The following is a 57,671-nucleotide window of genomic DNA, read 5'->3' as shown; positions in this document are numbered from 1 at the left end:
GGGCCCACATGGAACGGGGCCTCGAGCAGCGCGTCCGCGCGCTCGGCCTCTTCCTCGACGACGTCTACGGGGACCAGCGCATCCTCAAGGAGGAGCGCGTCCCCCGCGACCTCGTGCTCGGCTCCGGGCAGTACCTGAAGCAGGTCCACGGCCTTCGGCCCCCGGGCGGCGTGCGCATCCACATCGCGGGCGTCGACATCATCCGTGATCCGGCCGGGACCTTCCGGGTCCTCGAGGACAACCTCCGCACGCCGTCCGGCGTCTCCTATGTCCTGGAGAACCGGCTCATCAGCAAGCGTGTCCTGCCGCACCTGCTCGACAAAGCGCGCGTGCAGCGGGTCGACCATTACCCGGCCCGGCTCGCCGAGACGCTGCGCTCGGTGTCGCCCGCGAGCCCGAGCGGCACGAGCGCCGTCGTGCTCACGCCGGGGCCCTACAACTCGGCCTATTTCGAGCACAGCTTCCTCGCGCGCACGATGGGGCTCGAGCTCGTGCAGGCCCCCGACCTGTTCGTCGATCAGGACCAGGTCTTCGTCCGCACCACGCGCGGCCCCCGCCGGGTCCACGTCATCTACCGCCGCATCGACGAGGCGTTCCTCGACCCAGAGGCCTTTCGCCCCGACAGCCTGCTCGGCGTTCGCGGCCTGATGCGCGCCTACGCCGCCGGCAACGTCGCGCTCGCGAACGCGCCCGGCAACGGCGTGGCCGACGACAAGGCCGTGTACCCCTTCGTGCCGGAGATGATCCGCTATTACCTCGGCGAGGAGCCGGTCCTCGAGCAGGTCCCCACCTACCTCTGCATGCGCGACGACGACCGCCGTTATGTGCTCGACCACCTCGACCAGCTGGTCGTCAAGGCGGTCGACGAGGCCGGCGGCTACGGCATGCTGATGGGGCCGCAGTCGACCGCCGCGCAGCGGGACGAGTTCCGGGCGCGCATCCAGGCGACGCCGCGCCGCTACATCGCCCAGCACCGGATCGAGCTCTCGACGAGCCCCACCTGGGACCCGACCGCCAAGACCGCGGTCCCAAGGAGGCTCGACCTGCGCCCCTACGTGCTGACGGGCCGCGACGGCTCGTGGGTGCTGCCCGGCGGGCTCACGCGCGTCGCGCTGGTGGCCGGCTCCTACGTCGTCAACTCGAGCCAGGGCGGGGGCTCGAAGGACACCTGGGTCCTGAAGGGCCCAGGGGAGAACGCGCAGCGCACCCCCTCGGTCGGCGCTCCCGGCGCGGGCCCCGCTGCCGTGAACAACGACCCTCCCGGCGCGGCGCCGGGCTCTGACCCCCCGGAGGCCCCGTGATCTCCCGCGTCGCCGATCACTGCTTCTGGTTCGGCCGCTACCTCGAGCGGACCGAGAACATGGCCCGCATCCTCGCCGTCACGCAGAACCTCGCGCTCGACGCCGAGATCCCGACGCAGCAGTGCTGGCTGCCGGTCATCATCGTGGCCGGGCAGAAGGCGCACTTCGGGGCCGAGCACGGCGAGGAGGCCGCGGCCGACGGCGAGCTCGTGCAACGCTACATGAGCTTCGACGAGGACAACCCGACGAGCCTCCGCAGCTCGATCTCGGCCGCGCGCTGGAACGCGCGGTCGATCCGGGAGGTCGTCAGCCTCGAGGTGTGGGAGACCGTCAACGAGCTCCACCTCTGGGTGAACAGCGAGGAGGCGCGGGAGGAGTTCAGGTCGAGCCGCTACGCCTTCTACCGGCGCGTACGCCAGCTCACACAGCTTTGCCTCGGGCTCACGCAGAGCACGATGCTCAACGACACGCCGCTCGATTTCATCTGGCTCGGCGTGCTGCTCGAGCGCGTCGGGCAGACCGCGCGCACGCTCGACGTGCATCACCACGCCCTGACCAACCTGCCGCCGCCGCCGCCGTCCGAGATGAGCGCCCAGGCGCAGGGCGCGCTGCGCAGGCAGCACCGGGTCGTGGAGACGGCGCTCTGGCTCTCGCTCCTCCGCGCCTGCTCGGGGTTCGAGCCGTTCATGAAGCTCAACCAGGGTCAGGTGAGCGAGCAGGCTGTCGCCCAGTTCCTCCTGTACGAGCCGCGCTTCCCGCGCTCGATCCGGCACTGCGTCCACGCGGCGTTCGCGCGCCTCTGCGAGATCCGGCCGCCGGACAGCGTGGCGCTCCCCGGCGGCGAGAGCCTCGAGCGGCTCCAGCTCCTGCACCAGTGGGTGGCCGACAGGGCCACCGAGGCGTTCGACCCGATGGCGGTCCACGCGGCGCTCACCCATGTGGTCGACGAAACGGCGATGATCTGCGACGGTATCGGTCGCGAGCTGCTCGGTTACGGGCCGCCCGACAGCAACCCCACGGTCACGAGCCAGTAGCCGCAACAGTCGCCGACGCACCCATGCCGAATCTCCTCGCGATGTCGTTCGAGGGCGAGCTCGCCCCATGCTTCGATCTCACCTGCCTGCGCCCCGGGCGCAAACTGCCTGACGGCTGGGGCATCGGTTACTACCCCGGCGGGGAGCCGAGCGCCTCGGTGCTCAAGGAGCCGGCGCCGCCGCAGGGGAGCATCCGCAGCGAGCTCGTGAAGGCGTGGGAGCACCTCGAGTCGTCGCTGCTCGTGCTGCACATCCGCACGGCGACGTGGGGCAGCGTCAACGACGCCAACACGCAGCCGTTCAGCCGGAGCTGGGGCGGGCGTGACTGGCTGTTCGCGCACAGCGGCAGCCTTGTCGACCGGATCGAGGTCGATCCGAAGTCGCTCTTCCAGCCGGTCGGCTCGACGGACACGGAGCTCATCCTGTGCGAGCTCATGCGCTGGATGGCGTCCGAGGGCCTCCGGAGCATCGGCGACGTCGATCCGGCGGTGCTGCGCGACTGGTTCGACGAGATGAACGAGCACGGCCCCCTGACGTCGGTCCTGGCCGACGGCCGCGATCTGGTGGTCTACGCCGATCGCGATCGCGAGGGGGACGCCTTCCTGTGGGAGGTGCTGCCGCCGTACGAGCGCCTCGCGTTCGGGGACGACGATCTGGAGGTCGACCTGACGCGCCGGGGGGTCAAGAGCCGCAAGGGCGTCATCGTCTCGTCGGAGGAGCTCAAGGTCCACGCGGGCGGGCGGGCGGCGGCCTGGAAGCGCGTGCCCCCGGGGCACCTCGTGGTGCTGCGGCAGGGGGCGCTCCGGGCCACGGCGTCGCCGCGCACCGACCGGCGCAAGCCGTCGTCGTCCACGCCGCCGCTCTCGTCGCGCCCGGTCCGGCGGCCCGTGCACGCGGCGATCCGCCGCTTCCAGGTGGTGCACCGCACGTCGTACCACTATGCGACCGCGGTGGAGCGCAGCACGCACCTCCTGCGGCTGACGCCGGCGCACGACCGGATGCAAACCGTGCTGCACAACGAGATCGACGTGTCGGTCGAGGGCCAGCATCGCGAGTACGACGACGTCTTCGGCAACCGCGCGCGGCGGGTGCTGCTCGACACGCCGTTCAACGATCTCGTCATCGAGTCGAGGTCGCGGGTGGAGCTGCTCGACACCGATCCGCTGAGCTTCCGCCCGCTGCGCGCCCGGTCGACGATCCCGCTCGTGTGGATGCCGTGGCAGCGCCAGATCCTGCAGCCGTTCCTCCTGCCGCCGGAGCTGCCCGAGAGCGAGCTCGCGGAGCTCAGCGAGTACGCGATGACCTTCGTCGAGCGGAACGGCTACGATCTGCTCGACACGCTGCTCGACCTGAACGCGTCGATCTTCGAGGAGTACGAGTACAAGCAGGGGTCGACGAACCTGTTCACGACGGCGTTCGACGTGTACGCGAACCGCCGCGGCGTGTGCCAGGACTTCACGAACCTGTTCATCTGCCTGACGCGGCTGCTCGGCGTGCCGTCGCGCTACGTGTGCGGGTACATCTACACGGGGCCGAAGCACGAGAACCAGCGGCAGAGCGAGGCGTCGCACGCCTGGGTCCAGGTGTACCTGCCGGAGATCGGGTGGAAGGGCTTCGACCCGACGAACGGGATCCTGACGCAGACCGATCACATCCGCGTCGCGGTCGGCCGCAACTACGTGGACGCGACGCCGACCTCGGGCACGATCTACGTGGGCGGAGGGGCGGAGCGCCTCGCGGTCGACGTGCGGGTCGAGCCGATCGACTGAGAGGTCGACCGGCTCAGCGCCGCGGTGCGCTCGATGGAGAGAGAGAGGCGGCTCAGGGCCGCGTGGCGATCCAGTAGAGGAGCGCGGTCCGGCTGAGGCCGTCGTCGAGCGTGGTGAGCGCCTGCGCGTCCTCCCAGGCCGCCTCCTTGTCGACGGTCGCGTGCGCCGCGATCAGGAACGCTTTCCAGGGGTCCTCCGCGGCTGCCGTGGTCTCCGAAATCGTGGGCCACGCGTCCTGGATCCAGTCCTTGGAGATGAGCGACTCCGAGATCGGCGTGATCGGGAGCAGCTGGATCCCATAGACGTACTCGGGGTTGGCGCCGAACCACGTCCCGAAGTCGGCCTTCGTGGACCAGAGCACGCCGACAGCGCCGTTGTTCTTGAACGGCTCGGGGTAAACCGTGCTGTCCGCGGTCACCTGCCAGTACGTCTGCGCCGAGGCCGTCTCCAGGGCGAGGAGCACCCGACCGAGGTTCTCCACGTCCTTGTTCTCGAGCGCCTCGCCGAGCAGCTGCATGCTGTACCAGGCGTTGACGGCCTCGGAGGTCGACTCCTGGTTGCGGCCGTCCGCGAACGGGAACAGCCCTGACGCCCACGAGTGGCCCCTGAACCAATCCATGTTGCGGAACGGCGTGAAGAACTTGTCCTTGGCGCTCGGGTTCGCGATGTCCCGGACGAGCCAGAGCGCCTTGTCCCCGTACTCCTCGCGCCACGCCTCATCGCTCTTCGCGAGCACGGCCGCCGCGTAGAGGAAGTAGCCGTAGTGGAAGTGGTGATCGTTGTAATACCCCTGGCCGAAGTCGGCGGCCTGGTCCGTCAGGCCATTGGTCGTCACGAGGCCGCCCCAGGTCGTGTCGTAGACGAGGGGGTTGGCGTTCTGGCCGTTGAGCCACGGGTTGAGGCGCGACTTGAGCCGCGCCCTGAGCTCCTCTGCGAGATCCGCCTTGCCGACCACCTCGGCGATCTGCGCGAGGCGCGCGAGCTTCGCGAGCTGCTTGCCGCCGAAATAGGGGTCTGTCCCGGCGACCGCATCGTCGGGCGTGAAGCCCTTGTCCTCCTCGAGGGCCGTGACGACGGCATCGCCCCACTCGTCCGAGACGCGGCGCGGCGCGTCCCAGCCGATCGTGCTGAGCGGGTACTTGAGCTCCCAGCTCGCGCCGGACATACCCTTCATCTGGCCGATCACGGTCGGGTACGAGACGTCCGCCGGCTTGAACATGTTGAGGTGATCCAGATGGTGCGGCAGCGCCATGGTCAGGAGATCGCCCTCCCCCTCGGTCTTCCAGACGAAGCGCACCGTGGCCTCGTCCTCGGTGACCGAGGCCTCGATGTCGCCGCCGACCGGGATGACAGCGGCGTGGTCGTCGAGCTCGGCCGCGGCGTTCGGCCCGGGGACGAGCGCGAGGCGGAGCGAGCCCTCGTACGGCTCGTCCGCCGTCATGGAGAGGGCGTCCCACTCGAGGCTGATCTCGGGGAATGCATAGAGCACCCACGTCTGGCCGTTGTTGAGCGAGATCTCGAATCGGTCGCCCGTGACCGTGGTGGGGCTCGTCGATTCGCCGTTCACCTCGGTGATCGCCACGCCGTCGCCGGCGCGGACGGAGGGGGCGAGCCCGTCGTAGGTGGCCGTCACGTACGGCATCCCGTACACGATGGGCGCCGTCATCGTGCCGCCCGGCGCCGCCCACTCCACGGTGACCGAGAGGAGATCGGTCGACTTGACGGTGTGGCCGGAGAAGGCCTGGCGCGCGCTGAGCGCGAGCTGCGTCAAGTCCGCCGAGGTGACGGCCTTGCTGTCCACCACGACGGCGGGCCGGGAGATCGACAGCGCCTGTCGGACCGCCTTGAGGTCGTACGGCGCGGCGTTGATCCGCTGATCGCCATCACCGAGAGCGAAGTTCATCCAGGTGGCGTTCGTGGGGAGCGGGGCCTTGAGATCGGCCAGCACGGCGCCCGGCGCGAGCGGGTGCTCCGCCTCCGTGAACTCCGGAGCGACGTCCGACAGCGGCTTGCTGCGGTCGAGATCCCACGTCTCGGGCGGCACGCCGCCGGTGCCGCCGGTGCCGCCGCTGCCCCCTCCCCCGCTGCCTCCGCCTCCGTCCCCCTCGGTCACCTTGGGCGGCGGCTCGTCGTCGCCGCACGCGGCGATCGCGGAGAGGCAGCTCAGCAAAGCAAAAGTCCGTAGCATCGGATGCTTCAACATCATAATCCAGCTCCCTCGCTCCCTCGCTCCAGCGCTCATCGCTCCACCTGACACGAAGCGGATCGAGAGATGAGCCCTGGTATCGTGGTAGTTTCATCGATTTGCAAGCAACGGCACAGATTCTTTCATGAAGCGCGGGGCCCGTCCAGCTTGGCGAGCGCGCCGTCCACGCGCCCGAGGCCCTCGCGATGCCATCCATCAGGTGATCGACAGCCCGCACGCCGCGAGTCGGCTATGTCGTTGTCCGACGGTTCATGCGGTCCCTTATCGAGTCTTCGCAGGCGTCTTGGCCGCGCCCTTCGCAGGCGCTTTGGCCGCGCTCTTCGCAGGCGCCTTGGCCGCGCTCTTCGCAGGCGCCTTGGCCGCGCCCTTCGCAGGCGCCTTGGCCGCGCTCTTCGCGGTCGCCCCTGCCAAAGGCGCGGGCGGCGCCTCGCCTCTGCCGCCTCCGCGCACGAGCGCGAGCACCTCGTCCGCGTGTCCGTCGACCTTCACGCCGCTGAAGGCGTGCTTCACCGCGCGGTCGGGGCCGATGATGAAGGTGCTCCGGATCGTGCCCATCACCTTCTTGCCGTACATCGACTTCTCGCCGTAGACGCCGTAGGCGTTGTGCGCGGCGAGATCCGGATCGCTGAGGAGCGTCACCCCGAGATCGTATTTGTCCCTGAACTTCCGGTGGCGTTCGACGGAGTCGCGGGAGACGCCGAGCACGACGGCGCCGGCCTCGGCGAAGGCGCGCAGGGCCGCGGAGAAGGCCTGGGCCTCCCGCGTGCAGCCGGGGGTGTCGTCCTTTGGATAGAAGTAGAGGACGACCGTCTTGCCCGGGAAATCCGTGAGGCCCACCGTCTTACCGCTGTCGCTTTCGAGAGAGAAATCGGGGGCACGATCGCCTGCATTCACCATCGCTCGTTCGCTCCTTGTCCGCCCGGGCGCAGGGAGGACAGCCCCCCTTCCCCATCGGCGCGCACGGTAACACGCGACGTCCCCGGCGTACCACATAGCGCCCGCCGGCCCACGCCAGCGTCGCCGCGCGCCGCGCCGAGGCGACGAGTCGGCGGGGCCTCGGCCCGGAGGGCGCTCAGGGCCAGCCTGGATCCGGCTCGGGCGGAGCTTGGATTCCGTCCGAGAGCGTCCGCACGACGACTGCGCTCTACTCCCGGTTTCCCGCGCCCGCGCGCGGCCGCAGCGTCCGTCCCGCGAGGCGCGGCGCGCGGCGGCTGGGTGGCGACACACGATCTCGAAGCGAATCGCGAGGAGCCGGGTCGCGAGGAGCCGGGTCGCGAAGAGCCGGGTCGCGAAGAGCCCGGCCGGCGGCGCGAGGCAGGGGGCGATCGATGTGAACCCGCGAACCGAACGAACCGAACGAACCGCGCAGGCAACCGTGCACGCCGCCGCGCAGGCAGCGGGGCGCCCGGGGCCGGCTTGCCCCCCCGGGGCAACCGAGGTACCCAAGGCCTATTCGCAAGGCGCATGGACGGCGTCATCGAATAACATGGCATCAGCGCTGCTGGAGGAGATCATGACCCTGCCCGTCCCCGTGTACATCGTCGCAGCGGCCCGGACGCCGATCGGCGCGTTCCAGGGCGCACTGTCGCCCTTGCCCGCCCCCCGCCTGGGCGAGGTCGCCATCCGGGCGGCGCTCGAGCGGGCAAAGCTGTCTCCGGAGGCCGTCGAGGAGGTGTTCCTCGGCAATGTCCTGTCCGCGGGTATCGGGCAGGCTCCGGCCCGGCAGGCCGCCATCTTCGCCGGCATCCCGAGCAAGGTCCCGGCCACCACCGTGAGCAAGGTCTGCGGATCGGGCCTCCAGGCCGTCATCTTCGGCGCGAAGACGGTGGCGCTCGGCGACGCGGACGTCGTCGTCGCCGGCGGCATGGAGTCGATGTCGAACGTGCCCTACTACCTCCCGCAGGCGCGCTCCGGCTACCGCATGGGCGACGGCAAGATCGTGGACGGCATGATCCACGATGGCCTGTGGGACCCGTACGGCAACTTCCACATGGGCACCGCGGGCGACGCGTGCGCCAGGGAGCACGGCTTCTCGCGGGAGGCGCAGGACGAGTACGCGAAGGAGAGCTTCCGCCGCGCGGTCGCGGCCCAGCGCGAGGGGCTCTTCGCCGCGGAGATCGCGCCCGTCTCCGTCCCGCAGAAGAAGGGCGACGCGGTGGTCGTGAAGGAGGACGAGGGCCCGCCCGCGGGCAAGCCCGAGAAGTTCGCGTCGCTGAAGCCCGCGTTCCAGAAGGACGGGACGATCACCGCGGCCAACGCGTCGTCGATCAACGACGGCGCGAGCGCGCTCGTCCTGGCGAGCGAGCGCGCCGTCAAGGAGCACAAGCTCACGCCGCTCGCGCGGATCGTCGGCTATGGCGGCGCCGCGCAGGCGCCCGAGTGGTTCACGACGGCGCCGGCCGCGGCCATCGCGAACACCACGAAGAAGCTCGGCATCCCGACGGACCAGATCGACCTCTTCGAGGTGAACGAGGCGTTCGCGGTGGTGGCGCTCGCGGTGAACAAGCTCTCCGGGCTCGACGCCCAGAAGGTCAACGTCCGCGGCGGCGCGGTCGCGCTCGGCCACCCGATCGGCGCGAGCGGGGCGCGCATCCTGACGACGCTGCTCTTCGCGATGAAGGACCGGAACGCGAAGCGCGGCCTGGCCACGCTCTGCATCGGCGGCGGCGAGGCGCTCGCGGTCGTCGTGGAGCGGTGATCCGCCCGCAGCCCGTCGGGCCCGGCGTGCGCGGCGTGGAGGCCTTCCCCGCGCGCACGCCGACCCTGCCGCCCGCGACCCACACGAACAGCTACGCGCTCGGCGGCGGCGAGGTGCTGCTCGTCGAGCCGGCCACGCCGTACGAGGACGAGCGCCGCGAGTGGCTCGCGTGGGCGCGCGGCTTCGCGTCCCAGGGGCGCTCGATCGCGGCGATCGCGGTGACCCACCACCACGCCGACCACGTCGGGGGCGCGCGCTTCTTCGCGGCCGAGCTGGGCCTGCCGGTCTGGGGGCACGCCGAGGCGGCCCCGCGCCTCCCGGGCGTCCCGCTCGCGCGCCACCTCGCGGACGGGGAGGTGGTGCGGCTCGGCGGGCCGGAGCCGATGGCGCTGCGGGTGCTCCACACGCCGGGGCACGCGCCCGACCACCTCTGCTTCCTCGACGAGGCGCAGGGCGCCCTGGTCTGCGGCGACATGGTGGCCGGCGAGGGGACCATCCTGATCGATCCCCGGGAGGGCGACATGACGGAGTACCTCGCGCAGCTCGAGCGGCTCGCGGGGCTCGGGGCGCGGGTCGTGCTGCCGGCGCACGGCGGGCCGATCGACGCGCCGGAGGCGCTGTTCCGGCGCTACATCGCGCACCGGCTGGGGAGGGAGCGGCTGGTGCTGGCGGCGCTCGAGGCGGCCAGCGCGGCCGGCGCGGGCGGCACGTCGATCGAGGCGCTCTTGCCGGTCGCCTATGCCGACACGGCGCCGCTCGTCTGGCCGCTCGCGCGGCTGAGCCTCGAGGCTCACCTGATCAAGCTGGAGCGCGAGGGGCGGGCGGTGCGCCGCGAGGACCGCTGGCGGCGCGCGGCGGGAAAGGACGCCTGACCGTACGGTCGGGCGGAGCGGTATCACTTCCAGCAGCGAGCGCCTCGAGCGCCGCGTCTCCCCTCAGGACGCACGCGGCAGCTCGACCCGGAACACCGAGCCAGCGCCCAGCTCGCTCTCGACGAGGAGGCGGCCGCCGTGCGCCTCGACGATGCGCTTCGCCACGGCGAGCCCGAGGCCCGTCCCAGGGATCGCGCCCGCCGACGCCTTGAGGCGCCGGAACGGCTCGAAGAGGTGCGCCAGATCCGCCGCATCGATCCCGACCCCGCGATCGCGAACCGCGATCTCCGCGCGGCCCGCGCCGCCGTGGACCGTCACGTCGACCTGGCCTCCGGCGGGAGAGTACTTGAGCGCGTTCGACAGGAGGTTGTTGAGCACCTGCAGGACCCGCGTCGCATCGCAGCGGACGAGCACCGGCGCTTCGGGGAGCGAGAGCTCGATCGGATGCTCCGGCGAGACCGGGCGGTAGAGCTCGACCGCCTCCTGCACGAGCTCGCGCAGATCGCGGTCCTCGACCCGGAGCTCGAGCTTGCACGCCTCGATCTGTGACGCGTCGAGGAGGTCCCCGACCATGCGCTCGAGGCGATCGACCTGCCGTCCGACGAGCGCCATGGTCCGCTGCACGCGCGGCTCCGACGGCGGGCCTCCGTCGTTGAGGAAGCCGACCGACAGCCGGAGCGCCGAGAGCGGGTTCCTGAGGTCGTGCGCCACGCCGCCGAGGAACGCGAACTGCGCCTCGCGCTGGCGCTCCAGCGACTCCGCCGTGCTGTTGAAGGCCCGCGCAATGTCCCCGAGCTCGCGCGGCCCGACGAGCGGCGCGCGCGCGGCGCGGTCCCCCGCGCCGTAGCGGCCGATCGCCTCCTGGATCGCGACGATGGGGCCGTAGACGAGCCGCCGCGCGCTGATGAGGACCAAGGACGCGCCGGCCATGAAGAAGATGACGGCCGCGACGCCGGCGGCGGTCGCGCGCCCGCCCAGACGCTCGATGAGCGCCTTGGACGCACGGGCCTGATGGAGGTTGATCTCGACAAGGCGGTCGAGGGCCTTGAACGCCTCGTCGAAGGCGAGCGAATCGATGGCCGGCGCCCGCGCGTCCGACGAGGGGGGTGGGCCGCCGGCATCGGCGGCTCGACGCCCGACGAGGTATTCATCGACGCGCTGCTCCGCGTCGATGAGCACGTCGCTCTCTTCCTGGCTGCTCACGTAATGGTGAGCCTCCGCAAGGCCCTTCCTTAGCTCGCTCTCCCACTCGTGGAAGGTGGAGCTCGGCCCACCGCTGGCGGCCCCGGCGTCGCGGTTGATCTGATGTGCATCGAGGAGGAGGTCGATCTGCAGGCTGTGCACCAGGCGGACGCTCTCGATCGCGTCACCGAGGATCCCGGTGGCCTGCTGCATGGTCGTCGCGGCGACCATGAGCGCGGCGGCCACGGCGATCGCCGCGCCCGTGAGGAGAAATGTCGCGATCCCGAGGAGCGTGCTCAGGCTTACCTGCCCTGAGGAGCCGAGCTCTGACGGGCGCCGCGCCGCTGCTGATTCCATGGTCTCGATTGGTCCGATTTTGCGCCCGAGGCAACTCGGACGCACCGTCGCCCCCGAGCGGCGGCCCTCCGCGCTCGCCTACGCGCGCGGCGCGTCTCCGCCGAGGCGAGCGACGCCCGAGTAGAAGACCGCGAGGCTCGACCCGAGCTGCGGCCAGGCGCTCGGGATCTGGACCCAGCGGTCGGCCTGGGACGACAAGGTGCGGGTCGCCACCTCCTCACAACGCCGGCAGGCCGCTTCTCCGAGGTTTTCGAGAGCCGTGAACCCGGATCGCACCCGTTCGAAGGGCATGGCCCCAACCCGGGCCCAGCCGCCGGACCTCGGGCCCGGGGAGCTCGCGACGGTTCATACGCCGCCTCGGGCGGCCGTCGTCGCCTCGCTCGCAGGCACTCTGAGCCGAGCCGTCGCCCTCGGGGATGTGGAGGCAGCCCGGGTCGTCCATGCGGCGATCGGCCAGCAGCTCGGGCCGCCGCCTGCTGATAGCTGCCGAGGACCGAACCGAGCAGCACGCGACGGCCGGAGCCTCCCCTCGCCTTTTCCATAGAAATTGATCAGCACGATAGGGACCGCCGTCCGTCGCGACGCGGGGTCCGGTCAGGTCACCGCATCAGTACACCTCGTGCTCGGCAGCGACGGGCGCGACAGCATCGAGGCGTCTCGCCAGCTCGCGCAGGTGGGGGGTGGGCACCTGTGGGAACCAGTGATGCTCTCGATGATAGAACATGCTGTACGCGAGCACTGGCTTCCATCTCCCGCGCTGCGTGCGCGCGACGTGCCCGGCGCCGTCGCAGCCGCGATGCACGGTCCATACCGCGAAGAAGCCGGTCGCGCACTCGCCGGCCAGCATCGCCATGACGTGAACCCGCAGGACCCAGGGCCCGAACGCCGCGGAGGCCAGCAGGGCGGCGATCAGGAGGATCTCCGCCGCGATCCACCATCGCTGCCGGCGGCGCGCGAGCATGGCGCCACGCACGTGGAGGGTCAGGATGAACATCGGCCCGGAGACGAGCGCTCGCCACCACGAGAGGCGAGCCGGCCGCGCTTCGACATCGGTCTCGTCGAGGCAAGCCCGGTGATGCTGCCAGTGGGTCGCCTGGATCGCGTGCATGCTGGCCGCCATCAGGACGCTCAGCACGAGGAGCACCGTGTCCTGGGCCCAGCGCGGCAGGCCCAGGCTGTAGTGCTGCGCGCCATGGACGACCCGCAGCCCCGTGAGAAAGAAGAAGAACCAGCAGACACCGGCGGCGATGAACCATCCCGCACGACAAGCGACGAGCGAGCCAATCAGCCAGGGCAGCGGCAGGAGGAGCTCGCTCGCGATCTGGCGCGGCGTGAGATGACAGAGGTCGCGCCACGCGACGGAGCGCACGACGCCTTGTGCCTGTGCAGCGGGTATCCCCATAGATCCACCTCAGGGCCCCTCTCGGAGCCAGCAAGCAAGCGTGTCGACGACCGAGCGTCTGCAGCACGTCAGGCGTCGTGCCCTCCACGGGAACGCCCGACTCCGATGTCACGAGGCTCCTCGCCATCGTGATGTCCCGCCGCCGGCGCCGGACGAGGGGGGGCAGCCGCCCACCGAGCGACCGTCTTCACTCTTTCTCTGTTTCTCTGTACCGAGTAGCAACACCGGTGCCTCTCCCGGAGACCGGGTATCCAGGCGCGAGCCCTGGGCTTCAGCCCTGCCAGCGTCCAGCCGGTGGGCGGTCGCTGTCCACGCCTTGGACACGGCGATCCAGGGTGGTCCTCTCGCGTGGAGGGATCTCGTGCACGAGGTGGTGCTGGCAGCGGCGCGCCTCGGCGGGCGACGGCGCTCGCGGAACTGGTGGCCGCGCAGGTGCCGCTGGCGGAGCAGGCAGCGCTGGCTGGCCTCGGCGGCCTTGGAGGCGCGGAGAGACAGGGGGATGAAGCTGTGTACTAGCCGGTGGGAGGCGTCCCGGCGAGCGGCGCGCGCTCAGGCGCTGCGCCGGCCGCGGACGCGCCCGGTCGCTGTCGGGGCGCGAGAACAGCCCGATATCGAGTCCGAGGCCGACGGAGACGGCGCCTCCGCGGGCTGGGCTCAGCCGAGCTCGACGTGCCAGGCCCCGTTCCCCTCGTGCGCTTCTCACTCGACCATGCCGACCACGCGATGTCTCGACTGCCGACGCACCTGGAGCCCGGATCGCGCCGGAGTACTGCGATCGTCATCCATCGACTATTGACACTGGCTGCCTATCCGGCGCGCATCGTTACGCACAACCCGCTGCCGCGCGGGTGGATTCCGAAGATAGAGAATAATAAAGCAAAGGGTTACTTGTACCCTGACGACGATCAGCCCCCCATGAGGAGTCAGATGGTCCCGCTGTGCTTCCGGATCTACTATGGCTTCCTCACGCGCGAGGGCATGCAAGCCGACGAGGCCGGAACTCTCGAATGGTCGGACGTCGACCTTGACCGGGGAGCCGTTGTTCTCGATGAGAACAAGACCGATGACCCCCGCGCCTGGGCACTATCGCCTGATGGGGTGCAGGCGCTTCGTGCTTATCGCGAGCTCTGGCCGGACAATCGGCGTGTCTTCGTCGGGCCCAAGGGGGACCCCTTGCCGGGTTGTCACGGGGCGGAACGCTTCAGAGATCACCTCCAACGCGCGGGAGTCAATCGACCCGAGCTGTTCGAGACCAAGGCCAACCCGCGTCCGCTCGAGCAGACACCGGCTCGGCGAGCGCCGAAGCTTCCGCCTCCGGCGCGCCGCCCGGTCAGACGGCGCCCCCGGGCGACGTCCCCGCCCCCGCCGCGGCGGACGCTGGCGCCTGCACAGGCGGTTCGTTGGGCCCGCGTTGGGCCACGCCGGAAGACGACTCGGCCAAGCGTCAGTCGGAACCAATTGGAATAATAGACATTTCTGCCGCTGACGCCTCGGCACCTGAGAGACCCTCGCGGAACGAATTTGCGGTGGCGAACCGTCGCGTTCCGTCACTTTCGTCGAGATTTCGGGGGAGCGTGACGACGGATCGCAGCCCCTCGGAAGGCGCAGGCCCAACGTGGGCCCAGCCGGTGAGCCTGGGACGTGTTGAGCTCGCGCCGGCCGACCCGTCGCCTCGATCTGCGCTGGTTGACTCGCTCGCCCGCACGCTGAGCCGCGCTGTCGCGCTCGATGATATAGAGGCCGCCCGGGTGGTTCACGAGGCGATCGGTCGGCTGCTCGGGCTGTCGGCGGCACCGAAGGGGCGAGCAAGGCCGCGCCGACAGTAGCAGGCTGCATAGACGAGGCACCGAGCTAGGACAGACGCGGAGAGCCGCTGAGGCCGAGCCACGTCGGCACGGTCCGCTTCGTCCTGGCTCTGCCGGGGCCTGGGCCGACCCCTGGCAGCCCAACGGGCCGACGACGCGCCGCGCTCGGTCAACGACCTCGCGAGGTCCGAGAAGCCCTGCGACGCGGCGAAGGCCACCCCCAACATCACCGCCGCGGAGAGGCATAACGTGCTCTTGATGGGTACGATGGGCTCCGGTCGAGCCGGAGGGCCCAGGCCCATGCGGTTGTGCCTACCTCAGAAGCTCCCGCCGCTCAGCGCGCCCGCCTTCAAGCTTCGTCCGCCTTCCGCATTGCAGCCCGCACCGCTGCCGCCGCCTTCTTGTCTTTCACGATCCTCTCCAGCCACACCCGCCGGATCCGCATCATCGACTCATCCGGCAGGCCCAGCTCGGCCAGTGCCGCCTGGCCCTGCCCCTGCTCGGCCGAGATCACAAGCTGTGCGTACTCGCCCGCTGTGATCGGCCCGCGCTCCTTCTCGAGTGCCGCCACGTAGGCCGCGTCGTACGCTGACAGGAGCTTCTTCTTCCGGCGCGCGATCTCGTCCTGGATCTCGTCAAGCCACTGTTCGTGCAGCGACTGCCAATTCTTCGGCGTGAGCTTCTCCGCTTTGAGGATGGTGTCGCAGTCCGCCGGCCGCTGCGCGAGCTTGGCCGCAATGACTGCGCAACGCTCGATGGGGTAGGCCGCGAGAGGCGGTACGGGCTCCTCCGGCGCGGGGAGCGGACCAGGCTTTTTCGCCTGGGTGTCAGGCTCGGGCGCCTCCTCTGCCGAGGGCTCCATCGCCCCCATGTCTGGCCTCGCCAGTGGGCCGAGCATGGCAGGAGGGGCGGGCTCCTTTGCCGTCAGGGGCGGAGACCTCGCATCGCGCTCAGGCGCAGGCGGCGCGTGCAGCGCAGGCGACAGCGCTGGAGGGATCGCGACAAGCGGCGGACGCAGCACCTTGTCAGGAGCCTCTGCTGGCTCCGCCCCTCGCGGCGAAGACTCTGCTTGGTGACGTAGCGCAGGCTCAGCTCGCTCGCCCTGCACGAATGGCAACGCGGGCTTCGCGGCGACCAGTGAAGCCGCGCTGGTGGCAGTGGGCGCATCGGCGGGCGGCTGCGCCGCGGCTGCCGGAGTGGGTACCGCGGCTGCTCGTGGCGCGGCCTGAACGAACGCAGCGGCCGCGGCCTCGAGGTGCTGTGCCCGACTCGACGGGGGTACCGCGGCCGCCGGCGGCGCGGACTGCACGAAGGGGGGGACTGCGAGGCGCTGCGCCGGGCTCGACGGGGGAGCAGGTTGGCCCGCGGGCACTGTGGCGAACGGTAGGGCCAGCCGGGAGACGGCGAGATCCTGATTCACGTCCAACGGCAGGGTGCAGACCTCAGGGTCATCCTCGTTGTGCACGGCGCTATCGCCATCGTGCGCCTGGTCGTAGGGCGCTTGGAGCCCGATCTCGCTCATCGCGGCGCCGGCCCGGCCGCTCGCGAGCCCCACTCCAGAACTGCTGGCCACGCCCTCGCTGTCGTTACTTACGAGGGTCTGATAAGGCCCCTCCAGCGCGACCAGGATCTGCCCGGCCTCTTGCGGCTCTCGGAGCGGGACCTGGCCGCGCCAGGTCACCGTGCAGATGCAGCGGTCGGTGTTGATCCAGAGCAGATCGGGCCACATGGCGACGCCCTGCGAGGGCTCGCCGGGGCGGTCGACGTAGGCGCGGGGGTGGAGCCCCGGGAGGCTCGTGACGAGGTGCGGGTGCTCGGGGTGGAGATGCTCGAGGATGAGCCGCTCGTCATTGCGGAGCGCGGTGGTCTGCTGGTCGACCGGCGCGGCGTTGAAGTAGCTGACGTCGAGGTCCGGGGGCAGGGGCTGACGGTGCCAGTCGTTGCCGGGGAACGTGGCCGCGTAGCGCCCCAGCTTCTGCCGGCGGGTGGGCCATCCGGAGGCAACGGGTCCAAATCCCACGGGCTCGATGACGTCGTCCGGCCCGATGACGACAGCGCCTGGACGCTGGAGGTTGGGGAGGTTGCGTCGCCCGTGGATGTCGCGAGCATGGGGGGGCATGCCGACGGGGTTGGAGGTGCCGGGACCGCCGCCCGCGTACTCCCAGAGCAGCGGCATCCTGGTGAAGCGCGAGCTCTGATCGAGGACGCCGTGCTGCGTGAAGCTGCGAGCTCCGTAGACCTCGATGGCCTTGTCGATGTCATTCACGATCACGCGGGCAGTGAGGGATCGGACTGCCGTGCCGTTGGGCGAGAAGGCGTGGCCAACGAGGACGACGTCCGCCCGGGCGCGGTGGGGGACGAAGTCGGAGGCCGCATAGAGACTCCAGCACGCGTCGTCGCGCCAGTGGCGGTCGGATAGGTGGAGCGGCTCCTGCTCGGCCGCGAGGGCACACACACCGGGGTACAGCTTGAACGTGCTTTTACAGACGAACGTCTGCATCCAGGCGCCTGGATGGGGTTGCCACACGACCAGGCCAACGGGGAGCTGCGAAAGGGAGACGACCTTCACTCCGCCGGCGATACTGCAACCATCAACACGAGGCGTCAATGTGTGGGCGTTCGACCGTCTGAACGGCCGCACTGGCAGAGCCCTGAGCGTACAATGCGCGCGGGCCCCTCTTGCGGACAGGGATGGCTGCCGGATAGCATCGGCTGTCCGCTCTACAAGCGCAGGGTAGACCGGGCTAGGAATGCCCATGGCCGACACGCACCCGAGCATGCGAAACAAGGGAACCGGACTGAGCTCGGGGGTCTACCGAGTCGAGGTGCAGATCGCGTCGGGCGACATGCTCGATGTGCGTCGCTTCCAGGTCACCGAGCGGATGTCCTCGCTCTTCGAGGTCCAGATCGTCGCCGTATCGGACAACCCGGATATCGACTTCGAAGCCGTCATCGGCCAGCCCATGACCTTCACCGCGCACGCGAATCAGACCCGCGTCTGGTCCGGACTGTGCAGCCACCTCCAGCAGGTGGCCGTCGAGGAGCGCTACCTCTCCACCTACGAGCTGACCCTGGTCCCGCGGCTCTGGCTCGCCACCCAGCGCCGCAACTACCGCATGTTCCAGCACAAGTCGGAGGTCGACATCGTGCTGCAGCTCCTCGGCGAGTGGGGCATCTCCCCCACGCGGCAGCTTGCCGGCGAGTACAAGAAGCGCAAGTACCGCGTCCAGTACGGCGAGAGCGACTACACCTTCATCAGCCGCATGCTGGAGGACGCCGGGGTGAGCTTCTACTTCGACAACGGCGGAGAGAGCCGGCTCGTCCTCGACGACCGCCCCCAGGCGAACGTCGCCCGCGTGCCCATCACTTACCGCGATCACCCGACCGACGCCGACCGCGAGCACGTCACCAAGGTCGTCGTCGGCCGCCGCCTGCGACCCGGCAAGTACACGGTGCGCGACCACGACCACCGGAGGCCCGCGAACTACAAGCTCCTGGCCACCGCCTCCGGCGCCGGCCCCGTGGAAGATCAGCTGGAGCGCTTCCATTATGTGCCTGGCGCGTTCCTGTTCGAAAGTCAAAAGGGCGAGAGCTCGCCGACAGCCGACGATCAGGGCAAGTACCGCGCGGACGAGTCCGAGGGCGAGGCGCTCGCTCAGCGTCGGCTGGAGGCGAAGCGCGCCTCGGCACGGGAGATCGTGTTCAAGACCAACGTCATCGATCCCGCACCGGGCGCCGTCCTCTCGTTCCTCGAGCACCCGAAGAGCGAGCTCGGTCCCGACAAGAAGCTGCTCGTCCTCGAGTCCCAGCTCTCCGGCGAGGTACCGGCCGAGTGGGACCACTCCTGCGTCGCCGTGAGCGCCGACGCGCCCTACCGACCGCCGCTGCGCACGCGCAAGCCCCGCGCGCAGGGCGTCGAGAGCGCCACGGTGGTCGGTCCGCCCGGCGAGGAGATCCACGTCGACGAGTTCGGCCGCGTGCGCGCCCACTTCCACTGGGACCGCGAGAGCAAGATGAACAACGACTCGTCGTGCTGGATCCACGTCAGCCAGCCCTGGGGCGGCGCCGGCTTCGGCGGGACCAACCTGCCGCGCATCGGACAGGAGGTCATCGTGGACTTCCTCGGCGGCGATCCCGACCGGCCCATCATCGTCGGCCGCGTGTACACCAACCTCCAGAAGACGCCCTACTCGCTGCCCATGAACAAGACGCAGAGCGGCTGGAAGAGCAACTCGAGCCCGTCCACGTACGGCTACAACGAGATCATGTTCGAGGACAAGGCCGGTAGCGAGCTCGTCAGGATGCAAGCCGAGAAGGACCTCCACAAGCTGGTCAAGAACGATCAGGAGACGACGATCGGCCGCGACCGGACGACGGGGATCGGTCACAACGAGGACGTCACGGTCGGCAACAACGCCACGAAGAGCGTGCTGAATAGCCTGCGCGAAGCGGTGGGGATGATCCGCGCCCGCGCCGTGGGTGTCGACGAGGTAGTGCAGATTGGCCGGAATCAGACCATCGACGTCGGGGAGAAGATCGAAATCACGTGCGGCAAATCGAAGTTCGTGATGGACAAGGACGGCAACATCACGCTCAAGGGCGTTAGGATCCTGGTCGATGGGAGCGAGCATGTCCAGGTCTTCGGCGATCCGATCGATCTCAACTAGCCCTGAATGCGGTCGCAGAAAGCGGTTCGAGCCCGGAGCTTCATGCCGAGCCACATCCCGCGGCGTCCCGTCCGGTGTCGTCCTTCTTGGTGTCCATGCAGGGACCAAGATCGAGTTCGTCATCGATCCTACCTGAGCAGTGCCATGCTGGCCGTGAATCGAACCGCCTTTGCTGCGACGCACCTCATCGACGGCACCCGCGTCGCCGTCCACCGCCGCTAGCCATGTTGGCCGCCAACGCGACCCCCTTCGCCGCGCTAGGGTTCGAGCAGAAGCACCGTGACGGCGCAGCCATGGCCGTCGTCGCGGCAAGGGGCACGCTTCTACTCTCGCCCGAAGGCCGGCTGTCGATCGCCCCCGATCAATCCTTGATCCTCGCCGACGAGTACGAGGGTGATCCGCATGCGACACCGATGCTCCGGGTCGGCCTGCTCATCCCTTTCAAGCCCGCGGCCGACGTCACCCTCCTCGCTGATGGCCACGCCCCCGGGGGCGTGGCCGCGCACGTCTGGCAGGTGGGCGCGCGCGTCGGGGAATACACGCGCTTCCTGAGGGCGTATGCGCCGCGCGCGTTCGAGCCGGACGCCGGCGGGTTTCGGCTTTCCACGGGAGAGCCGGCGGCCCGCGCGTCCATCGACTACCGATCGGCCGCCGGCGGCGTCGTCATCGGCGATCCCGAGGGCAACGTCGACGCGCGCAACCCCATCGGCCGGGGCGTCCTCGATCGCCGCCACACGCCGGCCGATCGCGCCTACCCCGCGCCCACCATCGACAGCGAGGCCGAGCCTGTGGGCGACCCGGCGGCGCGGCCAGAACCGCAGGGCTTCGGGCCCGTGCCGCCCTGGTGGCAGTTTCGCAGCCGCTTCGCCGGCACCTACGACGACGCCTGGCTGGCGACTCGCCACCCTCAGCTCCCCGCCGATTTCGACTATCGCTTCTACCAGACCGCGCACCCCGGCCTGGTCTTGCCCGGCCATCTCCGCGGCGATGAGCGCGTCGAGCTCCAGGGCCTCACGCCGGGGGGCGGCGCGCTCGCGTTCACGCTGCCCGGCCACTCGCTCTGGGCCTGGTTCAAGTGGGAGCGGGGGCGCCGCGTCCCGGTGCGCCTCCACCTCGATGGCATGCACATCGATGTCCGCGGCGAGCCGCCTTGGTCTGTCCAGCTCACCTGGCGCGCCTGGGTGGCCATGTCGCAGGGCTTCGATCGTATCGATCTCGCTGCCGCGAGCCTCGAAAAGGCCGCGGCGCTGCCGTGGTGTGACGAGCGAGGGCTCGTGAGCCCGGGGAGCGACGCATGAGCATCCCGCGCGAGGGCAGCCGCGACATAGGCGAAGGCATCATCGTCTCGACCTGCCCGGATGTCTGCAAGACGCCGGTCGGCCCGGCGCTCGTCCCCATCCCTTATTCGATCTACGCAAGGCAGAACCAGGCGGCCGTGGACACCGCGACCACCGTGCTGCAGACCGGCGATCGGTCGCACAACATGGGATCGAAGGTGACGACGTGCCAGGGTGATGAGCCGGGCAGCGGGCTCGGGGTCAAATCGGGCACGGTAGGCAGCGTCTGCGAGCCCAAGACCTACTCGCCCACCGTGCGCATCGAGGGCACAAACGCGATCCGCCACGACGACGCCTGGTGGATGAACGACCGCAACACCGAGGGGAAGCTCATCTTCGTGCGGGACACGCGGGTGATGAGCGCCAGCGACCGCCCGGTCCAGGTCGCCTTTCTCGACACGACGGGGGCCTACACGGGCACGGGCACGGCCACGACGCCGGGGAGCGCGCCCGCCGCGGGGCCCATGGGGGCGGCCGCCAGGCTCAACGCGCTGCTCGGCCTCGGTGCGCTGGGAGCAGGCCTCGGGGAGATGGCCGGTCAGTATTACATCGGCAATGAAGGCATGTTCGCCCGGAGCATCGATCAGCACCTTTATGGCCAGATGAGCGCCGACCAGCGGAGTGCCGCCTATGGATCGAGCGGCTGGTACTGGAACCAGGTAGATAGCACCAACAATCAGCTCTCGCTCAAGGCGGGCACCCTCGTCGACTTCCGCCAGATGACGCCCGAGCAGCTCGAGCAGCTCGTGAGGCAGCCGTGGCCCTCGGCCGAGAAGATCCGGCAGAACGCCGAGCGCCTGCGGGCGCAGCGCGCGCGACAGGAGGAAAATGCGCGGCTCGCCGCCGCAGCGGGCAACGTGCGCGTGACGCGCGAGCGAGACCGGCCTTGCAACGTCGGCCCATACAGCACTATCCGCGGCACGTGCGAACCCGGCTACCAGGCGCACCACATCGTGCCCGACTACACCCTTCGTTATGGCACGAGGGCCGAGGGCGAGGCGGGGATGAAGCGCATCCCCAACTTCCCGTCATTCGGCGACGGGCCCGCCATCTGCCTCCAGGGCAACGCCGGCGACGACGGCTCGGAGCACTGGGAGGCGCACGGCGTGGACGCGAGCATCGCCCAGCTGGGCGTGAACGGCACGCCGCCGGGGACGACCGCCATCGGCAGCATCATCGACCTCTCGGAGAATCAGGTCGTCAACCTCCGCCGGGAGTGCGAGGCGCAGATCCGCGCCGCGGTGCAGGCGGGCTTCGCCGGGGTTGACCGCGCGCAGCTCGGCCGCACCACCATCATGCCGACCGTGGCCGGGAGCCCGCAGTACGAGGCGCTCAGCACCGGCATGCGCCCGGGCGGTCGCTACTGAGGTCGAGGGAGACATCACCATGACGACGCCGCTCACCTTCACCCGCGCCAAGGCCGCTGCCGCGGACTTCCTCTGTGTCGCCGGCGTGCCAGACGGCCAGGAGCCCTTCACGCCGTTCACCCGGCTCTGCCGTTACGATGCCGGCGATGCGGGGCCGGTGAAGTGGTTCTACGACGACCTCCAGGTCGCGGTCACCGCGATCGCCCGCTTCACCCCCGCGCCCGGCGCGCCGACCTCGTTCTGCGTGCTCTCCGCCGAGGGAGACGTCGTGCTCGTGCGGCCACCGTTCCCGCGCGAGAAGATCCCCGGCGCCGGCATCACCTCGCCCGACGCCGAGCGCTGGGGGCGCCTCGCGCGCCTCCGCCCTGTCGGCGACCACCTCTACGCCTGCGGCGACGGGGGGCAGGTCTATCGCCGTGTCGGCGGAGACTTCGGCGCCGGCCGCTGGGAGCACCTCGATCGCTCGCTCTTGCAAGATCCCGAGGAGCGGGCCCGGGCGCTCCTGCGCGCGCCGAGCTCGCCGGCCGCGGAGCACAAGGTCTTTTACTGCGTCGACGGTCCACGCGAGGACGAGATCTACGTCATCGGGACGCGCGGCACGATCCTCGTCTGGGACGGCGCCACGTTCACCGCTCTCCCGCCCGTCACGGCCGCGGCGCTGGTGAGCATCTTCGTCGAGGACGAGAAGCGCATCTGGATCTGCGGGCGCGAAGGCACGCTCCTCCGCGGCAACCGGCGCGAAGGCTTCCGCGCGGTCGCGGTCTCGGGCCGGCGCCAGATGTTCACGTCGATCACCAGGCACGACGGCCGGATCTACCTGGCAAGCGGCGCCAATCCGCGCGGCCTCTTCACCTACGAGCGCGGCAGCCTCCGGCGAGTCTCGACCGGGCTCGTGCCCGAGATCGAGGACGCGCACACGGTCGACAGCGTCGGCGGCGCGCTCTGGGTCGTCGGCTCGAAGGACATCGTGCGCCTCGAGGGCAGCCGCTGGGAGCGGATCGACCACGTCGACAACGCTCCCATCCGTTGACACTTGACGGTCATCGTCATCGGATGATGTGCGCGTGGTTAGCGCGGGATGCCCCGCGAGTGGTGCGAGGTGAAAATGCGAATCGTCTTGTCGCGCCTACACGCATGACACCGCCCAGGCCCGGCGTGGAGGCAATCACCTCGGATCCGTACCCTGCGGCCGACGTCATCGAGCCGCCGCATCCGCACGCGCACGCGCTCGGGCTGGCCCTGGCGATCGCGGTCGTGACCCTGCGCCGATGACCGCCACCCGGTGCCCTTCCTCAAACACCGACGTCGCTGTGAAGGCGACCCCGACGGGGGGCTCACCGCTGCCTCCGCCACCGGTGCCGCCCGGGCTGCGGCCGTGCCGTGGTGCCGCGGAGGGCTGGTGCCGCGGAGGGCCAGAGCCGCCGTGTGGTGCACGGAGCTCGGCGGGCGCGACGGCGCGCTGCTCGCCGCCCGCCATGCCCTCTACCAGCGGGCCCGCCGCAGGACGCCCTTGCGCTGGACCGGCCAGACTCGCAACTGGACACCGATCGGCGCCGTGCCCCTCAACCCCCAGGCTCACGAGGCTCAAGCACTCATGAGGATGTGACCAGATCAACGGCCAACTATCTTGACACCCCCAGGATCGTGCTCGGCCTGCCGCTGCTGGAGCAGGCTGCCGCGCGCGAGGGCAGCGCGCTCCGTGACGTCCGGCTCGCGATCAACCACCTGTGCAGGGGCGAAGCGCGCGCCCGTGCCTCCGGGGAAACCACCTTCGCCGAGTTCGCTGAGCGGGTTCTTTCTGGAAAGCTTGCCGAGCAGTATCCGGACCATGTGAAGGCGATTCGGACAGCCGATAAATATGAGCAGAGGCTGGGCCACGTGCTCGACGTGCTAGGCCCCGTTCCCCTCGTGCGCCTCACACTCGACCATGCCGACCACGCGATGTCTCGGCTGCCAGCGCACCTGGAGCCCGGATCGCGCCGGAATATTGCGATGGTCATCCATCGGCTATTGGCACTGGCTGCCTCGGCGCCGGAGATGTCCTCGCGGAACGAATCTACGGGGGCGAACCGTGGCGATCCGTTGCTTTTCCCGCAATTCTGGAGGCACGTGACCACCGATCGCACCCCTTCGGGAGCGATGGCGCCAACCCGGGCCCAACCGCCGGGCCTCGGGCTTCGAGGGGGCGAGCCGCCCCTCCCGTCGCCCCGGGCCTCTGTGGTCGCCTCGCTTGCCGAGACACTCACCCGCGCCATCGCGATCGGGGATGAGGAGGCGGCCCGTGTCGTTCACGACGCTATCGGCCAGCTGCTCGGCCAGGGCCGAGTACCGGCAGGGCAACCAAGCTCGCGCTAAGAGTAGCAGGTCACATCGACGAGGCACCCCGGTAGGACAGCCGCGGAGCTCCGAGGAGGCCGAGCGACGTTGCCACGCTGCGCGTAGCCCGGCTCTGCCGTGGCCCGTGCGCAGCGGCCAGTGCTCGTATGCACTCTCACGAGCGCGCGTCGGCCCGACGGCTTGGCGTTCAGCAGCAGGCAGCCGAGCGTAGCGAGGTTGACTGCCAGCTGCAACGCTGAGTTAGGCGGTGACCGTGCCATCGCCGTCCGTTCTGGTTTCCAGAACCAGCCAATAGCGAAGCCAGGTCAGAAGCGCGCAAAGGGGCGCATCAGTTTCACGGCCGAGAATATTGTCGACGGAGTCAACGTCACATGTGTAGCCAAGGTATCCGAACAAGGCCACCGCAGCTTTGCGTTGCCCGAGAGTCACCTCGGAATCGGCGAGAACGGACAGCAGCTGTTCGGGCGAAGCCGCAGCGCCCACGACCACCGCGATACCCTGTTGAACTGTGCCTCGTTCGACGACGGCATGGCGGTCCCAGATTTTTTCCTCACTCATACTGTAAATCTCCGTAGCACCGTCCCAATCCCCGTACTCCTCGTCGCTATTGAATGCGGCAAGAAGATTGAGGAGCTGTGAACGAGGAAGCCCCGCAAGAAGCGACCGTGCGTATGCGGATAGCTCTCGATCCGCGCCAAAGGGAACCTCAGGGTGTGACATGTAGCGGCTGTAGAAGTCGCAGAACGTTGCAAGCGCATCCAGATCGAGTTCCGCCCGAAGGGCGGCGGCCAAGCAGAACGGTGTCCGGCGTTCCATTCTGAACCGATAGAGCAAAGACAACGCCGACAATCGCGTCTCTCCGTCTGCATCGCAGAGCGCAGACACGGCATCACCAAACTGATATGGCGTTGCCAACTTCCTAATCACCCCGGTGAGCGCGGCGGACTCGAATCGCTGGAGTCGTGGTGGACGAAGCACGAAGGGCCCGCGCTCAACGATCGAAGGGCTGTCCCTGACGTGTTGCCGAACGTCCATCCATAGCGCCTCCGACTCGTCCTCTCGCACAATGATGAGAATAACGGGAAGAACGTATCCCTTCCAATAGCGAAGATGGCGAGCGTCCGCCTGATGCTTGGCTCCGGCGTTGTCAAAGAACGACGGGCCCCTTTTGACTTGAAACGCGACTAGAGTTGCCGCGTCGCCGACAAATTCGATGAAGCCGTCGATCCCTGTATCAAGGTCCTCCGGCATAAAAATCGGCTTGCAGCCGGCCTCCAGCGCAACACGCTCGACGTAGTTCACGCCCAGCCGGCCTGTGATCTTGTTTGCACTCAGTTTCATGTCATCCGCGAGTCTTGCGAATCCGACTGACGCACAGGCATTCAGCTGAGAGCGCCAGAGGGAGGCGCGCAGCGCCGACCGAGGCGTTCGTCAGCTGTAATGCCATATTGGGCAGCTCCCAGCAAAGGTCATCCACACTTCGCTTCGTATCAAGACGGAAGCGCTCCGTGCCCAGTTAGGGGCGTCCCGGTACAACATCGACTACTCGGTCCGCGCCAGCACCGCGGCAGCGTCCCGAATCCGCTGTGCGAGGCTAGGCGCCCTTGCGTCGAGTTCGTTACGCACAGATTCCCATGCGACACCTGGCTCGACGTGTCGTGACTCCGACTGCCAGGATTGACCGATGGTCAACCATCCCTTCCGAGCTAGCACAGACTCAAGCATGGCATTCCAGTAGGGTTCGAAGACCTCCGCAGCGTTTGCCGGACCGAGATCAATCTCCGAGAGGTCGAGAACGAGTGCATATCGAAGAACACTCGCAAAGACGTCGACCTCCTCAGAACCGTCGGGCCGGCGTCGATGAAGATGCTTGTGGTCTGTGAAGCGCCGCGACAGAAAGCCATTCTGGAATTTGCCGTACTTGACTCCGATCGCGTTGGGTTTAATGAGCAGGCGCCCATCACCGTTGCGGTCGTAGATTGCGTGTTCCGACGCGTTCTCGTGTACGAGCACATAGAGGCCGACCTGGGTTTGTTGGGCTGCGGAGCTGAACTGCTCAAGGAACCGTCGTCCCCCGCGTGCCCAGCTCCGCTCCGCGTTCCGGAGTTCGTCGGTAAGATCGCGTAGAGTCATGGCTGTCCCGCTACTTAGTGCTCGGCAGCTGCGCGAGCTGGGATCTCGCCGCGGCGGCAAGCCGGTGTTCGATGTGTTCTGGGGTTGAGTCTGCCCAACTATCAATCGATTGGGCAACCGAAGCCGCCGCCCCAGGTCTGTCTAGCGCGTCTCAGTTTGTCTTCTCCCCTACAGAGAATCTCATGGATCGGCTCTAAGCCGCAAGGCCAAATTCCGATCCAGCGCCATAGGATAGATCGGTCTAACACCGGCGACGGTCGCCGCCGTTCTAGGGGTCGGGAGCGCCTGGACAGGGCCGGCGGGCGCGCAGTCGGAGGCGTTGCGCCGCGTCGCGCCTGGGTGACACGGCGCAACGCCTCATCGGGAGGTTGCCGGACCCAGGCCTGTCCGTTCGCGACCTCGTGAACGAAGGGGCCCGTCGAAGGTGCGGCGGACGGCCAAGCCACCGCGCTTCCGTACTTGCTTCATTGTCGAGCATTGACGCGCCTCTTGTCGCGAAAACTGGGGCACCTCCGGCTGACGGTGGTCGCGTAGAGGAACTTGATCGCCGCCACGTACTGGTGCTGCGTCGCCTCCGCGATCTTTCGCTGCTCGGCGAGGTAGAGCAAAAACGCGCGCACCTCGTCGAGACCCATCTGCTGCGGCGGCTTGCGGTGATAGGCTACGAAGGCCCGTGCGCAGCGGAGGTAATTGTCGCACGTCGACGGCTTGTATCGCCGCAGCTTCAGGTCTTCGGCCATTCGATCGCGGAGCTGTCCCATCGCTGCCCTCCTGGTGGAAGCGGCGCCCGGGCAGGGGCGTCGCGAACGGCAGGGTGGGCAGGGAATGAGGCGGCGGGCGGCCAGTCCTGCGCTGCGCCGGGCGCTTTTTTTTGCAGTAAATACCGGCAAAAGTCGCGCTGCGGCAGCAATGACTGCCGTGACAGCCGCAGCGAAGACAAGGATCCGAGCCGCGGCAGGAAACCGCGGCTCGGTGTCCGGAAGGCTTAACGGAGCAGGGCCCGCAGCATCTTCTTGGGCCTCACGACGAGCTCCTGCACCTCGTCAGCATCGCGCTCGCTCGCGACCCCAAGCGCCGCCGCCAGGTCCATGGCTCCCAGGGTGTTACTGCGCACCCTCGTTGACGCCGATGGCGCGCCTGTCGATCGGGCTGTTTGATGGCGGGCGCGAGGGCGGCGTCTTCATCGCGGTCGCGGTCGTCGTCGAGATCGCGGCCGTCCTCGCGGTCGCCCTCAGCAGGGACAGGAGCTGCCGCGAAGCGGCTTGGTCCAACGGTCAAACTCCGGGCGTGGGGAGCTCGCCGTGACCGACCCGACGCCTCGGGCGGCCGTGGTCACCTTGCTCGCCGGCACCCTCAGTCGTGCCGTCGCCCTCGGTGATGAGGAGGCGGCCCGTGTCGTTCATGAGGCGATCGGTCGGCTGCTCGGTTTTTATCCAGCAGCGGAGGGGCGAGCGAGCTCGCGCCGGTAGCGTTATACCTACCACCGCCGGGAGATGGCGTTCGCGGACCCGCATGGTGTCGACGAGCAGCAGGCGCCGTGCCCCTGGCGCTTTCGCCACGACGCCATGGGCCGCCTCGTCGAGGTCACGCTGCCGAGCGGCGCGCACCACCGGGTGAGCTACGACGGCTTCGGCCGGCCGGCGCGGGTGAAGCGCGACGGCGTGGCCAGCATCACCTACATCTACGCCGCGGGCTCGAGCGACGTGAAGGAGAAGCGCTTCGCCACGCCCGCCGGCGTGCTGGTCCGCTCGGTCACGTACGTTCGCGACGGGCTCGGCCGCATCACCAGCGAGACCCACCGCGACGCCACCGGCAAGACCGCGACCTTCACCCACGATCACGACGGCAAGGTCGACAGCAAGGTCATCGCCGGCCAGCTCGGCTTCGAGAACTGCGTGCGCGGCGAGGGATTCAGCCGGCAGACCGTGCACCGTCCCAACGGCCAGCTGGCCAGCTCACGCATCACGCTGACTCAAGTACGGCTTCCGCGACTGAGTTGCCACTGGCGACGATAGCGAACGGGAACAACACGCGGCCGTATCGGCGCACGTCGTGTCCCAATAACCAGCCGAAACGATGAAGCGACCAACATGTCGCCCACGAAAGGACGCAGACCGAGCTCGGCATCCAACTTCAGGATGTTGGGCAGCGTCATCCGTTCCAGGTGCCTCTCCGCGAGCAGGCGGGTCAATGGTCGCGCGCCCGCAGGCATGACGCGGTGCGGGCGTTGACCGAGGGCGGGCCTATTCGACGGGCCGAGTAGCCGGAGCGGGCTACCTGCGGAGCTGGATACGGGTCTGCGGCCGAAGCGGGACGAGCTGCTGCGCGTAGGCGCGAAGGACGCGGTTGTAGAGGTCCTTCACCTTCGGCGCCTTGAGGCTCACGACGAACGCGTACGGGATCGGCTGCGGATCGACGACCTTCATACCGCTCTCGCGGTGGTGGTAGTAGATGTCGAAGCAGGGGTCCGACAGCGACGACGAGCGGAGGCGCTCCTCGTGGTGCAGGCACGGCTCCCACTTGTGGCCGTCGTCGCGCAGCACCGACTCGGACTGGCCGTAGAGGTTCGCCGGCGAGAAGAACGACCGCGTCTTGGCGTGCTTCGACTGCTTGGCGCCGTCCTTCGGCTTCGTGAATTTGGCGCTGTGCGGGCGGAACGCGACCTCGAGCCCGGAGCGCGTGTACGTGCCGGGGTGCTCGGGATCGACCTCGGGAGCGATCACGAGGCTGGCGGCCAGCAGGACCTCGCCTTCCAGCGTGACGTTGCTGATGGGGACCGGCGCGCGGAGGTGTTCGCCAACCGGCAGCTCGCCCTGGAAGACGACCAGCGTCTCGTCGTCGTCGCAGGTCACGAGCTGAAGCGGGTCCGCTTCGAACCGGCCCCACCCGACATGCTTCAGCTCGTGGTGGTCCTCGGTGTGAGCACGGTGGATGAGGAGCGCGCGGATCGCGAGGGGCCCAAGCCGTGTCCCCAACTGCGCGCCGATCGACGCAGCAGAGCGGAGCGCGAACGGCGCCGCGAAGCTGGTGCCGTGGATCTGCCCGCCGCGAAGCTGCGGGGTGAGCACGCCGAAGGGTTCGTGGGCCGAGCCGCCGAACGCGAGGCCGTCCGGCTTCACGATGCCCGGGCTACGACCAGGACCGACGCACGAGTAGGCCGCGCGCTGCCACCCGCCGCCCCGCCGGTCGGCAGCACCGACGGAGAGCACGTTCACGCCATCGGCGGGAGGCTGGATGCGGTTGAGGCCCGTGGCCTCGTCGAGCTCGCCATCGTTGCCGGCCGCGACGGTTGCGACGCACTTGCCGTGCGCGAAGCGCTTGTCGAGCGCAGCGGTCCACAGCGTGACCTCGTCGTCGTCCACCGCGAGCGACGGCCCGAGGCTGATGTTCACGTAGGAGTAGAGCCCGGGGTTCTTGTCGAGGTGTCCGACGATACGGTCGAGGACGTCGAAGTAGTCCGGGTCGCTCGCGGTGCCGGTCTTGTCGTCGAGGACGCGAACGTGATCAACCGCGCACAGCGGCGGCGCGGGCGCTTGCCCGGACGCGAGGGGCCCGAAGAGGAACGCGGTCGTGACGCCGAGGCCGTGCTCCTCGAACGCGGGCACGGACGGCCCGAGCCCCGCGGGCTCCACCAACATCGCCCACGGCGAGAGCGCCTTCTTGGCCGCTGCAGGAATGCCGCCGTCGAAGATGACAGCCCGAGAGGAGCCGTCGACGGGAGCATCTTTCGGCAGCCGAACGTCGAAGCCCTGTGTGCCGCGCTGGATCGACGGGCGGAACGGACGCAGCGTCGGCATCCCACGCGCGACGCGCACAAAGGAGAAGCGCGCGATGTCCTCGGCGTGCTTCGGATCGACGCGCACGGGGAGGAACGTCAGCCCCTGGACGTCTCGCCGGCGTGCGATCAGCGGCTCTGCGTTGTGGGCCTTCGCATACTTGATGAAGTCGAGGACGATCGAGTCGACGCCCGAGTTGTGCAGAACGACCTCGAGGAGAACGCCCTTGCCCTCGGGGATGCCGCGCAGCTTCGACTTCGCATCGAAGGCGTTGAGGTCCTCGATGTGGCTCAGTGAGATGGCGCCCTTCGTGCTCTCGGTCCAGCGCTTCACCGATGTTGCCCAACGGTTGAACGCGGTCTTCGCGCCCGCGACGAAGATATCCTCGGTGACGGCATCCTCGCCGTGCCTCTCGATGCCCCACTTCTCGGGCGTGATGGTGCGCGAGCGGCTGCCGACGGCGCGAAGGCCGACGGCCGAGAAGAGATCGCTCGGGTAGTCGCTCTTCGAGAGGAAGCGAGGATGGAGGGTCACGACGGCGACGGCTTCGCCGCGTGGGCAAGCGTCTTCGGGAAGCTGGGTGATCTGTGCGGTCACCTTCGCGAGGCGCTGGGCGATCCTCGTCTTCGCGGTGCTGAGGTCGTAGGGGACGTTCTTATCGCCGCCCGCCTTCGGGACCTGGACCTTCGAGACGAGACGCTCGCCCTGACCAAGTAAGAAGTTGTGTTCGCGTGCCATCAGTTTCGCTCCTCTCGACGAGTTCCAGACTTCGAGCGCCTCGCGGGCTTCGATGTCGAAGCGGACACGCCGCCGAGGTGTTTGCGCAGCGTGTCCCGGGAGAGCCCGGTGAGGGTCGCGACCTCGCGCTGAGACTTGCCCGTGGAGCTGAGCCACGCGGCCACGCGCAGTTTCGTCTCTTGGTCGGCCTTCTCGGACAGGTCCGAGACCACGCGCTCGATGGCAGCCGTCGTCGACGTCCCGCTCACGACGGCCGACCTGCGGGCGGCAGTCACGATGCGGACGACGTCGGCGAACGAGTGCCCCTCGAGCAGCGCAGGGAGGGGCCCGATGCTGTCCTTCAGCGCATCGTCAGAACCAACGAGCTGGCGGATGACGACGGCGATCTCGCCCGCCTTCGGGTGCGGGAACTCGACGACGCGGTCGAAGCGCCGCCACACGGCCGGGTCTAGGAGCTCGGGGTGGTTGGTCGCGGCGACGAGGATGCCGCTCGTTGGCCAGTCGTCGACGGACTGAAGAAGCACCGTCACGAGTCTCTTCAGCTCGCCCACCTCGGTGGCGTCGTCACGCCGTTTCGCGATGGCGTCGAACTCGTCGAGCAGGAGGACCGAAGGCGTGAGCCGTGCGAAGTCGAGCACCACGCGGATGTTGTTGCCCGTGCGCCCGAGGAAGCTGCTCATCACGGCCGCGAGGTCGAGGGTCAGCAGCGGGCGCTTCGTGTGCGCCGCGAGCCATCGGGCCGCCAGCGTCTTCCCCACACCGGGCGGGCCCACGAAGAGGAGCGAGCGGGTCGGCGCGATGCCCGCATCCACGAGCTTCTCCTCCTGCTCACGCTCGTGAACCACCGCAGCCAACTGCTCGCGCACCGGCGCGGGCCAGGTCGGCTCCGTGGCGAGCAGGGGCACCTGCTCGCGACGAAGCAGCTCGAGGCGGCTGTCGAGATCCACGGGCAGAGGCTGCTGCACGCCTCGGGTGGGCCCGGCCGCAGCGGCCTCCATCACGCTCTTCACCATCTGGGCGAGGTCCGGCCTGCGCGCGGCAACCGCACGCAGCATTCGCCGCGAGAGGGCAGCCACGTCGTCCACCTTGCCTTCGAGGGCGAGGCGAACGAGGTGGACGGTGTCTTTGTCGAAGTCGCTCATCGTCGTCCACTTCCAGTGCCCGATAACTACGGGCGGTTGTGTCACACGTGGACTACGATGTCAATACTCGACGTGCATCTAGTCCACATTCGTACGGCTCTATTTTCGGTGGAATCAAGGCAAGTGGACGACGCCACGGACATTTTCGGCCATCTTCGTCCACTCCCTCCACTGCTCGGCCCATGTACCCGCGTGGGCCGCCACCCGGAGGGTGACCCTCTGGTCGTGCCAGAGCGCCATCACCTCGCACAGCATCGGTCCCGCGAACCGGCGTCGCCACCGCCCGCAGCCGGGCCGTCATCACCTCGTCGGGCCTCTGCATCATCAGCACGCGCGTCTCGCGCGCTTATTGCGTTCCCGATGGCCTCATGATCCGCAGGACCGGCATGCCGTTCGGTCCTTCCTCCAGCGAGGCTCGGTTGGTCGGCTCCCCGGCGATGGCGCCGCGGCGTGTGGCGATCGCGGGTGGCTCAGACGCGCGAGCAGCGTCGTGCAGTTCCAGGCGCGTGAGCGCTAGCGCGTCGTCGTCGCTAACCGCGCAGGCCACCGCCGAGCGCCGCGCTCGCGGGCGGCGTGGCCGCGCGAGCGATGTCGTGTCGCGCCGCGCGTGGCGGTCACAGCGCGCCGTCACCGCTGCCTGCGCGCGGCGCCGCGCCCGGTCGGGCTTGCAGCCGACACGCGCAGCCCGGGGCCCATGGTCGGTAGCGCGCTCCCGCGGCGGCGCAGGCAGGCAGCTGGCGCCCGCAGGCCGACACCCGCTGGAGCCGCGCAGGTCGCTGCCCGCTGGCGCACGCTCTGGACGGTACGACCCCTGGCCCGTGTAGTGTTCTCGTCTAGATTCCGTTTGACGCCGATCCTGTGATCAGAAGAATGGGCCGCGTCGGCACGTTGCTCACGCGTTGCGGAAGACGGGACGGGGACGATGAGGACGACAGACCGGCAGATCTCATCGTCGGCGATGTTCGCTCTCCTGCTCAGTGTCGTTCCGACTCAGGCAGACGCATCCGAGCTGAGTGCCGGAATTAGCTTCGGGGGGATCCAGGCTGGCACCGTGACGCACCTGGCGGTGAGTCCGCACGCGGGATTATCGTGGCGCATCAACGGCAACATCCTATTAAATGTTCACGATCTGCTCAGCATCATTCCCCCAGTCCAGATAGGCGGGGCCGGTGTCTACAATAGCACCATTGCCGCGATCGGATATGGTTGGAAGAATGGCGATTTTAGTGCGGGCCCATCCGTTGCGATCTACTTCATGCCGGCTTGCGGAAGTACATTGTGTGGGCACGTTGCCGGGATGGCGGTAGGCGCGCATGCGCAAACCAACGCGTACGTTGCAGGGCCGCTCGGCGTCTCGGTGAGCGCCAATGTGGATTGGATCGGCGGGAGCAGCCTTGTACTCCCAGGCTACGTGTCCGTGCTTGTCGTCGTCGGTCCTGTGCTTCGATGGAGCATAAGATGAACGCAATAAGAACTCTGCTGATCATTGTGGGCATTGCCATCTGCATGCTAACGGCATGCAACCGGACGGTAGGAGACTGCTATCCCATCGAGGAGTGGGTGAAGGGCGAAGGTGCAGGTGGACCAGTCGGGCCGCCCGTTCCTGTCTTCACCTCCGTCGCGTCGGGGGACTTCGGGGCGGAGCCGCCGAGCGGGCCGGAGTACGGCAGCGAGCGCAAACTCCAGTGCAACAAAACGGACGACGAAGACGAGGACGAGGACGAGGACGAGGACGAACGCCCGAGCGACAGCTCGGAGACGCCGACAGCTAGCCCGACGAGCCCGCCAGATCCCTGCCAGCAGAGCGGCGCTCCGACCATGGGGTGCACAGGCAAAATACCGATCGACCCGCGAGCCTTCAATTTTGTTACGATCGTCGCCTACGATGGAACCGTGAGCGGTTGGCAGGAGGCAAAGGCAGATCTATATTTCGGTCACAATTTGGAGGGTGACGCAGCGTGTTCGGTCATCGTAGGAATGCCCATTCGAAGCGAGCGTTGGGGGTTGACATCACCAGAGACGGCGGCAATATATGCCGCCAATGTAGCGAACGCATGTGCGGATTTTCTGTATGAAAATGGAGGCCGGGATCTTCCGCAAGGTATATTCTGCGAGAGGCATAAGAGCTGCATGAGGGAGCGTTTCCCCAAGATGTATGAAGAGCTTGGTGCCAGGGTTAAGTGATTCCATGAAACACAGCATCGATGAGCTGCTCGGCATTGTCTATCGATACTATCCACGTGGGGTTGGGCTCACCAAGGATGGCGATATCGACGTCCAGCTCTGCAAGAAGACGGAGGAGCACGCTCGGCTCGTGGCCGCGCGGATCCAGGCATCGAAGGACGAGCGCTGGCACTCCATGCTGCGTCGAATCGCAGAACGATTCCCTGGCATGCTCATGAATCACTCGCTACACCTCCCCACCGGCGGCTGGGACGGCTGCTATTCATTTACGATCGATCTGCCAAGATCCACAGGTGAGCCGATCTGGTTTCATGTGAGCTTCCTGGCTCCTTATTATATTGTCCACAGTTTGCGCACGGTTGAGATCGTGAAACAAACGAAGGACTTGTTCGCGGTCGAATTTCGAGACGTCCGTTTCCTTGTTCATCGAAGCCCATTCGATCCAGGTTTCGTGTCGCGCCCGGACGATAGCCTCAGGTCTGCCGCTATCGAGAAGAGCTACGCTAGCTTCGAACTCTTGCCGGAACAGGAGCCGTGCGCGGAATGGATTTCCCGCGACATCGAAGCGACGTTCGGTTGCGAGCGCATGCCGCCGGAGATCGGGACCGTGCTCGTGCCCGATGTGTCAGCGGGCCTGGGTCTTCCGGGTGAGATCAGGCTCTACGATTGTCTGTTTTCAGACCAACATGCATGGGTGAAGCCATCGCTACATGAGACGCCGGCACCAGGCGGAAATCTCGAAGCGAGCAACCTGACAGATTCGCTCGTTGCGGTACTCACCGTGCTCGCGGCGACTTATCGAATCGCATGGACTCTGATGCCAGAGGTGCAGAGCGGTTCTTCCTACTGGGTGGCGACGACAGATGGGGTCCTGCACAAAGAGGAAGTTACAAAGGCGCTTGCGAAGATTCGCCTGCTCCTTGAGTCGCCCAAGACTCCTCGCGGCATCGCTGCCAAGCGCGAGCTCGAAGCCGCCGCGCGCGAGCTCGAAGCGCTGATCGCTTCGTGGGATGGCGAAGGCGAGCCGCCGGCCGCCATGGTCGCTTGGGCTTCCAGGTTCCTGGCAACTTGGCCCGTGGACTCGGTCGCCGATCTCCCGTGACGTGACTGGGGCTACTCGGGAAAGCGAAGCGTCTCGTGCCTCTCGCCGCTCTGCCCCATCGTGGTCGTGCCATCGTGGTTCCAGCTCATGCCGCCATGGCCCGGCGGTCCGATCTCGAAGATGACGCCCTCGAGCGTGAGCCGGCCCTCGTCGAGGTAGGCGACGCCGATCGAGTCGCCGCCGCGCCCCGGGCCGCCGTAGCCGCCGTGGCCTCCTTCGCCGCCCGGGCCGCCGAAGCAGCCCTGAACGGCGTCCACGTCGGCGGCGCCCGGTGCGCCTCGGCCCCCTCGGCCGCCTTCCTGGGGCGGCCCGCCGTCGCCGCCCCTGCCGCCGGAGATCGTCGTGATCTCGCTGTCGCGCACCGTCACCCGGGCGTGAAGCGCGAGGACGCCGATGGTGGGACGTCCGTTCGCTCCCCCGCGGCCCCCCCGGCCTCCGCAGCCGCCGGCCCCACCCGAGCCTCCTCCTCCGCCTCCCTTGGAAGCCGCGCCGCACACGGCCAGCCCGCCCCGGCGACCGCCGCCGCCGCCGCCCCCCTGGCCCGGGGTGCCCCACGTCCCCTCGCCCCCCGTGTCGCCCTCCCAACCGGCCTCGGTGAGGCGCCCGATGCCCTTGCCGGGCGCGCCCTGCGTTCCCGGAGCCCCCGGGCCCCCGGTGAATCCGCTTTCGCAACGGCGGTTGTCTTGCTCCCCGATGCCGCCGCGCGAGGGCGAAGTGTAGACGGGCTCCCCGTCGCCGCCATCCCCGGCGCTGTCGGGCAGCCCATCCCCTCCCTTGCCACCGACGCTCGTGTGCCCGCTCTCGCACCGGTTCACCGCCGCAGGTCCGCCGGCGACGAGGGGCGCCGAGCACCCCTCGCCAGCGAAATTGCCATCCGGTCCGTCCGGTTGATCGGTCGGCCACTGCTCGCCATCGCTGCCCGCTATTGCGCCGTCTGCGCGGATCTCGCTCCGCACGATCTCCACCCCCGTGTTGGACTGGACGAGCACGCCGAGCGGACCAAAAGCCCCAAGGTTGAGATCGGCGAGCGTCGACACCCCGTCCGCGGCCCCGCTGTCCTCGGGACCCGCGGGCTCGACTACCACCATGGGGTCGGCGAAGTCGGCGATCGGCTGGTGAAAAAATGTGGTTCGCGGGATTTCAGGGTCGCGATTCCATCGCCGGCAGTGAAAGCCCCCGAGGAGGTCCACGCCGGAGGGCACCCTGATCTGACGCACCGGAAATCCGTCGTTGCAGATGAACATGCGGCCTCGTCCCGTGCGCGCGAGCTCGACGGCACGCTCGACGGTGGCCACAGGCTTCGCCTTCGTGCCGGGGTTCCTGTCGTCGCCAAAACCGTAGGGTCCAGCGATGAACACGCCACAGCCGTCGTCGAGGATATCGGCGGCGACGTGCTCGGCGCAGACCGACTCCGGGGGCGGCTCTTGCTCGCACGAGGTGCCCTCGCAAGACGGCACGCCAGGGTCGTTCACGTCGGGCGCAGTTCCGCAGCCGGTCGCCCACGGCGACAACAGAAAGACGAAGGTAACAGCGGTGGTCTTTCTCATGTGCGCATCCTGACGTGCGCTGTCAGCGCAGGGTAGTTCATCGAGCCGGTTCCGGATCTAGCGTATCGAACGGGTACCAGAACAGCGCAATCCCGGCTTTCCCCTGGCCGGGCGAATTTTCGACGGATGCATTGCCGCCGCGGCCACCCTTGCCGGCTTGTCCGGGCAAGACCTTCGCGAGCTCTGTGATGGCCACGGAGGCGCCCACGGAGCCGATGCCGAGCGAGTGGCCCCCGAGACCGCCGCCGGCATCGCCCCCGCGACCGCCGTCGCCGCCAAAGCCGCCGCGGCACCCTCGCGACGTCTCGGTCAGAAAAGCGTCTCCGCCGTGTCCGCCGGCAACCCCAAAGCCTCCCCACTGGCCCGTTCCGCCGACCCCGCCGTCGCCGCCCTTGGCCCCGAGGACCGTGCTCGCATCGACTGTGAGGTCGCTCCCCTGCAACGCCACGATCGCGATGCTCGCGCCGCCGTAGTCGCCTCCCTTGCCCCCCTTGCCACCGCAGCCGCCACTGCCCCCCGAGCCGCCGGCCGCACCGCCCTGGGGCCGACCTGCCGGACACGCGTTCCTGGCGGAGTCGCGACCTTTTCCGCCCCCGCCGCCGCCGCCGCCCTGACCGGCGCCGCCCTTCGCTCCATCCTTCCCGCGGACGCCGACCCATCCGTACTCGTCCAGGAGGCCAGCGCCATCCGCTCCGGCAGCGCGCTCCGCAGGAGCGCCGTCGGCTCCGTTCTGCCCCTGCCTGCATGCCATGCTGACCGCGCCGGATCCACCCAGGCCGCGCTCGGTCGGATTCCCGAGCGGCTCCGGCAGCCCTGAAGTTCCGTCGCTGCCCGTCTCGAGGCCTCCATCGCCCCCCTGGCCACCCGTCGACTCGATCCCGTCGCCGCACACGGTCACGACCGGAAGGGCGCCCAGCGCCGCGTCCGCGGTGCAGGCGTCCGAGCCGTCGTTCCCCAGCACGCCGGAGTTCGCGCGAACGCTCGGCGCGTCCTCGCCCGGCTCTCCATCCTTGCCATCGCCTGCGAGGATCTTGCTCTGCCGCACGATCGCCCTGGCCCCAGGGCTCAAGATCATCGCGATCGACGACTTGCCATCGTCCGTGGACGCATCCGCCGCCTCGACGCGCACGCCGAAGATCGTTGACGTCGCGTGCTCTTTGTCATCCGCGATCACCCTCAGCGGGATGCCCACCTGCGGAGCGATGATCGTCGGGTGATTCGGTCCGCCGAACGACCCGTCATACGACCACTCGCCGCCGTCACACAGGCGCCCGCCCCAGAGGTCGACCGCCGAGGGCAGCGTGATCTTCTCCGCGAACGACCCGCCGCACGCGTACACGCGCCGGGTCGCTCCCTCGCCGTGGCCTCGCCCGTACGCGGCGAGCCCGATCGCGTGCTGGAGCGTCGCCACCGGCGCTCCCTTCGTGCCGGGGCTGTTGTCGTCGCCCTGCTCGCTGACGAACACCCCGCATTCATCAAGGGCCGGCGCCGTGGCTGGATCGCCGTCACAGGGGTCCGGTGAAGGAGGGCTCTCGCACAGGAAGCTCTCTGCACAGTCGTCAGAATAGCACCCAGACGTACCGGAGGCGCCGACCATTCCGAGCACGATGGGAGCAAGGGAACGCAGGAGCTCTCGACCTCGCCAATTCGATATGCGACGCATGTCCCTCCCCCTCACCATGCTCCTTCGAGGATCACACCTGCCCGCTCGCTCGTCGCGATGGGCACAATGCGGAGGCGTTCGGCTGGTCGCGCGTCCCCGAAGATCGCAACTTCCGTCAGAAACGAGGCCGCCGTCGCGATCCCGAACACGGTGCTTGTCGCCAACGACACCTTGCCAAGGGTGGCGAACAGGTCCCGCTCCTTGACCTGGGCATGAATGTCGGCGCACGCCCCCGGCGCGCTCGCTTGGCGGCAGGCGTCAGACCTCCACCCCTGCTCGCGACGTACAGAATTGGCCTCGCCTAGGTTGGTGTGCACCACATGAGCGCGCAGGAGGAAGACCGCGCCGGCCGCCGCCGTCGCCGTCGTGAGCACGACGCCGCCAATTCGCACCGTCCCCGGCCAGGTAGCCGACGGCGCCGGAGCCTGCGTGGAGGTCCTCGCCGCCTGCGCGTCCGTGGCCGCTTTCTTTGCTGAGCTCCCTGTCTCGCCCTCGCCCGTACTGCTCACGGCCGAGCGCGGTAACTGGATCGTCATGATCGGCTCGGTCGCCGCCTGCGCGTCCAGCGTCTGGGAGCCTTCCTCGCGGCCCGGTGCTCGGGCCCGCACCATGTGCTTGCCAGGCTCGAAGAACAGTCTGTAGGTCCGCCTGGGTAAGCCGATGGGCCTGCCGTCGACGAACACCTCGGCATCCGGCGGATCCACCGACAGATAGAGGGTGGCGAGGAACGGAACGGCCGTGGCCAGTCCATCCGTGAATCCTTTTTGCTGCTGAGGAGAAAGCGCCTTGTGCCGCTCAAGGCTCCAAGCCAGGTGCTCCGCCGCATCGCGGAACTTGCGCAACTTGAGCTCGCAAAGGCCCAGCTCTCCAGCGATCTCGGCGGATTCTCTCTCTGTAACAGATGTCGAGTCGATCGCCTCGAAGGCCGCCTTATAGGCGGCGTGTGCCTCGGTCCACTTTCCCGATGCCCGAGCTCGTCGAGCACGGCGAAGATGGTCCTTTACGCTCGAACCGTCGCTCCGTACGGTTGACGGACTGCGGTCCTCCGCACGGACCGGACAGGTACTGCCGGTCACGACACCGACCATCAGGCATATCCAGAGCGACTGCGCAACAAAACGCATGCATGAACGGTACTTACGCCAGCCGTGGCGCGTCAACGGCGCTGAAAATGTCGTAACCCGAACGTTCGGGTGAGAAAATCGCACCCGATCCGGGAATGCGGCCACCGCTGCTCGTGCAGTTGCGGACGCGGCGTCCCTACATGTCGCACATGGTTCGACGGACGCTGGGGCTGCCCTGCATTTTTTTGAAGCCCTCCAGGCGGCTCAGGTGTTCTACCAGTGATGGGCGAGCCAGCCAGCACCCCCACCGGCTTCGAGTTCCTCCGGCGCCTCGCGCGGCGCCTCGGGCTCCCTGCGCAAGACGCGGAGGACCTCGCGCAGGACGCCTTGCTGCGGGAACTGGAAGCGGCTCAGCGGGTCGAGCTCGGGGAGGCCCGAGCATCCTACGGTGCCACCATCGTCCTGAACCAGGCGCGGAACCACGTCCGGAACGCACGCCGTCGGGGGGAGGTCCTGACCTCGTTCGATGATCACGAGCCTCAGGCGGAGTGCCCGACCCCAGAAGAGATGCTCCGCAGGCAGCAGCGAGAGGCGCTCCTCCACGACCTGATCAACCAGGTCGACCCCAAGTACCGCGACGTCTTGATCAAGCACGCGATCGAGGAGGTGCCGCTCGTCGAGATCGCCTCCGAGCAGGGGATCAATCCGAAGACGGTGAGGACACATTACCGCCGAGCGCTGGAGGACCTCTACGCGGCCGTGGAACGCCGGAGGGCGCGGCAGCGCTCGCACGGATGGGACGACGCTGCGTGCGTCCCGTTCGCCTTCCATTTGCGCTGCCGCGAGGGGTGGCTGAGCAAGCTAGGCCGCCTGGGCATCAAGATCCTGGTCCAGGGAGCGATCGTCGTGCTGACCGGCGCCGTCGTCGCGGCATTGCCGGACTCGTTCAACCCGGCGTCGTGGTTGCGGGCGGCGGTGGTGCGCGCTCCTGCGCCCGCTCCGGCGGTGGTGGAGATCGCGCCGCCTCCGGCCCAACTTTCCCTGCGCGCTTCGGCCACGCCCACCGCGCAGGAGGTCGCGCAGCCGGCGCAGGACCGAGGCGCACGGGCGCCTGCTCCGTCAGGCGCGCCGGTTCGTCGTACCTCGCTCCCCGTCCGCGCCGTGGTCCCAGCCGTCAGCCAGCGCGAGCAGAGCCTCATCGACGAGGCCCGAAGGGCCATCGATGACCACAACGCGGCCGCAGAGGCGCGCCGATTGCTTGAGACACATGCGCGGGAGTTCCCGCAAGGACAGCTCGCCGCGGAGCGCGAAGCACTCCTAGCGCAGATTCGCTGAGCCCTCGGCGTCCCTCCAACAGCCAGGAGGCGGTGACGCAGGTGGTGTCGTTGGACAGCACAAGGCCGAGATCTGCCCTGCGTCTAGACAAGGATATTCACGTCCAGGAGACGAAACGCGATGAATTCGATGGAGGATCTGCTTGGTGCAATGTGGCTCATTTCGCCGCTCGGGCTCGCGATGATCGCCTGCGTCGCGATCGGCTTCGCGGTCACCGCGCGCGAAGCGCTCGGACGCGAGCGCGGGCTTCGCGAGGCGCGCGAGCACGCGCATGATGACGACGAGGCAGCCCTCACCGATGCGAAGGAGCAGGCTGCGGCGGAGCGGGACCGATGCCGGCGCCTTCTGGACTGTCACGTCGACGCGGCACTCGCGGAGCTGACAGACGCCCGTGCGCGCCCCGTCCCCTGGCCAGGAAGGGTCCTCGAGTCGTTCTGCGCGACGACGCCTTCGTGGAGGAGGAAGCTGGCCGAGAGCACGGGGTTGGAGCCGAAGGAGGTGGAACGGTTGCTGAGGAGCGACCTCCCGATGACGCCCAGCCTTGCCCGGCAGCTGGAGGCCTTCACCGGCACGCCGGCGCGGTACTGGGAGCGCCTCTGGCAGCTGCACGACGACCACCGGACCGACGCCGAGGAGACCGTAGTGATCCAGGTCGGCGAGCCCGTCACCAAGCGCGAGAGCTCGGCGCGTCCCGCGTCGTCGCCGGCGCAGAGCTCGACACCGCCGACGCTACCTCCCCGCGCGCTCGACGTTCCTCCGCCTGTGGTCCCGTCTCCCGAGCTTGCGGCCAGGAGCCCGCGGGCGAAGCTCCCGCCGCCTCCACTGCCGCGGCTTCGGTCGCCGCTCCCTGTCCGCGCCGCCACGGGGACTGAGCCCGCCCGGCGCGCTGCGACGCTGACGAGCTTCCCGGTACAGCGTGCCGAAGGCGGGAAGGGTTCCGCAACGGCTGCCGATTGGGAGGACGTAGAGCGCTCTCCGCTGAACACGACACTTCCGGGGGTCGGGAGCCATGGGTGAATTACGTAATATCATCATGCTTCGGGAAGCCAGCGAGAACTCTGTGCGGGGAGTGGGATTGCAATGAGCGTCAAGGGCCTGGTTGTCCACTTTCGGCGCGACTTGGATGACGATGAGGCGCAGCGAACGATCGACGCTCTGATGATGATCAAGGGCGTTGTCAAGGTGGCATCGGTCAAGGCCGGTTACGAAGACGAACTGAACCGGCAGCGGGTCAAGCGAGATTTGCTAAGCAAGATTGACGGGCTTCTGAGGGATGACGAGGCCACGATCTAGCTGCCGACGAACCCGCGTCATCGTGGCGTCGACGCAACCTGCCCGCCGCGCCGCAATTTGCCTACCGCGTCAAGTACGGAGGGCGCGGCGGCACCCACCGCGTGATGACGCCGGTCGAGCTGCTGGCGCGGCTCGCGGCGCTGGTACTGCCGCCCAGAGTTCCGCTCGTGATCTATCACGGCGTGCTCGCGCGACACTCCAAGTGGCGCACCGCGGTGGTGCCCAAGCCGCCGGGTGTCGTGCACGCTCACGACCTTCCGGCGAGCGGCAGCGGGACCGTAAAGTGCGATGCGGCAACGCCAGCCTTGATGCAGCCGCCAACGCCGAAGCGCGCCGCGCCCGTCCCCGTGCCACCTCGCGCGGAGCGGACGTCCGCGCCGGGGGGCGCCGCCGTACCCTTCAGCCCGCAAACGTTCTCCTCACCGCCGCTCGCAGCAGCACCGGCCGGGCCCGCCGTGATGCCCGCGGCTTGCTGCGCGGTGGCCGCTGTTGCCGGCGACGTCGTGATCACGGACTTCGGCATCTCCGTCCGCCACCTCGACAGGCTGCTCGGCGGCCTGCTGCTCGCGACCTCGCCGCGCATCGCCTGGGCCAAGCTCATCCGTCGAACGTTCGGGCTCGACGCCCACCGTTGCGCGCATTGCGCCGGCCGCCTGCGCCTTCTCGCCGCCATCACCGAGAAGGCAACCGCCAGGAAGATCCTGGAACACCTCGGCCTGCCCGCCGATCCGACCTCGCCGCGATCCCAGACCCGCGACCCGGACGACCCGGCCTCCTGGATGGACGGCGCCGCAAAGTTGCGAGCCGCCACGAGACCGCCGACGGTCACCCGACCAGACGCCGGGACGAGGCGAACGTGTGGGCGCGAGGCACGCCGGCGCCCCCGTTTGAACGAGCTCAATCTGGGCGGCGCGTACAGTAGAGTGGTAACCGCTGACCCCAACGGGACACGCTTACCTGTTAAAATTACTCGGTTTTTCTGGATGGCACGACCACGTCGTGGATGTGGCGTTAGGTTAACTGGATGGGCGGGGCAAATTTCCTCTTCACTTCGGGAAGTCGGTAGGGCTCCCTATCCGCCGGAGCGGTGGAAGGAGGAACGCACCGGCCTTGCCGCCCGCGACTGGGTCGCCTACAACGCCGGTCTGGATGGGGCGGATGCTTGTTAACGGGCGGATCTCGAAGACCGCGTCCTGGGTTGTGCTCGCAGCGGACGTGCTCAAGAACACCTAGGGGTCGGACCTGGGACCTCTCCAGACGCCGGGAGCCGTCGACCTCGCTCGCGCTCCGCGCTAGCATCCCAGCCCTTCCCGCGAGGAACGGTGCGCATGCTGAAGTTGACACGATTCCAGGTGATGGGCTTCCGGTCGGTGCAGGATAGCGGCTGGATCGAAACCGACACAGTTACGTCTCTGATCGGGGTGAACGAGTCGGGCAAGACGAACCTGCTTCTTCCTCTCTGGAAGCTGAACCCGGCGAAAGACGGCGCGATCGTGCCGCTCGCGGACTTCCCGCGCAGCGAGTACAGCGAGCTCCGCCAGGTCAGCCAGGATCGCGCGTTCATCTACGCCGACTTCGAGACGGACGCCGAGCTGGCCATAGCGCTGGCAGACCTTACCGGGATATCAGTGGATCACTTCAACGTCGTGCGGTTCACCTGCCGCTTCGACGGCCAGCGTCACGTCACCTTCCCTAACGCCGAACCGCCGCGCTCCGTCCCCGCAGTCGACGTCCGTGAGTTACTGGCGAATGTGCGCGGAAAGATTGAGAAAGAGTCCGGCGAGAACGTCCGCCGCGCATCGATGACGACGGCAATCGATGGAGCACTACGCATCTTGGCGGATGTCGACCTGGTGGACCGCGACGCGCTCTCGAACGTGAGCGCTTCCCTCTCTGAAGTCGCCCTCCCCGAAACGACGTCCACATCGTTGTCGGCCTGTTGGATGGCGCTCGTCGAGGGAATCGACGACACTATGAAGCGTATCAGTATGTCGCATCCGAACGAGCGCGAGGACGCGAGGAACCTCGCGCTCAAACGCTTGCCAGCGTTCGTTTACTACTCCAACTACGGTAATCTCGACTCCGAGATCTACCTCCCGCACGTCATCCAGAACATGAAGCGGGAGGGCCTCGGCGCGAAAGAAGAGGCGAAGGCCCGTACCCTCAAGGTGCTCTTCGACTTCGTCAAATTGAAACCCGAGGAGATCTTGGAGCTGGGCAAGGCCGCTGCGACAGCCGGTGCACCCAAACCGTCGCAGGAGGCCATCACTGCCGCAGCAGAGCGCACAAAGGAGCGAAGCGTGCTCCTCCAGTCGGCCAGTTCGCGGCTCACCAAGGAATTCCGCGCCTGGTGGAAGCAGGGCAACTATCGCTTCCGTTTCGAGGCTGACGGTGATCACTTCAGAATATGGGTGTCGGATGACAAGCGCCCCGAGGAGGTGGAATTGGAATCGCGGAGCACCGGCCTCCAGTGGTTCCTCAGCTTCTTCCTCGTCTTCCTCGTCGAGAGCAGTGACGCTCACGAGAATGCGATCTTGTTGCTCGATGAACCCGGACTCTCGCTCCACCCGCTCGCCCAGAAGGACCTCTCTGCGTTCTTCGACAACCTCTCCAGAACGAATCAGCTCCTGTACACCACGCACTCACCGTTCCTGGTCGATCCCGATCGGCTCGACCGCGTGCGCGCCGTGTACGTCGATGCGAACGGCGCGACTGCGGTGTCTGCCGACCTCCGCGCGGGGAAGTCGACGTCGTCGGAGGCGAAGTCCGTCTATGCAGTCCATGCTGCGCTCGGCCTCTCAGCCTCGAATGCGCTTTTGCATGGCTGCACAAACGTGATCGTGGAGGGCTCGTCCGACCAACACTACATGAGCGGCATCAAGACCGTCTTGATCGGCCTAGGAAGAATTAATCCGCAGCGGGAGATCATCTTTCATCCCGGCGGCGGTGCAAAGGGCGTGGCTGCCATTGTGCCGATCATCACAGCGCGGGATGAAGCGCCTCCCTATGTGATTCTCGATTCCGACGGCCCAGGCATCGACTTCGCCAAGAAACTGAGGAGTGGACCGATCTACGCTGGCGACGCGGGAAAGAGGATCACGAATATCGGCGATGTCCTCGGCGGGCTCCAGGGGGCCGAGGTCGAGGACTTGATGCCGCACAACCTGATTGTGGATGCCGTAAGCCGCACGTATCGCGGGGAAGATGAGGACTTCCGCGATGTGGCGGTTGAGGGGAAGCCCATTGTTCCCCAGGTCGAGGCGTATGCCTCGAAGCATGGCATCACTCTGGATCAGGGGTGGAAGGTCGAGCTGGCGAAGACGGTGAAGGCTCGTTTGCTCAAGACAAGAGAGCTTTCGCCCGCAATAATCGATCTCTGGGCGAAGCTGTTTGAGCCCTTCTCGTCCCCGGTCGACGCCGTTGCAGGCACGAAAAGATAAGTCGAGTAACTTCAATATCGCAACCCTTGGTGACCATTGTCCGAATCGCCAATTGGGGCGGCGCGTACAGTAGAGTGATACCCGCTGAGCCCACGGGACACGCTTACCTGCTAAAATTACTCGGTTTTTCTGGATCGCACGACCACGTCGTGGTTGTGGCGTTAGGTTAACTGGAGGGGCGGGGCAAATTTTCTCTTCACTTCGGGAGGTCAGTAGGGCTCCGTATCCGCTCAACCTGCAGCAGATCGAGCTCACGCGGCGCGAGTCGTGCGTCTGCGCGTCGCGGCCCGTCGTCGTGCGCCCGCTCACGGCGCCGCCGCCGCCGCGCAGGGCGCCGCAGCTGCTCGGCGGCCGGCGCGACGAGCTGGAGCGCGCACTCGAGCAGGCCGTGGGCATCCCGGCCGCCGCCCTCGGGGGCTGGCCCGCCGAGCTGCTCTCGGCGCTCGAGGCGGAGCGCGAGGGGCGCGAGGGCCGCTTCGTGCAGGCGCTGGAGCGCCTCCTCGACATGGCGACGCTCGACGGCGTGTTCCTCGACATATTCCAGAGCGTGATCACGCTCGTCCGCGCGCGGCTCCGCCGTCCGTTGTTGATGATCGCGGCAATCCGCAGGGATTCGGTGAAGTTCACCGGTGAAATCCGCGCCCGGTGCCGGTGAAACCCGCATCCGACGCCGGTGAAGTTCACCGGTGAAGAGGCGGCTCAGTGCTTCTTGGCGCGGCGCTGCTTGATGCGGGAGGCGCTCAGCTCCTTGGCTTCCTTGAGCCGGTAGCTCTCGGCCTCGATCTCGATCACCTCGGCGCGGTGCACCAGCCGATCGACGAGCGTGACGACGCAGGCGGCGTGCGGGAAGTAACCACCCGACCAACGCCATCGTGACCAGCCCGTCGGGGCCGGTTACCAGTCCCCATCGCGACGAAGGAGGAAGCGATGGCGACGAGGGTGGAGTGGGCCGATCGGGTGGAGCGATGGGAGCGCAGCGGGCTGAGCGCGGAGAAGTTCGCGCGGCGCGAAGGGTACAAGCCGAAGCAGCTCTACTGGTGGCGTTGGAAGCTGCGCGCTGACCGGCCCTCGCACCCCTCGCCCTCGTCGTTGACCGAAGCACCGCGCTTTCTGCCGGTCCACGTGGTGACGGACGCATCGGTCGCCGCGCCGGAGCCGATCGAGATCGCCTTACCCAACGGGCGGGTGGTGCGGGTCCGGCCGGGGTTCGACCCGGCCACGCTCGAGCGGGTACTGGCGCTCGCGGCCGAGGAGACGCCGTGCTGACGCTGCCGCCGTCGGTGCGCGTGTACGTCGCCGCCGAGCCCACGGACCTGCGCAAGAGCTTTGATGGGCTGTCGGCCTTGGTCTCCCAGCGCTTCGGAGCCGACCCACTCTGTGGGCATCTGTTCGTGTTCAGGAATCGGCGAGGTGACCAGATGCGCGTTTTGTTCTGGGACCGAACTGGCTACATGATCGTGGCGAAAAAATTGGCCCGCGGACGATTCCATCTCGCCCGCGACCTGCCCAAGGGGACCACCCACGTCGAGGTCGAGGCGGCCGAGCTGTCGCTGATGCTCGAAGGGCTCGACCTGTCCCAGGCCGTACGGCGCAAGCGTTGGCGGCCTGGCGTGAGAAAAATTGCTCCGTCGAAGCAAAGCTTGATGGATGCGCGCGGGATAGCTATCTCGCGCGCCACGTGACCAGTCCTCTTCAGTCCCAGGCACAACTGCCGGCCGATCTGGCGGACGTGCGGCGCAAGCTCGAGCAGCTGGCGGCCGCCGGGCAGATCCCGGAGCTCATCGAGCTGGTGCTCGGGCTGCTGGTCCAGCTGCGTGACAAGAACACCGCGCTCTCGGCGAGGCTCGCGAGCGCGCTGCGCGACCTGTACGGCCGCAAGAGCCAGCAGGTCTCCACCGAGCAGCTGATGCTGATGTTCGCCGAGCTCGGGGCGGAAGCGCCGCCGGGGGCGGCGGGCTCGGAGCTCGGCGCGGACGCTCCGCCGCAGCCGGAGCAGGGGCTGGTGCCGCAGCCCCCTGAGCCGCCGAAGCCGCCGCGAGGACGGGGCGGGCGCGCGCCGCTTCCCGAGCACCTGCCGCGTGAGACGCGTGTGGTGCCCGTCCCCCAGGCTGAGCGGACGTGCCCGCAGTGCGGCGCGGACAAGCAGTGCATCGGCCATCGTACGAGCGAAGTGCTCGAGTTCGTTCCGGCGCAGTTCAAGATCATCGAGGAGCAGCGGGAGAAGCTCGCCTGCCCGCGCTGCCCGGAGCAGGGCGTCACGACGGCCGATAGCGAGAAGGTGATGGATCGAGGCCGTCCGGGACCGGGGCTGCTCGCCAGCATCCTTGTCGAGTGTTACTGAGCACCGTCGTTGATGCCGATGATGCGCTTGTCGAGCCAGCTCTTTGATGGCGGGGCGGCCGGCTCACCGCAGCGCACCATCGCCGAGGCGGATCATGGTCGATGGCGACGTTGTCCGGGGGCAGCAAGCTGCCAGGACCTTCTCCGGCGATGCATTGCGCCGCGTTCGATCAAATTCTCAGCGTAGCTCCTCCTGAGCACGATCGCGTCGGTCGAATGCGGGTGCACAGGAAAAGAGGGAGCGCGCATTCCCTTCGTCTCCCGAAAATTACCAGCACGACTCCTCGCCCGTCCGCGTCACGAACGGGGTAGGTCAGCGACAGGAGCGGAGCATCGGCGCGGCGCGGGCCACAAAATAGGCGACGGGAGGAGCTCGTTTGGCCGCGTGCCCCCTCCCGTCGTGCTCCGAATCGCTTGAAAGAGCGGAGCCCTCAACAGATCGTCCATCTGGACCTCGATGTCAAAGGCTGGCTCGCTTCACCGCCCACCGTAGATCGCGCGCGGCCAGCCCGCTGCCCGCGTTGCGGTGCCGCGGCTTGCCCGCTGGGGGGCGGGTTGGGGCTGTGGGGTCACGGCTCGCGGTCCCGGCAGGTACGCGGGCCGCTGGCTGCCGGCGAGCGCGGCGGGCTCGTCACGATCGAGGTGCGCCGTTATCGATGCCGCCGCTGCGGCGCGACGATCACGGTCGTACCGCGGGGCGTCGCACCGCGACGGCACTTCGCCGCGACGGCGATCGGTCTGGCCCTGCTGCTCGTCGGCATCGCCAGTGCAGCGCTCATCGAGGTGCGGCGGCGTGTCAGCCCCTGGTCTGCCAGCTTCGATGCCGACAGCTGGGCGACCGTGCGGCGCTGGTTACGCGCCATCGACCAGGGGCGCCTCTTTCCGTCAGTCCGCCCCAGTCCCCTTGCTGCTTCGCTGCGGCAGCGGGCCGAGCGGGCCGCGATGACGCTCGTCGCGATGGCGCCTTTTGCGGCCGAGGTCCTCGAGGCCGCCGTCATGGCCGGCGCCGCGCGAGCTGCGTGATGGCGAGCGGCCCGCTTCTCGGGCTCATGTCGGGCTCCACCCGGCTGGATCCTCGGTCGGCGGAGCGCCTTGCGCTTGGATGGCTGTGCGGCCGGTGCGGTGTCACCGGTCCGGAAAGGACACGACGTGCAAGACCCCCTCAAGCCGAAGGACCACGCGGAAGCGGTAGCGCTCTATCGCAGTGAGATCATCGGCTCGCTCATGCACCGCGAGCTCGACCGGGGAGAGCTCGCCGAAGCGCTCGCCGACCTGAGCAAACAGCGGTTTCGCCCACCGCGCGCCCATTCTCCGCGCACTTACTCGGTCCCCACGCTCGAGCGTTGGTACTACGCGTACAAGACCGAAGGTCTCGAAGGCTTGCGTCCCAAGCCCCGCAAGGACAAGGGACGGGCGCGCGAGCTCACCCCCGAGCAACGGCAGATGCTGCTCGACATTCGAGAAGAGCACCCGAGCGCCTCGGTCTCGCTCATCCTCGACACGCTGATCGCGGCGGGCCGGATCGACAAGGAGGCCATCTCCGCCACCACGGTGCGACGCCTGTACGCCGAACACCGCCTTGATCGCGTCGCGCTGCGCGATCGCACGGGCGGCAAGGTGCGGTTGCGCTGGCAGGCCGAGCACCCCGGCGCTCTGTGGCACGGCGACGTGTGTCATGTGTCACCGATCCTCGTTGGCGGCAGCGTGGCGCCGGTGCGGATCCACGCGCTGCTCGACGACGCCTCCCGGTACATCCTCGCGATCGAGGCGATGAGCGCCGAGCGGGAGGTCGACATGCTGGCGCTCTTCATCCGAGCACTGCGCAAACATGGCGCTCCCGACGCCCTCTACCTGGATAACGGCTCGACCTACCGCGGGCACACCTTGCACCTGGCGTGTGAGCGACTCGGCACTACCCTGATCCACGCCCGTCCGTACGACGCCCCCGCGCGCGGCAAGATGGAGCGCTTCTGGAGGACGTTGCGAGAGAGGTGCGTGGACTTCACCGGAGCGCTCGGCTCGCTGCACGACCTCAACGTCCGGCTCTACGCCTGGGTCGACGAGCACTACCACCGCACACCGCACGCGGCGCTCTTCGGCAAATCCCCCGCGCAGGTGTACGAGGGGTATCCCCACGTCACCGACAACCTCGACGAGCGGAAGCTCCGCGACGCGCTCACGACCCAGGCCCGTCGGCGCGTCCGACGCGACAGCACGCTCTCGATGGATGGAGAGGATTGGGAGACCGATCTCGGCTTCCTCGCCGGCCACCTCGTCACGGTGTCGCGGTGCCTCGTCACGCCGAACGAGCCGCCCTGGATCGAACACGAGGGCAAACGCTTCGCCCTGCACCGGGTCGATCCGGTGAAGAACGCCCGTCGCCCGCGGCCGGCCTGCAACCTTGATGTCGCGCACGAGGCGCGGGTGCCCTTCGACCCGCCGAAAACGCTTCTGGACAAGGCTCTCGGACGAACGCCCCGCGATGGCGAGGAGGAATGACCATGGACTTTTGTAGCTACTTCAGCTTCACCGCAGAGCCATTTTCAAAGGAGGTCGAAGACGGCGAGCTCTGGCTCCCTCCGTCCAAGCAGGCGATACTCGAGATGCTCATCGAAGCGGTGCACGCCAGAAAGAGCGTGCTCCTCGCTGGTGACCCAGGCGTTGGCAAGACGTGTCTCCTCCGCGCGCTCCGTCATGCCCTTTCGCCGCAGACGTTTCGCTTGACCTACTGCGCCAACGTGACGCTTGGACGCCGGGACTTCTATCGCCAGCTCTGTCTGGCGCTCGGTCTCGCGCGCTGCAGCACCGCTGGAGACGTCTTCTACGCGGTCAGCACGCACGTCGAGGAACTCGCGAAGGAACGAGTATTTCCGGTCTTCGTCCTCGATGAGGCCCATCTACTTCATCAGGATACACTCGATCATCTTCACATACTCCTTAATTACGCCTGGGATAGCCGCGCATTGCTTTCGCTCGTGTTGCTTGGCTTGCCCGAGCTCGGCGAGCGGCTCCGCGTGCGCCGCAATCGCTCCCTGTATTCGCGCCTCCATTACCGATTGACCATCGATCCGCTCACGCCGGACGATACGGCCGACTATCTGCGTGTACGTCTCAACCGAGTCGGCTGCGCGAAAGAGCTCTTCACCACCGACGCGATCGCGATGCTGCACGAGGCGGCCGCCGGCAGCCTGCGCGACACCGACCGACTCGCCACGGCCGCTCTTCGAGCCGCTGCGCGCAAGAAGCGCAAGCTCGTCGAGCGCGATGTCTTCAGCCGCATCCTGCAACTGGACGCAGAGGAGCCCGGATGAACCCCGCCCCCCTGGCCGAGGGGGACACGCGGCGCGGTGACGTCGAGGGCAGCGCAGTCGCCGCCCTCGTCGTTTCCCTCGCGCTCGCCCGCGACGCGCTCACCGCGCCCTACCCGAGCGACCCGGATCCGCTTTGCCCTCGCCTCTACGCCGTCGACGTCGTGCTCCACTACCTCGATCGGCTCGACCACGCTCTCGCTCGCTACCACGCCGTCCTCGACGGCGATGACCGCCTCCCCCTCCACACCGACTGAACGCACCGGCGCTCTGCGACCACCGCAGTCACCCCGGTGCCTCGCCTCGCTGCAATCGCGGTGAGCGGAGATCCGGGTCGACGATGGCCATCACGGAGCCGGATCTTCCGGCCATCAAGCAGCCTGCTCGGTAACAGTCGAGAAGTTCGAGGACGCGATGCCGCTGTATCGGCAGTCGCAGCAATACGCTCGCTTCGGCGTGTCGCTGTCCCCGTCGACCCTGGGCGACTGGTCGGCCTTCGCGCTCGACGTGCTCGCTCCGGTGGCTGAGCGGATCGAGGAGCGGGTGCTGGGCTCGTTCTACCTGCGCGCCGACGACACGGGGATGCGGGTGCTCGACCGCGATCATCCGGCGGGGGTGAAGCGAGGCCACATCTGGGCCTTCGTCGGGGCGGGTCTCGTGGCGTTCCTGTACGCACCGGACTGGAAGGCGAAGCATCCAGCCGCGCTGCTGCAGGGCTTCACCGGCTACTTGCAGGGTGATGGATACGCGGGCTATGGCGCGATGCTGCGCGGAGGCGAAGACGGCGAGATGATCGTGCCCGAGGAGCGTCGGCTCGGTTGCGGGATGCACATCCGCGCCAAGTTCGAGAAGGCGGCCAAGGGCGGCGACACGCGGGCCGCGGTGGCGCTCTCGTACTTCAAGGCCATCTACCGAATCGAGGCAGCTTGCAAGGAGGAGGCGCTGTCCACGGAGGCGCGCCTGACGCGCCGGCAGGAGCGGTCGCTCCCCGTTGTGGACGAGCTCTATCAGTGGATTCACGAGCTGCACCTTCGGCTCGTACCAGGCACGCCGCTCTGCATCGCTACCCAGTACGCCATCAACCAGGAGGCTACGTGGCGGCGCTGCTTCACGGATGGCCACTTCGAGATCGACAACGGCGAAGTGGAACGGCAGCTAAGGCGTGTGGCGCTGGGAAGAAAGAACTATTTGTTTGCGGGCTCGGACAAGGGGGCTGAGCGCCTGGCCATTGGCTATACGATCTTCGGCTCGTGTCGGATGCACGGAGTCAACCCGCTCGCCTGGGCGACGGACGTGATCGGCAAGTTGCAGGCGGGCTGGCCACGCGGTCGGCTCGACGAACTGCTGCCCGACGCATGGGCGAAATCGCCGCGCGCCGCTCCGGTCGCCGGCGACGCCGACGCGACCTGAACAACGCAAGCCTCGGTCGGCGACGCAGGCGGAGACCGCCTCGCCGGGCCGTCTTTCAGGACCGCCTGTGCCCGGGCCGAGGCGTGGGCCGACGCCGCCCCGCGCCCAGCATCGTCGACCCCGGCGAGAGCCGCAAGGGGGCGTGCCCATGGCGATGGCCGGGCGCTTACTGCGGGAAGACCTGGCCCCAGTCGGAGAATGCCTTGTTCGTGCTGAGCAGGATCGGCTTCTGCGCGTCGTAGCGACGAGTGACGACCTCGAACAGCAGGTCGGCGTAGCGGCCATCGTAGGAGAGATAGTCGACTTCATCGATGCAAAGAAGGGCGGGAACCGTGTAGCGGTGCAGCCGGCGCGCGAGCGCGGCCGAGGACTCCTACGCGGCGAGGTCGGCAAGCATGTCGCTCGCGGTCGAGAAGCGGACCGTGTGGCCGCGGACGACGGCCTGGTGGGCGACGTTCTTCAAGATCATGGTCTTGCCGACGCCGTTGGGGCCGACGAGCACGGCGTTGTGGCCGGCGGTGATGAAGCCGGGAGCGAAGAGGTCGTCGACGGCCCCGCGGTCGATTTTCTTGGGCCAGGACCAGTCGAAGTCGGCCATGGGCTTGAAGGCGGCTACGCGGGAGTTTTTGATGCGGCGTTCGAGGCTGCGCTTGTGGCGCTCGCGCTCCTCGATGGCGAGCACCTCGCGAAGCCAGGGCTTGTCGGCGAGCTCCTCCCAGCACGCGAGCAGACCAAACAGGCCGAGGCCCTTCAGGCGGGCCTTCGTCTCGGTGGGCGTTAGATCGGTCATGGCGTCGGGTCTTTCTTCAGGGCCTCGTAAGTGGCGAGCGAATGCGGCGTGACGACGAGGGCGGCGTGCTGGCCGCGCGTGACGGGGATCGAGACCGGAGGCGGCAGGTGGCGCTCGGAGCGGCGGCGGTCGATCACCTGGCGCACGGCGCCAACGTGGATGGTGTCGCGCTCGATCACCTCGACGAGCGCCTCTTCGAGCTCGGCGGCGCCGACGGCGTCGAGCAGGTGTAGAAGCCGGGCGATGGCGCTGCCGACGTTGTCTCCGCGCTCGGCGAGGATGCGCAGGAATGCCTGGCTGCTGCGGGCGGCGCGGGCGAGGCGATCGAGGCCGCGATGCTCGCGGGCGCGGCGCTTCTCGTCGACCAGGCGCTCGATGTGCACGGGCTGCTCGATCTGCTGGCCGCGGTCCCACGAGCGGACATGGGTCGCGACAATCTCGTTGCCGTCGGCGATGCGCAGCTGCGCGAGGTCGGCGAGGACGACCAGCGTGCGGCTCGTCCGGTCGTGGGGAACCGAGTAGTCGTTGAGATCGAAACGCGCGTAGGGGGTCTTTCCGACCTGGACCTCGACGCGCTCGTGGGCTGGAAACGGCGTGTCGGGGGGCCCGAGCAGCACACTGCGCTCGTCGTCGAAGGCCTGACGCACGGTGCGGGCGCGGTCCTCGACCCAGGAGCGATCGAGCGCTGCGGAGCTGGTCCACTCGGTCGCTTGTCGGTTGAGGTCGTCGAGATCGGCGTAGGTCCGGGCCTCGAAGAACGCCTCGCGGACGTAGCGGATGGCGCGCTCGACACGGCCCTTCTCGTTGCCGCGGGCGACGGCGACAGGGCGCGGCTCGAAGCGGTAATGCGCCGACAGAGCCAGGAGCATGGGGTGGAACCGGATCGCGTCGCCGTGACGCTCCACGACAGCGCTCTTGAGGTTGTCGTAGAGCAGCACGCGCGGGACACCGTCGATGTCGGCGAACGCCTCGACGTGCCCGCGCACGAAGAAGGGCATCGCCGCGCTCGGGAAGAAGCGCAGGAAGATCCGCCGCGAGTAGCTGAGCACCATGACGAAGGCCCAGAGCGGGCGCAGCGCCCGGCCGACGGCCAGCTTGCCGAAGTGCGCCCAGTCGACCTGCGCTTGCTCGCCGGGCAGCGTGCGCAGCCGCTGGAATGCCTCTGCGGGCTTCTTGGGGCGAAGACGGCCGATCACCCGGCGCAGATGATCGGGACCGCCCGGATAGCCCCGCTCCTTGAGCATGCCGAAGAGGCGACTGGAGCGCAGCGAGGGATACTTGCCGAGCTGCTCGACGATGAAAGGCACGAACGGGTCGACCATCGACGGGCGCGGCGGGACGACCTTCGGATCGACGCCCGCTTGCCCGAGCACGCGCTGCACGGTGGTGTGGTGCAGCCCGAGCTGGGCGGCAATGGTGCCCACGGGCCACTTCTCGCCGCGGTAGAGGCGCAGAACCTCGGCCTCCTTCTCTTTCGCGATCACCGCCGCCTCCCGTCACCGCGGAGGGCTTCGTGGGACGCGGGGAGCGCGTCGGTGAACAGCTGACCGAGCGCGCCGCTCGCGCAGGGCCCAGGGCGGAAGCCGCGCTCCGCAGAGCGAGCAGCGGCCGACATCTCGGCTCCAATCGTCATCGTTGTCCTTTCGGCCGGGGGTGATCTCCGGCGCGAGCTGAGACATCGACGCGACCGCGGCTTGTGTCACCCCGTGATGCGTCACTTTCTGCGCGGAGAACTTGTCCCGCTGCCGGTCCCGATACCGGGCCTGGCGAGCGGCATGGAGGCGGCGAGCGCGAGGCCGGGTCTGGTAGGCCACGCCGGCGCGGCGGAGCGACTCACGACGCCGGAGCGGGCCGCAGTCGGGGCAGAGGCGCTGGCCGCGATCGCAGCGACGGCAGAGGCGAAGCTGGATGCGGCAGCGGGCGCAGTGGGCGAGGCGATAGACGGATGAAGGCAACGGGCTCCATGACGCCGCTTTCTGGACCTGGAGCCCGGCTTGTGATGAAGGTGGGGCACTCCGGCAACGCGGAGCTCCAGAAGGCCCGAGGGTGGCAGCCCTCGGGCCTTCGACTTTTCGGCGGGCGTAACGTCTACGCCGCGGAGGCGAGCGCGGCCCAGATCGGCGTGGGTGCCGGCGGTGAACGGTGAACGCTGCCGATCATGGGGCCGCGATCTTCACCGGTCGGACGCGGGACGCGATGATCACCGACACCGAGCTACGCAGCCGCGTCCGGCAGTGGAATACAGCCGCGGACCAGGCTCGTCGCAAGATCGACTGGACCTTCACCGTCCGCGACGCCGAGCGGATTTTCGGATCCGACTGGTTCAACAGAATCGTGTCAGAGCACTAGTTCTTCTCACAAGTACTCGACACGAACGATAGCACTTGGCGAAACTGGAACTCCCGCGGCGTCGTAGCACGTATGCAAAATGGCATCGTTATCTCGTTCGTGGATTCGCTTATGGCAGTATCGCAGAGCGAAAGCTGCAGCATCATCGCGACGCTTCCAGTCACGAAAATGGACGATACAGGGGACGGTCATGCTGCGAAATCTATCGAGCACCTTCTGCCAGCTTGGGCCGTAGTCACGCCGAGCGATATCCTCAACGATCTCCGGTGCACTTAGATAATCATGCACATCGCTAGTCCCAGGCAGTATCACCTCCCGCATGAGAAAGGCGTACGGTCCCCAGTGCATACGGTCGGATGTCTTTAAGGAAAATTGAATACCTCCCGAATGAGTCCAATACTCATCTGGTGCGTGACCGCCAATATTGAGCCCGAGATCTTTGGCACATTGTTTCACAATTTCTTCCAGGTCGCCAAGACGCTCGTTTAGCGGGCGGATGCCGTCGGCGAATGACGTTCCGGGACGGACACGGGTCGCATGAAACCACATGATGGACTCGGGAACGGGCTTCTGGAGGCATCGGAAGATTCGCCACCAAAGAACGTCAAGCGAATCGCTGTCTGAACTATTGCAGTCGTCCTCGTACTCTCGTGGAGAGTACGAGAGAAGTTTCTGAGCCAATGTCATAGTGGACATTCGCATGAGGCCAGCAACCGAAGGCAAAGCCGTGTCGATGCTGGTGCAGTCAAGCTCCGTCATGGGTCGTCGCGCTCGTGACCATGCTCGCCCCTTACCTGACTCGCTGTTCGGCCTTGCACTCACGGCGCAAAGAACTCTTCGCGAGTTAGTGCCGACCACCTCAAACTTGTCGCAGGAAGCACTGGCCCACCATGTCTAAGACCACGAATCGGGCGAACACCTCGGATCCCGCGAACTTGTCGGACTTGGCCGACAGGACGGAACGGACCGCCCGACGATGTTATAGCGCTGTCTCTTTCAGGAGGGTCGGGTCGCATAGACGAATGTTCTGTCAATCCAGGACAAATTCCGCAGCTGGGGATTGACGTCGCCGAAGCATTGGACTTCCTTCGCGCTCGGGCAGGCCGCACGCCCATGGATCCGTCGAGGTCCTCACCACTGCATCGCCTCCGGCGCCTCCCTAAACAGCGCCCGCAGCTCCGGGATCTCGTCCCGCTGCCGCTTCATCTCGGCCCATACCGTCGGGTGGTGCGTCCGCCGGAGCGCGCTCTCCGTACGGGCGAGGTACTCGGCAGAGGCGGATGCCTTCTTCTTCAGCACGTAGCGGTGGAGCAGCGCGCAGTAGGCCTCGTAGGCGTCCTTGCGGGCGCCAGGGAGGTGGTCGCGCTCGTTCAGGTGGAGGATGTTGATGGTGTAGTTCGCGCGCTCATACTCGTGCGTTCCCTTCGAGGGGATGGGGCGGAAGAGGAAGGTCCCGCGGATGTCGAGGCGCATGAGCGTGAGCGGATCCTCGCGGCGAGGATCGATCAGCACCGGATCGCCCGGCTCGGGCTCAGTCACGGGCGCCTTGAGGGGACGGGTCACGTCAACGATGGTCCTGGACTTCGCGGAGAGCACCTGGAACCTGTTGTTCTTCGGTCCGTTGCAGGGGCCGCAGGCGTAGAGATAGTTGATCCAGGCGAAGACGACCTCCGGGTAGAGATCCTTCGGGCGGAAGTGCTCCACCTCGTCAGCGGCAGAGTCC

Annotated in this window: 47 protein-coding genes and 4 pseudogenes (2 of these 51 cut by a window edge); 31 read left to right on the top strand and 20 right to left on the bottom strand. The window is 68.0% G+C overall.

All coding sequences use genetic code 11. The features are described from left to right. The 3 genes in view from POL72_RS48530 to POL72_RS48520 are tightly spaced (at most 23 nt apart) and all read left to right on the top strand, a layout consistent with a single transcriptional unit that may run on beyond the window. Positions 1-1,301, top strand: the 3' portion of a protein-coding gene (locus POL72_RS48530) for a circularly permuted type 2 ATP-grasp protein (RefSeq protein ID WP_308738146.1). Its footprint begins 283 nt before the window's first position; the window shows 1,301 of its 1,584 coding nt (coding positions 284-1,584); its start codon lies beyond the left edge, outside the window; its stop codon occupies positions 1,299-1,301. Continuing rightward, entirely contained in the window at positions 1,298-2,335 is a 1,038-nt protein-coding gene (locus POL72_RS48525; protein WP_272104051.1) for an alpha-E domain-containing protein, read from the top strand. The genes POL72_RS48530 and POL72_RS48525 overlap by 4 nt, the downstream gene beginning before the upstream one ends. 23 nt (positions 2,336-2,358) lie before the next feature. After that, positions 2,359-4,104: a class II glutamine amidotransferase gene (locus tag POL72_RS48520; protein WP_272104049.1), complete on the top strand. Its 1,746-nt coding sequence runs from the start codon at positions 2,359-2,361 to the stop codon at positions 4,102-4,104. A 52-nt stretch (positions 4,105-4,156) separates the two neighbouring features. Here the strand turns inward: POL72_RS48520 and POL72_RS48515 are convergent, their stop codons facing one another. Together POL72_RS48515 and POL72_RS48510 are read right to left on the bottom strand one after the other, a co-directional pair. After that, entirely contained in the window at positions 4,157-6,292 is a 2,136-nt protein-coding gene (locus POL72_RS48515; RefSeq protein WP_272104047.1) for a glucan endo-1,3-beta-D-glucosidase, read from the bottom strand. Positions 6,293-6,571: 279 nt separating this feature from the next. Continuing rightward, a complete protein-coding gene (locus POL72_RS48510; protein ID WP_272104045.1) occupies positions 6,572-7,207 on the bottom strand; it encodes a peroxiredoxin in 636 nt (211 codons plus the stop codon). A 589-nt stretch (positions 7,208-7,796) separates the two neighbouring features. On the opposite strand from POL72_RS48510, the gene POL72_RS48505 reads away from it, so the two are divergent. Together POL72_RS48505 and POL72_RS48500 are read left to right on the top strand one after the other, a co-directional pair. Next, a complete protein-coding gene (locus tag POL72_RS48505; protein WP_276598196.1) occupies positions 7,797-9,008 on the top strand; it encodes an acetyl-CoA C-acyltransferase in 1,212 nt (403 codons plus the stop codon). After that, positions 9,005-9,880 (top strand): MBL fold metallo-hydrolase, encoded by an 876-nt coding sequence (locus POL72_RS48500; protein WP_272104043.1) that lies wholly within the window; start codon positions 9,005-9,007, stop codon positions 9,878-9,880. The genes POL72_RS48505 and POL72_RS48500 overlap by 4 nt, the downstream gene beginning before the upstream one ends. Before the next feature lie 63 nt (positions 9,881-9,943). Here the strand turns inward: POL72_RS48500 and POL72_RS48495 are convergent, their stop codons facing one another. From POL72_RS48495 to POL72_RS48485, 3 genes are all read right to left on the bottom strand, one after another. Further along, entirely contained in the window at positions 9,944-11,419 is a 1,476-nt protein-coding gene (locus POL72_RS48495; RefSeq protein ID WP_272104042.1) for a sensor histidine kinase, read from the bottom strand. 607 nt (positions 11,420-12,026) lie between these two features. Next, a complete protein-coding gene (locus POL72_RS48490; RefSeq protein ID WP_272104041.1) occupies positions 12,027-12,788 on the bottom strand; it encodes a fatty acid desaturase in 762 nt (253 codons plus the stop codon). Between the two features lie 2,187 nt (positions 12,789-14,975). Continuing rightward, complete coding sequence (locus POL72_RS48485) at positions 14,976-17,384, bottom strand: DUF2169 family type VI secretion system accessory protein (protein ID WP_272104039.1); 2,409 nt, start codon at positions 17,382-17,384, stop codon at positions 14,976-14,978. On the opposite strand from POL72_RS48485, the gene POL72_RS48480 reads away from it, so the two are divergent. The 6 genes from POL72_RS48480 to POL72_RS48450 all read left to right on the top strand — a co-directional run bounded on the left by POL72_RS48480 (position 17,383) and on the right by POL72_RS48450 (position 24,352). Further along, positions 17,383-19,293: a type VI secretion system Vgr family protein gene (locus POL72_RS48480; protein WP_272104038.1), complete on the top strand. Its 1,911-nt coding sequence runs from the start codon at positions 17,383-17,385 to the stop codon at positions 19,291-19,293. The two genes, POL72_RS48485 and POL72_RS48480, sit on opposite strands and share 2 nt — an antisense overlap. Before the next feature lie 224 nt (positions 19,294-19,517). Then, a complete protein-coding gene (locus tag POL72_RS48475) occupies positions 19,518-20,591 on the top strand; it encodes a DUF2169 family type VI secretion system accessory protein (RefSeq protein WP_272104037.1) in 1,074 nt (357 codons plus the stop codon). Next, positions 20,588-21,997, top strand: coding sequence for a DUF4150 domain-containing protein (locus tag POL72_RS48470; RefSeq protein WP_272104036.1), 1,410 nt, complete (start codon positions 20,588-20,590; stop codon positions 21,995-21,997). The genes POL72_RS48475 and POL72_RS48470 overlap by 4 nt, the downstream gene beginning before the upstream one ends. A gap of 19 nt (positions 21,998-22,016) precedes the next feature. Beyond that, positions 22,017-23,027, top strand: a complete 1,011-nt coding sequence (locus tag POL72_RS48465) for a beta propeller repeat protein (RefSeq protein ID WP_272104034.1) — start codon at positions 22,017-22,019, stop codon at positions 23,025-23,027. A gap of 104 nt (positions 23,028-23,131) precedes the next feature. Continuing rightward, the gene (locus POL72_RS48460) at positions 23,132-23,269 is read left to right on the top strand and encodes a hypothetical protein (protein WP_272104033.1); all 138 of its coding nucleotides are present in this window, start codon (positions 23,132-23,134) and stop codon (positions 23,267-23,269) included. Between the two features lie 330 nt (positions 23,270-23,599). After that, positions 23,600-24,352: a hypothetical protein gene (locus POL72_RS48450; protein WP_272104031.1), complete on the top strand. Its 753-nt coding sequence runs from the start codon at positions 23,600-23,602 to the stop codon at positions 24,350-24,352. A 222-nt stretch (positions 24,353-24,574) separates the two neighbouring features. Here the strand turns inward: POL72_RS48450 and POL72_RS48445 are convergent, their stop codons facing one another. From POL72_RS48445 to POL72_RS48430, 4 genes are all read right to left on the bottom strand, one after another. Then, positions 24,575-25,675: a DUF4365 domain-containing protein gene (locus POL72_RS48445; protein WP_272104029.1), complete on the bottom strand. Its 1,101-nt coding sequence runs from the start codon at positions 25,673-25,675 to the stop codon at positions 24,575-24,577. 201 nt (positions 25,676-25,876) lie between these two features. After that, the gene (locus POL72_RS48440) at positions 25,877-26,467 is read right to left on the bottom strand and encodes a hypothetical protein (protein WP_272104027.1); all 591 of its coding nucleotides are present in this window, start codon (positions 26,465-26,467) and stop codon (positions 25,877-25,879) included. Between the two features lie 464 nt (positions 26,468-26,931). Then, positions 26,932-27,228 (bottom strand): site-specific integrase, encoded by a 297-nt coding sequence (locus tag POL72_RS48435; protein WP_272104025.1) that lies wholly within the window; start codon positions 27,226-27,228, stop codon positions 26,932-26,934. A gap of 224 nt (positions 27,229-27,452) precedes the next feature. Then, on the bottom strand, positions 27,453-27,581 hold the full coding sequence (locus POL72_RS48430; RefSeq protein WP_272104024.1) for a hypothetical protein: 129 nt from the start codon (positions 27,579-27,581) through the stop codon (positions 27,453-27,455). 14 nt (positions 27,582-27,595) lie between these two features. Between POL72_RS48430 and POL72_RS48425 the strand changes: the two genes are divergently transcribed. Then, complete coding sequence (locus POL72_RS48425; protein ID WP_272104022.1) at positions 27,596-27,772, top strand: hypothetical protein; 177 nt, start codon at positions 27,596-27,598, stop codon at positions 27,770-27,772. 188 nt (positions 27,773-27,960) lie between these two features. After that, positions 27,961-28,482: an RHS repeat domain-containing protein gene (locus tag POL72_RS48420; RefSeq protein ID WP_272104020.1), complete on the top strand. Its 522-nt coding sequence runs from the start codon at positions 27,961-27,963 to the stop codon at positions 28,480-28,482. Positions 28,483-28,740: 258 nt separating this feature from the next. Here the strand turns inward: POL72_RS48420 and POL72_RS48415 are convergent, their stop codons facing one another. Together POL72_RS48415 and POL72_RS48410 are read right to left on the bottom strand one after the other, a co-directional pair. After that, positions 28,741-30,981, bottom strand: a complete 2,241-nt coding sequence (locus POL72_RS48415) for a S8 family peptidase (RefSeq protein ID WP_272104019.1) — start codon at positions 30,979-30,981, stop codon at positions 28,741-28,743. Continuing rightward, positions 30,981-32,168, bottom strand: a complete 1,188-nt coding sequence (locus POL72_RS48410) for an AAA family ATPase (protein ID WP_272104017.1) — start codon at positions 32,166-32,168, stop codon at positions 30,981-30,983. Before POL72_RS48410 ends, POL72_RS48415 begins: the two co-directional genes overlap by 1 nt. An 877-nt stretch (positions 32,169-33,045) precedes the next feature. On the opposite strand from POL72_RS48410, the gene POL72_RS48405 reads away from it, so the two are divergent. Genes POL72_RS48405 through POL72_RS48395 form a run of 3 tightly spaced genes read left to right on the top strand, consistent with a single transcriptional unit; the run spans position 33,046 to position 35,409 of the window. After that, positions 33,046-33,585 (top strand): hypothetical protein, encoded by a 540-nt coding sequence (locus POL72_RS48405; protein WP_272104015.1) that lies wholly within the window; start codon positions 33,046-33,048, stop codon positions 33,583-33,585. Next, complete coding sequence (locus POL72_RS48400; RefSeq protein ID WP_272104014.1) at positions 33,582-34,307, top strand: hypothetical protein; 726 nt, start codon at positions 33,582-33,584, stop codon at positions 34,305-34,307. Before POL72_RS48405 ends, POL72_RS48400 begins: the two co-directional genes overlap by 4 nt. Before the next feature lie 4 nt (positions 34,308-34,311). Further along, positions 34,312-35,409: a hypothetical protein gene (locus POL72_RS48395; RefSeq protein WP_272104012.1), complete on the top strand. Its 1,098-nt coding sequence runs from the start codon at positions 34,312-34,314 to the stop codon at positions 35,407-35,409. An 11-nt stretch (positions 35,410-35,420) separates the two neighbouring features. On the opposite strand, the gene POL72_RS48390 is transcribed toward POL72_RS48395, so the two are convergent. From POL72_RS48390 to POL72_RS48380, 3 genes are all read right to left on the bottom strand, one after another. Beyond that, positions 35,421-36,956, bottom strand: a complete 1,536-nt coding sequence (locus POL72_RS48390; protein WP_272104011.1) for a hypothetical protein — start codon at positions 36,954-36,956, stop codon at positions 35,421-35,423. 37 nt (positions 36,957-36,993) lie between these two features. Beyond that, positions 36,994-38,553: a hypothetical protein gene (locus POL72_RS48385; RefSeq protein ID WP_276598194.1), complete on the bottom strand. Its 1,560-nt coding sequence runs from the start codon at positions 38,551-38,553 to the stop codon at positions 36,994-36,996. A 77-nt stretch (positions 38,554-38,630) separates the two neighbouring features. Continuing rightward, a complete protein-coding gene (locus POL72_RS48380; protein WP_272104007.1) occupies positions 38,631-39,848 on the bottom strand; it encodes a peptidase associated/transthyretin-like domain-containing protein in 1,218 nt (405 codons plus the stop codon). Between the two features lie 117 nt (positions 39,849-39,965). Here POL72_RS48380 and POL72_RS48375 point away from each other — a divergent pair, with 117 nt between their 5' ends. The 6 genes from POL72_RS48375 (at position 39,966) to POL72_RS48350 (ending at position 46,406) form a co-directional block, all read left to right on the top strand. After that, positions 39,966-41,018 (top strand): RNA polymerase sigma factor, encoded by a 1,053-nt coding sequence (locus POL72_RS48375; protein ID WP_272104006.1) that lies wholly within the window; start codon positions 39,966-39,968, stop codon positions 41,016-41,018. 150 nt (positions 41,019-41,168) lie between these two features. Then, positions 41,169-42,035, top strand: a complete 867-nt coding sequence (locus POL72_RS48370) for a helix-turn-helix transcriptional regulator (RefSeq protein ID WP_272104004.1) — start codon at positions 41,169-41,171, stop codon at positions 42,033-42,035. Between the two features lie 63 nt (positions 42,036-42,098). Continuing rightward, on the top strand, positions 42,099-42,311 hold the full coding sequence (locus tag POL72_RS48365; protein ID WP_272104003.1) for a hypothetical protein: 213 nt from the start codon (positions 42,099-42,101) through the stop codon (positions 42,309-42,311). 104 nt (positions 42,312-42,415) lie between these two features. Then, positions 42,416-43,480: a hypothetical protein gene (locus POL72_RS48360; RefSeq protein WP_373372338.1), complete on the top strand. Its 1,065-nt coding sequence runs from the start codon at positions 42,416-42,418 to the stop codon at positions 43,478-43,480. Positions 43,481-43,639: 159 nt separating this feature from the next. Next, on the top strand, positions 43,640-45,751 hold the full coding sequence (locus POL72_RS48355; protein WP_272104002.1) for an AAA family ATPase: 2,112 nt from the start codon (positions 43,640-43,642) through the stop codon (positions 45,749-45,751). 295 nt (positions 45,752-46,046) lie between these two features. Continuing rightward, positions 46,047-46,406 (top strand): hypothetical protein, encoded by a 360-nt coding sequence (locus POL72_RS48350; RefSeq protein ID WP_272104000.1) that lies wholly within the window; start codon positions 46,047-46,049, stop codon positions 46,404-46,406. A 44-nt stretch (positions 46,407-46,450) separates the two neighbouring features. Here the strand turns inward: POL72_RS48350 and POL72_RS48345 are convergent. Further along, a pseudogene (locus tag POL72_RS48345) lies at positions 46,451-46,591 on the bottom strand (ATP-binding protein); the annotation flags it as partial. Between the two features lie 87 nt (positions 46,592-46,678). Between POL72_RS48345 and tnpA the strand changes: the two are divergent. The 8 genes and pseudogenes from tnpA to tnpC form a co-directional block, all read left to right on the top strand. After that, positions 46,679-47,017, top strand: coding sequence for an IS66 family insertion sequence element accessory protein TnpA (tnpA, locus tag POL72_RS48340; protein WP_272095861.1), 339 nt, complete (start codon positions 46,679-46,681; stop codon positions 47,015-47,017). Next, a complete protein-coding gene (gene tnpB, locus POL72_RS48335; RefSeq protein ID WP_272095860.1) occupies positions 47,011-47,433 on the top strand; it encodes an IS66 family insertion sequence element accessory protein TnpB in 423 nt (140 codons plus the stop codon). Before tnpA ends, tnpB begins: the two co-directional genes overlap by 7 nt. After that, a pseudogene (locus POL72_RS48330) lies at positions 47,430-48,083 on the top strand (transposase domain-containing protein); the annotation flags it as partial. The gene tnpB and the pseudogene POL72_RS48330, both read left to right, overlap by 4 nt. Before the next feature lie 422 nt (positions 48,084-48,505). Further along, the gene (locus POL72_RS48325; RefSeq protein ID WP_272097401.1) at positions 48,506-49,114 is read left to right on the top strand and encodes a DUF6431 domain-containing protein; all 609 of its coding nucleotides are present in this window, start codon (positions 48,506-48,508) and stop codon (positions 49,112-49,114) included. A gap of 126 nt (positions 49,115-49,240) precedes the next feature. Next, complete coding sequence (locus POL72_RS48320; protein ID WP_272097400.1) at positions 49,241-50,590, top strand: DDE-type integrase/transposase/recombinase; 1,350 nt, start codon at positions 49,241-49,243, stop codon at positions 50,588-50,590. Then, positions 50,587-51,402, top strand: a complete 816-nt coding sequence (locus POL72_RS48315) for an ExeA family protein (protein WP_272097399.1) — start codon at positions 50,587-50,589, stop codon at positions 51,400-51,402. The genes POL72_RS48320 and POL72_RS48315 overlap by 4 nt, the downstream gene beginning before the upstream one ends. Beyond that, a complete protein-coding gene (locus POL72_RS48310; RefSeq protein WP_272097398.1) occupies positions 51,399-51,656 on the top strand; it encodes a hypothetical protein in 258 nt (85 codons plus the stop codon). The genes POL72_RS48315 and POL72_RS48310 overlap by 4 nt, the downstream gene beginning before the upstream one ends. Before the next feature lie 76 nt (positions 51,657-51,732). Next, positions 51,733-52,809: pseudogene (tnpC, locus tag POL72_RS48305) on the top strand (IS66 family transposase); the annotation flags it as partial. Positions 52,810-52,975: 166 nt separating this feature from the next. Here tnpC and POL72_RS48300 read toward each other — a convergent pair. Together POL72_RS48300 and istA are read right to left on the bottom strand one after the other, a co-directional pair. Continuing rightward, a pseudogene (locus tag POL72_RS48300) lies at positions 52,976-53,599 on the bottom strand (ATP-binding protein). Further along, the gene (gene istA / locus POL72_RS48295) at positions 53,596-55,083 is read right to left on the bottom strand and encodes an IS21 family transposase (protein ID WP_272103997.1); all 1,488 of its coding nucleotides are present in this window, start codon (positions 55,081-55,083) and stop codon (positions 53,596-53,598) included. Before istA ends, POL72_RS48300 begins: the two are co-directional and overlap by 4 nt. Before the next feature lie 658 nt (positions 55,084-55,741). On the opposite strand from istA, the gene POL72_RS48290 reads away from it, so the two are divergent. After that, positions 55,742-55,948 (top strand): hypothetical protein, encoded by a 207-nt coding sequence (locus POL72_RS48290; protein ID WP_272103995.1) that lies wholly within the window; start codon positions 55,742-55,744, stop codon positions 55,946-55,948. 6 nt (positions 55,949-55,954) lie between these two features. Here POL72_RS48290 and POL72_RS48285 read toward each other — a convergent pair whose 3' ends face one another. From POL72_RS48285 to POL72_RS48280, 3 genes are all read right to left on the bottom strand, one after another. Then, complete coding sequence (locus tag POL72_RS48285) at positions 55,955-56,707, bottom strand: hypothetical protein (protein WP_272103994.1); 753 nt, start codon at positions 56,705-56,707, stop codon at positions 55,955-55,957. Between the two features lie 59 nt (positions 56,708-56,766). Further along, the gene (locus tag POL72_RS52120) at positions 56,767-56,964 is read right to left on the bottom strand and encodes a 4-fold beta flower protein (RefSeq protein WP_373372337.1); all 198 of its coding nucleotides are present in this window, start codon (positions 56,962-56,964) and stop codon (positions 56,767-56,769) included. A 115-nt stretch (positions 56,965-57,079) separates the two neighbouring features. Further along, positions 57,080-57,671, bottom strand: partial view of an HNH endonuclease family protein gene (locus POL72_RS48280; protein WP_272103993.1) — the 3' portion only. It continues 218 nt past the right edge of the window; 592 of the gene's 810 nt are visible here — the last part of the coding sequence; its start codon lies off the right edge, out of view — the gene reads right to left on this strand; it ends in the stop codon at positions 57,080-57,082.

The organism is Sorangium aterium, assembly GCF_028368935.1.
In the GTDB taxonomy this organism is placed as follows: domain Bacteria; phylum Myxococcota_A; class Polyangia; order Polyangiales; family Polyangiaceae; genus Sorangium; species Sorangium atrum.
Note: the sequence above shows the minus strand (reverse complement) of the source record. Positions and strands in the feature narration are given on the sequence as shown.

What these genes read in the sequence shown, in the direction of transcription:
- POL72_RS48520 (WP_272104049.1), top strand. Translation starts at nt 2,359, where the DNA reads ATGCCGAATCTCCTCGCGATGTCGTTCGAGGGCGAGCTCGCCCCATGC.
- POL72_RS48515 (WP_272104047.1), bottom strand. Translation starts at nt 6,292, where the DNA reads ATGCTACGGACTTTTGCTTTGCTGAGCTGCCTCTCCGCGATCGCCGCG.
- POL72_RS48510 (WP_272104045.1), bottom strand. Translation starts at nt 7,207, where the DNA reads ATGGTGAATGCAGGCGATCGTGCCCCCGATTTCTCTCTCGAAAGCGAC.
- POL72_RS48505 (WP_276598196.1), top strand. Translation starts at nt 7,797, where the DNA reads ATGGCATCAGCGCTGCTGGAGGAGATCATGACCCTGCCCGTCCCCGTG.
- POL72_RS48495 (WP_272104042.1), bottom strand. Translation starts at nt 11,419, where the DNA reads ATGGAATCAGCAGCGGCGCGGCGCCCGTCAGAGCTCGGCTCCTCAGGG.
- POL72_RS48480 (WP_272104038.1), top strand. Translation starts at nt 17,383, where the DNA reads ATGGCCGACACGCACCCGAGCATGCGAAACAAGGGAACCGGACTGAGC.
- POL72_RS48485 (WP_272104039.1), bottom strand. Translation starts at nt 17,384, where the DNA reads ATGGGCATTCCTAGCCCGGTCTACCCTGCGCTTGTAGAGCGGACAGCC.
- POL72_RS48475 (WP_272104037.1), top strand. Translation starts at nt 19,518, where the DNA reads ATGTTGGCCGCCAACGCGACCCCCTTCGCCGCGCTAGGGTTCGAGCAG.
- POL72_RS48470 (WP_272104036.1), top strand. Translation starts at nt 20,588, where the DNA reads ATGAGCATCCCGCGCGAGGGCAGCCGCGACATAGGCGAAGGCATCATC.
- POL72_RS48465 (WP_272104034.1), top strand. Translation starts at nt 22,017, where the DNA reads ATGACGACGCCGCTCACCTTCACCCGCGCCAAGGCCGCTGCCGCGGAC.
- POL72_RS48460 (WP_272104033.1), top strand. Translation starts at nt 23,132, where the DNA reads ATGACACCGCCCAGGCCCGGCGTGGAGGCAATCACCTCGGATCCGTAC.
- POL72_RS48445 (WP_272104029.1), bottom strand. Translation starts at nt 25,675, where the DNA reads ATGAAACTGAGTGCAAACAAGATCACAGGCCGGCTGGGCGTGAACTAC.
- POL72_RS48440 (WP_272104027.1), bottom strand. Translation starts at nt 26,467, where the DNA reads ATGACTCTACGCGATCTTACCGACGAACTCCGGAACGCGGAGCGGAGC.
- POL72_RS48435 (WP_272104025.1), bottom strand. Translation starts at nt 27,228, where the DNA reads ATGGGACAGCTCCGCGATCGAATGGCCGAAGACCTGAAGCTGCGGCGA.
- POL72_RS48425 (WP_272104022.1), top strand. Translation starts at nt 27,596, where the DNA reads ATGGCGCGCCTGTCGATCGGGCTGTTTGATGGCGGGCGCGAGGGCGGC.
- POL72_RS48420 (WP_272104020.1), top strand. Translation starts at nt 27,961, where the DNA reads ATGGCGTTCGCGGACCCGCATGGTGTCGACGAGCAGCAGGCGCCGTGC.
- POL72_RS48415 (WP_272104019.1), bottom strand. Translation starts at nt 30,981, where the DNA reads ATGGCACGCGAACACAACTTCTTACTTGGTCAGGGCGAGCGTCTCGTC.
- POL72_RS48405 (WP_272104015.1), top strand. Translation starts at nt 33,046, where the DNA reads ATGAGGACGACAGACCGGCAGATCTCATCGTCGGCGATGTTCGCTCTC.
- POL72_RS48400 (WP_272104014.1), top strand. Translation starts at nt 33,582, where the DNA reads ATGAACGCAATAAGAACTCTGCTGATCATTGTGGGCATTGCCATCTGC.
- POL72_RS48395 (WP_272104012.1), top strand. Translation starts at nt 34,312, where the DNA reads ATGAAACACAGCATCGATGAGCTGCTCGGCATTGTCTATCGATACTAT.
- POL72_RS48390 (WP_272104011.1), bottom strand. Translation starts at nt 36,956, where the DNA reads ATGAGAAAGACCACCGCTGTTACCTTCGTCTTTCTGTTGTCGCCGTGG.
- POL72_RS48385 (WP_276598194.1), bottom strand. Translation starts at nt 38,553, where the DNA reads ATGGTCGGCGCCTCCGGTACGTCTGGGTGCTATTCTGACGACTGTGCA.
- POL72_RS48375 (WP_272104006.1), top strand. Translation starts at nt 39,966, where the DNA reads ATGGGCGAGCCAGCCAGCACCCCCACCGGCTTCGAGTTCCTCCGGCGC.
- POL72_RS48370 (WP_272104004.1), top strand. Translation starts at nt 41,169, where the DNA reads ATGTGGCTCATTTCGCCGCTCGGGCTCGCGATGATCGCCTGCGTCGCG.
- POL72_RS48365 (WP_272104003.1), top strand. Translation starts at nt 42,099, where the DNA reads ATGAGCGTCAAGGGCCTGGTTGTCCACTTTCGGCGCGACTTGGATGAC.
- POL72_RS48360 (WP_373372338.1), top strand. Translation starts at nt 42,416, where the DNA reads ATGACGCCGGTCGAGCTGCTGGCGCGGCTCGCGGCGCTGGTACTGCCG.
- POL72_RS48355 (WP_272104002.1), top strand. Translation starts at nt 43,640, where the DNA reads ATGCTGAAGTTGACACGATTCCAGGTGATGGGCTTCCGGTCGGTGCAG.
- tnpA (WP_272095861.1), top strand. Translation starts at nt 46,679, where the DNA reads ATGGCGACGAGGGTGGAGTGGGCCGATCGGGTGGAGCGATGGGAGCGC.
- POL72_RS48315 (WP_272097399.1), top strand. Translation starts at nt 50,587, where the DNA reads ATGACCATGGACTTTTGTAGCTACTTCAGCTTCACCGCAGAGCCATTT.
- POL72_RS48310 (WP_272097398.1), top strand. Translation starts at nt 51,399, where the DNA reads ATGAACCCCGCCCCCCTGGCCGAGGGGGACACGCGGCGCGGTGACGTC.
- POL72_RS48285 (WP_272103994.1), bottom strand. Translation starts at nt 56,707, where the DNA reads ATGACGGAGCTTGACTGCACCAGCATCGACACGGCTTTGCCTTCGGTT.
- POL72_RS52120 (WP_373372337.1), bottom strand. Translation starts at nt 56,964, where the DNA reads ATGCGACCCGACCCTCCTGAAAGAGACAGCGCTATAACATCGTCGGGC.